67 protein-coding genes and 1 tRNA gene (2 of these 68 running past the window's edge) are annotated in these 52,698 nt (G+C 57.2%); 29 read left to right on the top strand and 39 right to left on the bottom strand.

Annotation, left to right across the window (positions count from 1 at the left end; translation table 11 throughout):
• A protein-coding gene (locus HKD40_RS07270) for an MFS transporter (RefSeq protein WP_169195067.1) crosses the window boundary here: on the top strand, nucleotides 1–864 show its 3' portion. The gene continues 375 nt to the left of window position 1, outside the view; only the last 864 of its 1,239 coding nucleotides appear in the window; the start codon falls outside the window, past its left edge; its stop codon occupies nucleotides 862–864.
• Nucleotides 865–1,081: 217 nt separating this feature from the next.
• Entirely contained in the window at nucleotides 1,082–1,699 is a 618-nt protein-coding gene (rpsD, locus tag HKD40_RS07265; RefSeq protein ID WP_169195066.1) for a 30S ribosomal protein S4, read from the top strand.
• Nucleotides 1,700–2,011: 312 nt separating this feature from the next.
• Here the strand turns inward: rpsD and HKD40_RS07260 are convergent, their stop codons facing one another.
• The gene (locus tag HKD40_RS07260) at nucleotides 2,012–3,385 is read right to left on the bottom strand and encodes an SbmA/BacA-like family transporter (protein WP_169195065.1); all 1,374 of its coding nucleotides are present in this window, start codon (nucleotides 3,383–3,385) and stop codon (nucleotides 2,012–2,014) included.
• Between the two features lie 177 nt (nucleotides 3,386–3,562).
• On the opposite strand from HKD40_RS07260, the gene ttcA reads away from it, so the two are divergent.
• Together ttcA and HKD40_RS07250 are read left to right on the top strand one after the other, a co-directional pair.
• Nucleotides 3,563–4,423, top strand: coding sequence for a tRNA 2-thiocytidine(32) synthetase TtcA (gene ttcA / locus HKD40_RS07255; RefSeq protein ID WP_169195088.1), 861 nt, complete (start codon nucleotides 3,563–3,565; stop codon nucleotides 4,421–4,423).
• Nucleotides 4,420–5,232: an inositol monophosphatase family protein gene (locus tag HKD40_RS07250; RefSeq protein ID WP_169195064.1), complete on the top strand. Its 813-nt coding sequence runs from the start codon at nucleotides 4,420–4,422 to the stop codon at nucleotides 5,230–5,232. Before ttcA ends, HKD40_RS07250 begins: the two co-directional genes overlap by 4 nt.
• Before the next feature lie 65 nt (nucleotides 5,233–5,297).
• Here the strand turns inward: HKD40_RS07250 and HKD40_RS07245 are convergent, their stop codons facing one another.
• Entirely contained in the window at nucleotides 5,298–6,548 is a 1,251-nt protein-coding gene (locus tag HKD40_RS07245) for a multidrug effflux MFS transporter (RefSeq protein WP_210257043.1), read from the bottom strand.
• 102 nt (nucleotides 6,549–6,650) lie between these two features.
• Nucleotides 6,651–7,883, bottom strand: a complete 1,233-nt coding sequence (locus HKD40_RS07240) for an MFS transporter (RefSeq protein ID WP_169195063.1) — start codon at nucleotides 7,881–7,883, stop codon at nucleotides 6,651–6,653.
• Between the two features lie 144 nt (nucleotides 7,884–8,027).
• Here HKD40_RS07240 and HKD40_RS07235 point away from each other — a divergent pair, with 144 nt between their 5' ends.
• On the top strand, nucleotides 8,028–8,318 hold the full coding sequence (locus HKD40_RS07235) for a Dabb family protein (RefSeq protein WP_169195062.1): 291 nt from the start codon (nucleotides 8,028–8,030) through the stop codon (nucleotides 8,316–8,318).
• A 45-nt stretch (nucleotides 8,319–8,363) separates the two neighbouring features.
• Here HKD40_RS07235 and grxD read toward each other — a convergent pair whose 3' ends face one another.
• The 10 genes from grxD to HKD40_RS07185 all read right to left on the bottom strand — a co-directional run bounded on the left by grxD (nucleotide 8,364) and on the right by HKD40_RS07185 (nucleotide 15,061).
• A complete protein-coding gene (gene grxD / locus HKD40_RS07230; protein WP_169195061.1) occupies nucleotides 8,364–8,696 on the bottom strand; it encodes a Grx4 family monothiol glutaredoxin in 333 nt (110 codons plus the stop codon).
• Nucleotides 8,697–8,807: 111 nt separating this feature from the next.
• On the bottom strand, nucleotides 8,808–9,434 hold the full coding sequence (locus HKD40_RS07225; RefSeq protein WP_169195060.1) for an HAD family hydrolase: 627 nt from the start codon (nucleotides 9,432–9,434) through the stop codon (nucleotides 8,808–8,810).
• A 1-nt stretch (nucleotide 9,435) separates the two neighbouring features.
• Nucleotides 9,436–9,813: an HIT family protein gene (locus tag HKD40_RS07220; RefSeq protein WP_169195059.1), complete on the bottom strand. Its 378-nt coding sequence runs from the start codon at nucleotides 9,811–9,813 to the stop codon at nucleotides 9,436–9,438.
• Nucleotides 9,810–10,121 (bottom strand): DUF6665 family protein, encoded by a 312-nt coding sequence (locus HKD40_RS07215; RefSeq protein ID WP_248305948.1) that lies wholly within the window; start codon nucleotides 10,119–10,121, stop codon nucleotides 9,810–9,812. The genes HKD40_RS07220 and HKD40_RS07215 overlap by 4 nt, the downstream gene beginning before the upstream one ends.
• Nucleotides 10,122–10,124: 3 nt before the next feature.
• On the bottom strand, nucleotides 10,125–10,358 hold the full coding sequence (locus tag HKD40_RS07210) for a BolA family transcriptional regulator (RefSeq protein WP_169195058.1): 234 nt from the start codon (nucleotides 10,356–10,358) through the stop codon (nucleotides 10,125–10,127).
• 98 nt (nucleotides 10,359–10,456) lie between these two features.
• Complete coding sequence (gene purL, locus HKD40_RS07205) at nucleotides 10,457–12,682, bottom strand: phosphoribosylformylglycinamidine synthase subunit PurL (RefSeq protein WP_169195057.1); 2,226 nt, start codon at nucleotides 12,680–12,682, stop codon at nucleotides 10,457–10,459.
• Between the two features lie 23 nt (nucleotides 12,683–12,705).
• Nucleotides 12,706–13,374, bottom strand: a complete 669-nt coding sequence (purQ, locus tag HKD40_RS07200) for a phosphoribosylformylglycinamidine synthase subunit PurQ (protein WP_169195056.1) — start codon at nucleotides 13,372–13,374, stop codon at nucleotides 12,706–12,708.
• 274 nt (nucleotides 13,375–13,648) lie between these two features.
• Nucleotides 13,649–14,248: an ankyrin repeat domain-containing protein gene (locus tag HKD40_RS07195; protein ID WP_169195085.1), complete on the bottom strand. Its 600-nt coding sequence runs from the start codon at nucleotides 14,246–14,248 to the stop codon at nucleotides 13,649–13,651.
• A gap of 141 nt (nucleotides 14,249–14,389) precedes the next feature.
• Nucleotides 14,390–14,677: a hypothetical protein gene (locus tag HKD40_RS07190; protein WP_169195055.1), complete on the bottom strand. Its 288-nt coding sequence runs from the start codon at nucleotides 14,675–14,677 to the stop codon at nucleotides 14,390–14,392.
• 3 nt (nucleotides 14,678–14,680) lie between these two features.
• Entirely contained in the window at nucleotides 14,681–15,061 is a 381-nt protein-coding gene (locus HKD40_RS07185; protein WP_169195054.1) for a RidA family protein, read from the bottom strand.
• Nucleotides 15,062–15,138: 77 nt separating this feature from the next.
• On the opposite strand from HKD40_RS07185, the gene HKD40_RS07180 reads away from it, so the two are divergent.
• Both HKD40_RS07180 and HKD40_RS07175 read left to right on the top strand, forming a co-directional pair.
• Nucleotides 15,139–15,223: transfer RNA gene (locus tag HKD40_RS07180), tRNA-Leu, on the top strand.
• A 306-nt stretch (nucleotides 15,224–15,529) separates the two neighbouring features.
• Nucleotides 15,530–16,171 (top strand): outer membrane protein, encoded by a 642-nt coding sequence (locus HKD40_RS07175; RefSeq protein ID WP_169195053.1) that lies wholly within the window; start codon nucleotides 15,530–15,532, stop codon nucleotides 16,169–16,171.
• Between the two features lie 357 nt (nucleotides 16,172–16,528).
• Here the strand turns inward: HKD40_RS07175 and gpt are convergent, their stop codons facing one another.
• Both gpt and HKD40_RS07165 read right to left on the bottom strand, forming a co-directional pair.
• A complete protein-coding gene (gene gpt / locus HKD40_RS07170; RefSeq protein WP_169195052.1) occupies nucleotides 16,529–17,026 on the bottom strand; it encodes a xanthine phosphoribosyltransferase in 498 nt (165 codons plus the stop codon).
• An 80-nt stretch (nucleotides 17,027–17,106) separates the two neighbouring features.
• Nucleotides 17,107–17,880 (bottom strand): competence/damage-inducible protein A, encoded by a 774-nt coding sequence (locus tag HKD40_RS07165; RefSeq protein WP_169195051.1) that lies wholly within the window; start codon nucleotides 17,878–17,880, stop codon nucleotides 17,107–17,109.
• A 138-nt stretch (nucleotides 17,881–18,018) separates the two neighbouring features.
• On the opposite strand from HKD40_RS07165, the gene map reads away from it, so the two are divergent.
• A complete protein-coding gene (map, locus tag HKD40_RS07160) occupies nucleotides 18,019–18,855 on the top strand; it encodes a type I methionyl aminopeptidase (RefSeq protein ID WP_169195050.1) in 837 nt (278 codons plus the stop codon).
• On the top strand, nucleotides 18,852–19,571 hold the full coding sequence (radC, locus tag HKD40_RS07155; RefSeq protein ID WP_169195049.1) for a DNA repair protein RadC: 720 nt from the start codon (nucleotides 18,852–18,854) through the stop codon (nucleotides 19,569–19,571). Before map ends, radC begins: the two co-directional genes overlap by 4 nt.
• 3 nt (nucleotides 19,572–19,574) lie before the next feature.
• Here radC and HKD40_RS07150 read toward each other — a convergent pair whose 3' ends face one another.
• Entirely contained in the window at nucleotides 19,575–20,309 is a 735-nt protein-coding gene (locus tag HKD40_RS07150; RefSeq protein ID WP_169195048.1) for a cytochrome c biogenesis protein CcdA, read from the bottom strand.
• A 259-nt stretch (nucleotides 20,310–20,568) separates the two neighbouring features.
• Between HKD40_RS07150 and HKD40_RS07145 the strand changes: the two genes are divergently transcribed.
• Complete coding sequence (locus tag HKD40_RS07145; protein WP_169195047.1) at nucleotides 20,569–20,901, top strand: hypothetical protein; 333 nt, start codon at nucleotides 20,569–20,571, stop codon at nucleotides 20,899–20,901.
• A complete protein-coding gene (locus HKD40_RS07140; protein ID WP_169195046.1) occupies nucleotides 20,898–22,586 on the top strand; it encodes a methyl-accepting chemotaxis protein in 1,689 nt (562 codons plus the stop codon). The genes HKD40_RS07145 and HKD40_RS07140 overlap by 4 nt, the downstream gene beginning before the upstream one ends.
• 125 nt (nucleotides 22,587–22,711) lie before the next feature.
• On the opposite strand, the gene HKD40_RS18035 is transcribed toward HKD40_RS07140, so the two are convergent.
• Genes HKD40_RS18035 through purC form a run of 3 tightly spaced genes read right to left on the bottom strand, consistent with a single transcriptional unit; the run spans nucleotide 22,712 to nucleotide 23,879 of the window.
• A complete protein-coding gene (locus HKD40_RS18035) occupies nucleotides 22,712–22,837 on the bottom strand; it encodes a hypothetical protein (protein WP_282567595.1) in 126 nt (41 codons plus the stop codon).
• A 13-nt stretch (nucleotides 22,838–22,850) separates the two neighbouring features.
• A complete protein-coding gene (purS, locus tag HKD40_RS07135; protein WP_169195045.1) occupies nucleotides 22,851–23,093 on the bottom strand; it encodes a phosphoribosylformylglycinamidine synthase subunit PurS in 243 nt (80 codons plus the stop codon).
• 21 nt (nucleotides 23,094–23,114) lie between these two features.
• Complete coding sequence (gene purC, locus HKD40_RS07130) at nucleotides 23,115–23,879, bottom strand: phosphoribosylaminoimidazolesuccinocarboxamide synthase (protein WP_169195044.1); 765 nt, start codon at nucleotides 23,877–23,879, stop codon at nucleotides 23,115–23,117.
• 206 nt (nucleotides 23,880–24,085) lie between these two features.
• Here purC and HKD40_RS07125 point away from each other — a divergent pair, with 206 nt between their 5' ends.
• Complete coding sequence (locus HKD40_RS07125) at nucleotides 24,086–24,409, top strand: DUF1476 domain-containing protein (protein ID WP_169195043.1); 324 nt, start codon at nucleotides 24,086–24,088, stop codon at nucleotides 24,407–24,409.
• 74 nt (nucleotides 24,410–24,483) lie between these two features.
• On the opposite strand, the gene HKD40_RS07120 is transcribed toward HKD40_RS07125, so the two are convergent.
• A complete protein-coding gene (locus HKD40_RS07120; protein WP_169195042.1) occupies nucleotides 24,484–24,786 on the bottom strand; it encodes a DUF1344 domain-containing protein in 303 nt (100 codons plus the stop codon).
• Nucleotides 24,787–25,342: 556 nt separating this feature from the next.
• On the opposite strand from HKD40_RS07120, the gene HKD40_RS07115 reads away from it, so the two are divergent.
• Together HKD40_RS07115 and HKD40_RS07110 are read left to right on the top strand one after the other, a co-directional pair.
• Nucleotides 25,343–25,783, top strand: coding sequence for a hypothetical protein (locus HKD40_RS07115; RefSeq protein WP_169195041.1), 441 nt, complete (start codon nucleotides 25,343–25,345; stop codon nucleotides 25,781–25,783).
• Complete coding sequence (locus HKD40_RS07110) at nucleotides 25,752–26,474, top strand: hypothetical protein (RefSeq protein WP_169195040.1); 723 nt, start codon at nucleotides 25,752–25,754, stop codon at nucleotides 26,472–26,474. Before HKD40_RS07115 ends, HKD40_RS07110 begins: the two co-directional genes overlap by 32 nt.
• A gap of 149 nt (nucleotides 26,475–26,623) precedes the next feature.
• Here the strand turns inward: HKD40_RS07110 and HKD40_RS07105 are convergent, their stop codons facing one another.
• From HKD40_RS07105 to HKD40_RS07075, 7 genes are all read right to left on the bottom strand, one after another.
• Nucleotides 26,624–26,923, bottom strand: a complete 300-nt coding sequence (locus HKD40_RS07105) for a hypothetical protein (RefSeq protein ID WP_169195039.1) — start codon at nucleotides 26,921–26,923, stop codon at nucleotides 26,624–26,626.
• Between the two features lie 189 nt (nucleotides 26,924–27,112).
• Nucleotides 27,113–27,505, bottom strand: a complete 393-nt coding sequence (locus HKD40_RS07100; protein ID WP_169195038.1) for a hypothetical protein — start codon at nucleotides 27,503–27,505, stop codon at nucleotides 27,113–27,115.
• A 195-nt stretch (nucleotides 27,506–27,700) separates the two neighbouring features.
• The gene (locus HKD40_RS07095; protein ID WP_169195037.1) at nucleotides 27,701–28,249 is read right to left on the bottom strand and encodes an alpha/beta hydrolase; all 549 of its coding nucleotides are present in this window, start codon (nucleotides 28,247–28,249) and stop codon (nucleotides 27,701–27,703) included.
• Nucleotides 28,246–29,577: an adenylosuccinate lyase gene (purB, locus tag HKD40_RS07090; protein ID WP_169195036.1), complete on the bottom strand. Its 1,332-nt coding sequence runs from the start codon at nucleotides 29,575–29,577 to the stop codon at nucleotides 28,246–28,248. The genes HKD40_RS07095 and purB overlap by 4 nt, the downstream gene beginning before the upstream one ends.
• A gap of 17 nt (nucleotides 29,578–29,594) precedes the next feature.
• Nucleotides 29,595–30,035, bottom strand: a complete 441-nt coding sequence (gene fosX / locus HKD40_RS07085) for a FosX/FosE/FosI family fosfomycin resistance hydrolase (RefSeq protein ID WP_169195035.1) — start codon at nucleotides 30,033–30,035, stop codon at nucleotides 29,595–29,597.
• Nucleotides 30,028–30,708 carry a ribulose-phosphate 3-epimerase gene (gene rpe, locus HKD40_RS07080; protein WP_169195034.1) on the bottom strand — a complete coding sequence of 227 codons (681 nt, stop codon included), beginning with the start codon at nucleotides 30,706–30,708 and terminating at the stop codon, nucleotides 30,028–30,030. The genes fosX and rpe overlap by 8 nt, the downstream gene beginning before the upstream one ends.
• A gap of 106 nt (nucleotides 30,709–30,814) precedes the next feature.
• Nucleotides 30,815–31,486, bottom strand: a complete 672-nt coding sequence (locus HKD40_RS07075; RefSeq protein WP_169195033.1) for an RluA family pseudouridine synthase — start codon at nucleotides 31,484–31,486, stop codon at nucleotides 30,815–30,817.
• Between the two features lie 56 nt (nucleotides 31,487–31,542).
• On the opposite strand from HKD40_RS07075, the gene HKD40_RS07070 reads away from it, so the two are divergent.
• Complete coding sequence (locus tag HKD40_RS07070) at nucleotides 31,543–32,544, top strand: hypothetical protein (protein WP_169195032.1); 1,002 nt, start codon at nucleotides 31,543–31,545, stop codon at nucleotides 32,542–32,544.
• 106 nt (nucleotides 32,545–32,650) lie between these two features.
• Nucleotides 32,651–33,124, top strand: coding sequence for a CYTH domain-containing protein (locus tag HKD40_RS07065; protein ID WP_169195031.1), 474 nt, complete (start codon nucleotides 32,651–32,653; stop codon nucleotides 33,122–33,124).
• Nucleotide 33,125: 1 nt separating this feature from the next.
• Here HKD40_RS07065 and HKD40_RS07060 read toward each other — a convergent pair whose 3' ends face one another.
• Nucleotides 33,126–33,689: a gluconokinase gene (locus HKD40_RS07060; RefSeq protein WP_169195030.1), complete on the bottom strand. Its 564-nt coding sequence runs from the start codon at nucleotides 33,687–33,689 to the stop codon at nucleotides 33,126–33,128.
• Nucleotides 33,658–34,431: an SDR family oxidoreductase gene (locus tag HKD40_RS07055; RefSeq protein WP_169195029.1), complete on the bottom strand. Its 774-nt coding sequence runs from the start codon at nucleotides 34,429–34,431 to the stop codon at nucleotides 33,658–33,660. The genes HKD40_RS07060 and HKD40_RS07055 overlap by 32 nt, the downstream gene beginning before the upstream one ends.
• Nucleotides 34,432–34,638: 207 nt before the next feature.
• On the opposite strand from HKD40_RS07055, the gene gndA reads away from it, so the two are divergent.
• Entirely contained in the window at nucleotides 34,639–36,057 is a 1,419-nt protein-coding gene (gene gndA / locus HKD40_RS07050) for an NADP-dependent phosphogluconate dehydrogenase (protein ID WP_169195028.1), read from the top strand.
• A 192-nt stretch (nucleotides 36,058–36,249) separates the two neighbouring features.
• Here the strand turns inward: gndA and HKD40_RS07045 are convergent, their stop codons facing one another.
• From HKD40_RS07045 to HKD40_RS07030, 4 genes are all read right to left on the bottom strand, one after another.
• Nucleotides 36,250–36,732, bottom strand: coding sequence for a GNAT family N-acetyltransferase (locus HKD40_RS07045; RefSeq protein WP_169195027.1), 483 nt, complete (start codon nucleotides 36,730–36,732; stop codon nucleotides 36,250–36,252).
• A gap of 1 nt (nucleotide 36,733) precedes the next feature.
• Nucleotides 36,734–38,047, bottom strand: coding sequence for an MFS transporter (locus HKD40_RS07040; protein WP_169195026.1), 1,314 nt, complete (start codon nucleotides 38,045–38,047; stop codon nucleotides 36,734–36,736).
• Nucleotides 38,048–38,131: 84 nt separating this feature from the next.
• Nucleotides 38,132–39,304, bottom strand: a complete 1,173-nt coding sequence (locus tag HKD40_RS07035; RefSeq protein ID WP_169195025.1) for an FAD-dependent monooxygenase — start codon at nucleotides 39,302–39,304, stop codon at nucleotides 38,132–38,134.
• 8 nt (nucleotides 39,305–39,312) lie between these two features.
• A complete protein-coding gene (locus HKD40_RS07030) occupies nucleotides 39,313–39,558 on the bottom strand; it encodes a zinc-finger domain-containing protein (protein WP_169195024.1) in 246 nt (81 codons plus the stop codon).
• A 144-nt stretch (nucleotides 39,559–39,702) separates the two neighbouring features.
• Between HKD40_RS07030 and HKD40_RS07025 the strand changes: the two genes are divergently transcribed.
• The 3 genes from HKD40_RS07025 (at nucleotide 39,703) to HKD40_RS07015 (ending at nucleotide 41,708) form a co-directional block, all read left to right on the top strand.
• On the top strand, nucleotides 39,703–40,470 hold the full coding sequence (locus HKD40_RS07025) for an alpha/beta hydrolase (protein ID WP_169195023.1): 768 nt from the start codon (nucleotides 39,703–39,705) through the stop codon (nucleotides 40,468–40,470).
• 83 nt (nucleotides 40,471–40,553) lie between these two features.
• Nucleotides 40,554–41,381: a serine O-acetyltransferase gene (gene cysE, locus HKD40_RS07020; RefSeq protein WP_169195022.1), complete on the top strand. Its 828-nt coding sequence runs from the start codon at nucleotides 40,554–40,556 to the stop codon at nucleotides 41,379–41,381.
• Between the two features lie 114 nt (nucleotides 41,382–41,495).
• Nucleotides 41,496–41,708: a DUF3126 family protein gene (locus tag HKD40_RS07015; protein ID WP_169195021.1), complete on the top strand. Its 213-nt coding sequence runs from the start codon at nucleotides 41,496–41,498 to the stop codon at nucleotides 41,706–41,708.
• A 3-nt stretch (nucleotides 41,709–41,711) separates the two neighbouring features.
• On the opposite strand, the gene HKD40_RS07010 is transcribed toward HKD40_RS07015, so the two are convergent.
• Nucleotides 41,712–42,383, bottom strand: a complete 672-nt coding sequence (locus tag HKD40_RS07010) for a hypothetical protein (RefSeq protein ID WP_169195020.1) — start codon at nucleotides 42,381–42,383, stop codon at nucleotides 41,712–41,714.
• Between the two features lie 98 nt (nucleotides 42,384–42,481).
• On the opposite strand from HKD40_RS07010, the gene HKD40_RS07005 reads away from it, so the two are divergent.
• Nucleotides 42,482–42,802, top strand: coding sequence for a hypothetical protein (locus HKD40_RS07005; RefSeq protein WP_169195019.1), 321 nt, complete (start codon nucleotides 42,482–42,484; stop codon nucleotides 42,800–42,802).
• A 69-nt stretch (nucleotides 42,803–42,871) separates the two neighbouring features.
• Here HKD40_RS07005 and HKD40_RS07000 read toward each other — a convergent pair whose 3' ends face one another.
• The 3 genes from HKD40_RS07000 to HKD40_RS06990 form a co-directional block, all read right to left on the bottom strand.
• Nucleotides 42,872–43,489 carry a transglutaminase-like cysteine peptidase gene (locus HKD40_RS07000; protein WP_169195018.1) on the bottom strand — a complete coding sequence of 206 codons (618 nt, stop codon included), beginning with the start codon at nucleotides 43,487–43,489 and terminating at the stop codon, nucleotides 42,872–42,874.
• 128 nt (nucleotides 43,490–43,617) lie between these two features.
• Nucleotides 43,618–44,250, bottom strand: coding sequence for a PilZ domain-containing protein (locus HKD40_RS06995; protein WP_169195017.1), 633 nt, complete (start codon nucleotides 44,248–44,250; stop codon nucleotides 43,618–43,620).
• Between the two features lie 102 nt (nucleotides 44,251–44,352).
• Nucleotides 44,353–45,006: a PAS domain-containing protein gene (locus HKD40_RS06990; RefSeq protein ID WP_169195016.1), complete on the bottom strand. Its 654-nt coding sequence runs from the start codon at nucleotides 45,004–45,006 to the stop codon at nucleotides 44,353–44,355.
• Between the two features lie 179 nt (nucleotides 45,007–45,185).
• On the opposite strand from HKD40_RS06990, the gene HKD40_RS06985 reads away from it, so the two are divergent.
• Nucleotides 45,186–45,920 (top strand): rhomboid family intramembrane serine protease, encoded by a 735-nt coding sequence (locus tag HKD40_RS06985; protein ID WP_169195015.1) that lies wholly within the window; start codon nucleotides 45,186–45,188, stop codon nucleotides 45,918–45,920.
• A 111-nt stretch (nucleotides 45,921–46,031) separates the two neighbouring features.
• Here HKD40_RS06985 and hisI read toward each other — a convergent pair whose 3' ends face one another.
• Entirely contained in the window at nucleotides 46,032–46,484 is a 453-nt protein-coding gene (hisI, locus tag HKD40_RS06980; RefSeq protein ID WP_169195014.1) for a phosphoribosyl-AMP cyclohydrolase, read from the bottom strand.
• A 229-nt stretch (nucleotides 46,485–46,713) separates the two neighbouring features.
• Nucleotides 46,714–47,334 (bottom strand): GTP cyclohydrolase I FolE, encoded by a 621-nt coding sequence (gene folE / locus HKD40_RS06975; RefSeq protein ID WP_169195013.1) that lies wholly within the window; start codon nucleotides 47,332–47,334, stop codon nucleotides 46,714–46,716.
• Between the two features lie 118 nt (nucleotides 47,335–47,452).
• Here folE and HKD40_RS06970 point away from each other — a divergent pair, with 118 nt between their 5' ends.
• From HKD40_RS06970 to HKD40_RS06940, 7 genes are all read left to right on the top strand, one after another.
• A complete protein-coding gene (locus HKD40_RS06970) occupies nucleotides 47,453–47,929 on the top strand; it encodes an iron-sulfur cluster assembly scaffold protein (RefSeq protein WP_349236793.1) in 477 nt (158 codons plus the stop codon).
• Complete coding sequence (yidD, locus tag HKD40_RS06965) at nucleotides 47,929–48,237, top strand: membrane protein insertion efficiency factor YidD (RefSeq protein WP_169195012.1); 309 nt, start codon at nucleotides 47,929–47,931, stop codon at nucleotides 48,235–48,237. The genes HKD40_RS06970 and yidD overlap by 1 nt, the downstream gene beginning before the upstream one ends.
• Before the next feature lie 177 nt (nucleotides 48,238–48,414).
• On the top strand, nucleotides 48,415–50,409 hold the full coding sequence (gene thrS, locus HKD40_RS06960) for a threonine--tRNA ligase (RefSeq protein ID WP_169195011.1): 1,995 nt from the start codon (nucleotides 48,415–48,417) through the stop codon (nucleotides 50,407–50,409).
• Entirely contained in the window at nucleotides 50,409–50,633 is a 225-nt protein-coding gene (locus HKD40_RS06955) for a hypothetical protein (RefSeq protein ID WP_169195010.1), read from the top strand. The genes thrS and HKD40_RS06955 overlap by 1 nt, the downstream gene beginning before the upstream one ends.
• A 132-nt stretch (nucleotides 50,634–50,765) precedes the next feature.
• Nucleotides 50,766–51,197, top strand: coding sequence for an alternative ribosome rescue aminoacyl-tRNA hydrolase ArfB (arfB, locus tag HKD40_RS06950; protein ID WP_169195009.1), 432 nt, complete (start codon nucleotides 50,766–50,768; stop codon nucleotides 51,195–51,197).
• Nucleotides 51,198–51,208: 11 nt separating this feature from the next.
• Complete coding sequence (locus tag HKD40_RS06945; protein WP_169195008.1) at nucleotides 51,209–52,525, top strand: UDP-glucose/GDP-mannose dehydrogenase family protein; 1,317 nt, start codon at nucleotides 51,209–51,211, stop codon at nucleotides 52,523–52,525.
• Between the two features lie 44 nt (nucleotides 52,526–52,569).
• Nucleotides 52,570–52,698: the 5' portion of a phosphomannomutase gene (locus HKD40_RS06940; protein WP_169195007.1), read on the top strand. The gene runs 1,281 nt beyond the window's last position; the window shows 129 of its 1,410 coding nt (coding positions 1–129); its start codon is at nucleotides 52,570–52,572; its stop codon lies off the right edge, out of view.

The raw sequence follows: 52,698 nt of genomic DNA, 5'->3' as shown, positions 1-52,698 counted from the left end.
TTCTGGGGACCGGCGGCGCAGTCTCTGGCGCCGAACCTTGTACCATCTGAGGCGCTCTCGAACGCGATCACAGTCAACGCTTCGGCCTGGCAATTCGCCTCCATCACCGGACCAGCCTTGGGTGGCTTGCTCTATGGGATGGGGCCGGCCTTCGCTTTCGGGACAGCGGCACTGCTTTTGGCCGGTGGTATGATCACTGTGATGCTGATCCTCAAGCCTGCGCAGCATAAGGCAGGGCAGGCGACGAGCCTTGAGACCATTTTCGGCGGCTTTCGCTACATATTTTCGAACAAGGTCGTGTTGGGCGCGATCTCGCTCGATATGTTCGCGGTGTTGATGGGTGGGGCCTATGCGCTGCTGCCGATCTATACCAAGGATATTTTGCATGCGGGCCCAGTGGAGCTGGGGTTGCTGCGCGCGTCGCCGGGGATCGGGGCCATTGCGATGGCTCTCTACCTCACGCGGTTCCCGATCCGTGATCATGCCGGGAAGTTGCTGTTTTTGTTTGTTGGGCTGTTTGGCCTGTTTACGGTGATTTTTGGTCTGTCTTCGACCGTGTGGCTTTCGATCCCGGCTCTCATATTGGTCGGAGCCTCGGACATGGTCAGCGTGACCATTCGCGAAACCATCATGCAGCTGTGGACGCCCGAAGAGGTGCGTGGTCGCGTCAATGCCGTGAATTCGGTGTTTATCGGTGCGTCCAATGAGCTGGGCGAGTTCCGGGCCGGGACTGTGGCGCATTTCATTGGGGCTGTGCCAGCGGTGGTGATCGGCGGGTTTGGGGCCATGGCAATTGCCGTGATCTGGAGCCGGGTCTTTCCGCAATTGCGTGAGCAGCGGCAGATCAACAAGCGCATGGTGTAACATGTGCGCGAAAAGCGACGGCGCTGGCGGAAGATTGCCGCGTTTTCCGGCGCTTTGGGTTGACTCTTGGGGAGTCGGTCAATAAACACCGGCTCACCTATCCCGCCCTTCGGGGCTATAGGCGCACCCGGGATTCTCGCAAGGGAGTCTGTCGGCCTTGTGCAAGCAAGGCAAAGGAGGGCGCGAAACCTTCAACTCTCTACGAGAAGGATACGCGATGTCGAAGCGTCATTCCGTTAAGTACAAGATCGATCGTCGTCTTGGCGAAAACATCTGGGGCCGCCCAAAGTCCCCGCTGAACACCCGTGCATATGGCCCAGGCCAGCATGGTCAGCGTCGCAAGGGCAAGCTCTCCGACTACGGCCTACAGCTCCGCGCTAAGCAGAAGCTCAAGGGCTACTACGCTTCCATCACCGAAAAGGGCTTCCGTCGTCTTTATGACGAAGCAGCTCGTCGCAAGGGCGATACCGGTGAAAACCTAATCGGTCTGCTGGAAAGCCGTCTGGACGCGATCGTGTATCGCGCGAAGTTCGTTGCTACTCCATTCGCAGCTCGTCAGTTCGTGAACCACGGCCACATTCTGGTCAACGGTAAGCGCGTCAACATTCCTTCCTACCAGGTCAAGGTTGGTGACAAGATCGAAGTTCGTGAGCGCTCCAAGCAGCTCACCGTTCTGCTCGAAGCTGTTCAGCTTGCTGAACGCGACGTTCCAGATTACGTCGATGTTGACCACCACAAGATGACTGCGACCTACGTGCGCGTTCCGGCTCTGTCGGACGTTCCGTATCCAGTTCAGATGGAACCAAACCTGGTCGTCGAATTCTACTCGCGTTAATCCGCGTTTCGAATTTTTCGATACGAAAAGGGTCGCTCTTCGGAGCGGCCCTTTTTTTTGTTTTTTTGGGGGGTGCGTTTACCCCCACCTAGCCTCCCCCTGAGGAGGGGGAGGGATTGGATCGCGTATGTTGGGGGGACGTGCTGTACCCCCACCCGGCCTCCCCCTGATAGGGGGAGGGGAAGGCAGTGTTGGTGGGGAGAGGCGGGTTTGAACTCGGTCTGCTCCTCCCCCGCCTGCGGGGGAGGTTGGGTGGGGGACCTGACTACGACCGCCAATAAAAAAGCCGCCCCAGGGGGCGGCTTTGATTGCTTAGGTCGTTGCGCCGGAGACGCTTACCTTGATTGGCTCTTGGTCGTTCGGGATGTGGCTCTCGAACTGACGCAAGCGCATGATGACCGATTGCAGCTCCACGATGACCGTCCAAGCGCGGGCGAAGAACTGGAAGGAGCTGAACACCTGCCCGAAGGCGATCTGGATCTGCTGGTAGAGGCCCATTGTGAGGGTACCTGCCAGGATCGAGGGGGCCATCACCAAGAGCGGCACATAGCCGATGACTTGGTTGTAGCCGTAGCGGGTCAGATTGAAGTAGGTGTAGTGGAAATAGAGGCGGAAGTAGTTCTTCTGCACGCCCGCAAAGAGCTCACGGATGGTCGCGGGTTGGGCGCGATCGGCTTGATCTTCGCCGAGAACGAGTTCCTTACGATAGGCCGCTTCAACGCGCTGGTTGGCGAAGTTGAGGCCTGGCAGCTTAATCCCAACGACAGCAAGCAACGCTGTGCCAGCTGCTGCGCCGACCAAGGCGACCCATACCAGACCACCGGGAACGTCGCCGAAGAGTGGCAATTCGCTGATGTTTGCGGAGAGCGTCCAAAGCAGGGGGAGGAAGACGACGAGCGTAATCAAGCTGTCGAAGAACGCGGTGCCGAGATCTTCCATGATCTGGGCAAAGCGCATGGTGTCTTCTTGAACACGCTGCGCCGCGCCTTCGGTTTGGCGGATCTTTGGCCAATGGGCCATGTAGTAGAAGTTCATCGCCTTGCGCCAACGGAAGACGTAGTGCGAGGTGTAGAATGCGAGCAGAACCGACACCAGTACACTGGGGAGCGCAACCAATAAAATGGTGCCAACGAGGCCGTAGAGCTGGTCGGCCGAGACCGATCCGGGTTGCGTGAGCGCAAGCTGGATGGTGTTAAAGAATGAGCCGGACCATTCGTTGACGAAGGCCGATACCTGCACTTGGAAATAGATGATCAGCAGGATGACTGTGGTGGATACGACTGACCACCAATACCAATCATTGCGCTGGTAGAAATACCAGAAGACGCAGAAGATCAGGGCTGTGATCAACACGAACTGATAGAGCCAGACGCGATCACCGTTTAGGAAATCGAGCTTGGCACCAGCTTCCGCGGCGGCGGTTGGGTTCGGGGCGGGTTCGGTGGCGTCTCCGGCCTCGGCGGTCGTCGTGGCTACAGCGTCGGGTGCAGCGGTTTCTGTCGCAGCCGTTTGAGCAGTGGTTGGGGCAGTCGTAGCCTCGATTGCGACCGGATGGGTGAAGCGATCAATGCTGATATAGGGTCGGATCGCATCGCCAACGGTGAACCAGATCACGACGGCGGCGAGAAGCCATAGCGCGGCAGAGCCGAAAAACAGTTTGGGTACGGGGAAAAAAGACCGAAACACCGAAATCTCCCGAGGTGTTCAATATTGCCTTATCTAGAGGCGAAACGCAGATTCACACAAGTTACACTGCGGTAAGTAAGTGCGTTCACGAGTTTGCCTTTCCCTTTCAATTCCGGGCTATCGGCGGTATCAGCAAGCTCATGTCTGATGAAGAGAGTTTTGCCAATGTCCGCGGTGATGGAAGCCCAAGCTACGCTGGATGAGGATGCTGATACCGGTATCCATCCCATCTTCGCTAAAGCGCCGCGTTCGGTGGAATTTAACAAGCTGCGTAAGCGCCTCATTCGCAATACTCGCGAAGCGCTTGAGAAGTTCGCCATGGTCCGTCCGGGCGAGAAGTGGCTGATTGCGCTGTCGGGCGGCAAGGATAGCTATGGGCTTTTGGCGCTGCTGCTCGACCTCAAGGCGCGCGGCATGCTGCCGGTTGAGCTGTTGGCGTGCAATCTCGACCAAGGGCAGCCGAATTTCCCGAAGCACATCCTGCCAGCGTTCTTGAGCGAATTGGGCATTGAGCACCGTATCGAATACAAGGACACCTATTCGATTGTGACCGATAAGCTGCCGCAGGGAGCAACCTATTGTTCGCTGTGCTCGCGCTTACGGCGCGGCAATCTTTATCGTATCGCACGTGAAGAGGGGTGTACGGCGCTGGTGCTGGGGCACCATCGCGACGACAGCCTCGAAACCTTTTTCATGAACATGTTCCATGGCGGCAAGCTGGCGGCGATGCCAGCGAAGCTGGTCAATGACGAGGGCGACCTCGAAGTTCTGCGTCCGCTGATTTTCTGTGCGGAAGAGGATTTGCAAAAGTTCTCCGACCACATGCAGTTCCCGATTATTCCATGCGACCTGTGCGGTTCGCAGGATGGGTTGGAGCGCAATGCGATGAAGGCCATGCTCACCGATATTGAAAAGCGTATGCCGGGCCGTAAGGATACGATGATCCGGGCCATGGGCAATATCAATGCCAGCCATATGCTGGATACGCGCCTGTTTGATTTTGCGTCCCTTGCTGCTCAGCAGAAAGTTGCCGAATGAACATCGACCGTCTCGCCGCGATTTTGAAACAAGCCGCACAGCAGGAAATCCTGCCGCGGTTCCGCAAACTCGATGAGGGCGCGGTACAGACCAAAACCAGCGCTTTTGATCTGGTGACCGAGGCGGACGTCAACGCCGAGCGCGTGATTACGGCGGCGATCAATGAGCATTCGCCGCGCCATATTGTGATTGGCGAAGAAGCGGTCTCGGCCAATGCGGCGCTGCTCAAAACCAACTTCGAGGATCGAGTCGTGATTTACGTCGATCCCGTTGATGGAACGGCTAATTTCGTTGGTGGGTTGCCATTGTTTGCGGTCATGGCTGGCGTGGTGCAGAACGGGGAAACCGTCGCGGGCGTGATCTATGATCCGATGGGCGATGATTTCGTTATGGCGGAGCGCGGGTGTGGCGCTTGGCAGGTGTTTCCCGATGGTCGTCGCAAGCGTCTGAAATATGCCGATCCAGTGCCGGTTTCAGAAATGGGCGGGCTGACTTCAACGACCTACATTCCAGAACCACACCGTCGCGAGGTGTTGGGCAATCTTAGCCTTGTGAAGGTGATCGCCAATTATCGCTGCGCGGGCCATGAGTATCGCCTTGCTGCCGATGGCCACGTGCACTTCCAGATGTACAACAAGACCATGCCTTGGGATCACGTGGCGGGTTCGTTGATTGTCGAGGAAGCGGGCGCGCATGTGGCCAAGCTGGATGGTTCGCCCTATCGCGCAGCAGACCTTGATGGTGGGCTGCTCATCGCGCCTGACAAGGACAGCTGGCAGGCGCTGCGCCGCGAGGTCTTTACCTTCTAAAGCGCAAGATGATCCGAGAATAAAGAAAAGGCCGGGTACTGTAGTGCGCCCGGCCTTTTTGGTTCTTAGTGTTCCGAGATGACCGGCTCGGCATTCGCATATTGCTCGCCGACGCCAAAAAGCTTGCCCTTTTCGGCGATGAGCACGCAGACCAGTGCCATAACGCCCATGGTGAAGTAGCCCGCTGCTACGTTGAGCGCAGAGTGGTTGAACATCTGGCCGATCACCATGCCCATCAAAGCCCCACCAACGGTTTGGATGAAGGCGAAGGTGGCGGCGGCCGTGCCTGCGACGGCGCCCAATGGCTCCATCGAAAGCGAGTTCATGTTCGAGCTGGTCCAGCCGAACGAGAACATGATGATCGCCAGAAGCGGATAGAAAACGACAAAGGGCAGATTGTTGGTCAGGGCCAGAATGGTCATGACGGCACCGAAGGTGGTGTAGACCAAGATGGCACCATGGGCGAGGCGACGCATGCCCATGCGCCGGACGACGCGAGAGTTGGTGAAGGACGAGACAGCCATGAGGGCGCCGATGCCGGCGAAGGCAGCGGTGAACCACAGGCCAAGCCCATAGACTTCGACGTAAACCTGTTGGGCCGAGGAGATGAACCCCATGAGCGCGCCGAACAGGAACATGCCCGCGAGGCCATAGAAGAACGCCGTGCGGTTTGTGCAGACGATGCGGAAGCCAGAGGCGATGCTCTTGATGCTGAGCGGACGGCGTTTGTCTTCGCTGAGCGTCTCATCGAGCTTGAAATAGCCCCAGATCATGATGGCCAAGGCCAGCACGCCCATGAAGATAAAGATGTTCTGCCATGGGCCGGTGAGGAGAAGTACCTGACCAATGCTTGGGGCAATGATGGGGATCGCCATGAAGACCATGAAGGTCAGAGACATGACCTCGGCCATTTCGCGGCCAGAATACTTGTCACGAACAATGGCGGTGCAGATTACGCGCGCGCTGGCGGCGCCCATGCCCTGAACGAAGCGCAGCACCAAGAGAGTCGTAAAATCCTGCGCAAAGGCGGCAGCAATGGCGGCGATGATGTAGACGGTGATGCCAGCAAACAGAGGAATGCGGCGGCCAAAGCGGTCGGTCAGCGGGCCGAATGCCAGAACGGCGATGCCCATTCCGAGGGTGTAGGAGGTGACGACGAACTGCCGTTCGTTCTCGCTGACAACCCCTAGGGCTTCGCCCATATAGGGCAGGGCGGGCAACATGACGTCGACAGCAATAGCGTTCATCGTCATCAGTGCCGCTATGAGGGCAATGAAGTGCGGGCGCGAAATCGCGCGCGATATCCGATCTGTCATTATCAATACCTAGAGGTCGGCGAGGAGTAGCCGACGATTAGAAACGCGCGGACCATGAACCCGTTGCCAGCTTTTGGCAAGGCAACGGGCGAAATGGTGTGATTAATGTTGCATCGCGGTTTTGACCGCGAAATTTTTGTCTTTGATCTCGTTGATCGGGATGTGGACCGCAGCGGAGGCCAGGCCGAGCAGAATGCCGAGATACCACATCAGGTCATAGGCACCGGTCAGATCATAAACCAGACCGCCCAGCCAGACGCCGAAGAAGGAACCGATCTGGTGGCTGAGGAAGGCAATGCCATAGAGCATGCCCATGTAACGTGGGCCGAAGAAGAGGGTCACGAGCCCAGCCGTGAGCGGGACAGTGGAAAGCCAAAGTAGGCCCATGACTGCGCCGAAGATGTAGGCGCTGATTTCCGTGACGGGCAGGAAAACGAACCCCGCAATGGCGAGCGCGCGGAGGAAGTAGATGAGCGCAAGGAGGAGCTGCTTGGGCAGGCGTGAACCGAGCCAGCCTGAGAGGAGCGAGCCCGCGACGTTGAAGAGGCCGATAACGGCGATTGCCCAGCTGCCCACTTCTGGCGAAAGGCCACATTCGACCAGATAGGCCGGCATGTGAACGCCGATAAAGGCGAGGTGGAAGCCGCAAACAAAGAAGCCAATGACCAGAAGGCGATAGGAGCCATAGCCCCAAGCGCGCGACAGGGCCTGCATGAACTTCATATCGGCTTCGCCCGGAACGGACTCAGCGCGACCACGCAGTGCGCTGGAGAGCGGGATGATGAGCAAGAGGATCAGTGCGATCCAGACAAGAGCCATCTGCCAGCCGAAGGCAGAGATGAAGCCCTGACCGAGCGGGGCGAAAATGAACTGGCCTGCCGAGCTTGCTGCGGTGGCAATACCAAAAACAAAGCTGCGCTTTTCGGCGGGGACCACACGGCCGAAGGCGGCCATGACAACACCAAATGAGGCCACGGCGATACCGACGCCGGTGATGATGCCGGTGGTGAGGGTGAGGCTGAGAATGTCTGGAGAGAAGGCCATGCCCAGAACGCCGGCGGCGTAGATCAGCCCGCCAAAGGCAAGTACGCGGGCAGAGCCATATTTATCGGCCATTGCTCCGGCGAAGGGCTGGGTGAGGCCCCAAGCCAAGTTCTGTATCGCCATGGCCATGCCCCACTCCTGACGGGTGAGGCCGAGATCTTCCGTGATGGGCAGGGTGAACAGTCCAAAGGCGCCACGCGTGCCGAAACCAATAGCGGCAATAATGCAGCCCGCCAGAATAATGATGGGCAGAGGGAAATTGAGACGTGGAGCAGATGCGGACGCGAACATGACTCACCTATTTGTGCGCGGCGACGCTACGCCTAAGGCGAGATCACGAAAAGCAATAATAAATCATGGGCTGCATCACGAACTGTGATGACTTGACGTTTTGGGCATTTGGCACGACATGGCAGGGGACTGCATGAGGATACCATGATCCGCCATATCGTTCTTTTTACTGCAAAATCGCCGGACCTCGTTGATGAGGTCGTGGCTGGCCTGTCGATCCTCAAAACCATTCCCCATAGCCTCAAGTTTGAGGTGACGCGGAACACTAAGGTTGATCTCTACGGCAATGAGGTAGACGTGGTGGTTTATGGCGAGTTTGCCGATCAGGCGGCGCTAGATGCCTATAAACAGCATCCGACTTACGCTGAGTCCGTGGCGCGGGTTCGGCCGATACGGGACGTTCGCTTCGCAGCTGATGTGGTTGTTTCAGAATAGTAAAAAGCCCCGCCGAAGCGGGGCTTTTGCTTTAGGTGGCGCTAATTAAGCAGCCTTAACCGCAACGCCAGCCTCTTCGAGGTGCGTCTTCAGTTCGCCGGACTGGAACATCTCGCGCACGATGTCTGCGCCGCCGATGAACTCGCCCTTGATGTAGAGCTGTGGAATGGTTGGCCAGTTGGTGTAGGCCTTGATGCCTTCACGCAGTTCGCCGCTTTCCAGCACGTTGGCCGAGCCGAATTCGAGGCCGAGATAGTTGAGAATCTGGACGACCTGACCCGAGAAACCGCACTGCGGGAAATCGGGTGTACCCTTCATGAACAAGAACACGTCGTTGGACTTGATGCTGTTGTCGATGAAGGCGTTGATATCGGTCATGGGAAAAACCTTTCGAGAAATCCGGGTTCAAGGGCCGGGTCAAGTTGGCTCTTAAATAAGATAGGCGTGGCCATCTGTCGAGGTGGGCGCATCGGTATTTGACGATGGGCGTTAGAGGCGGGCGGCGATCCACGGGTGAGTGGTGAAGCTCTCGAGCCGGTCGTAGATCATGGCTTCCCAACCGGCCTTGCGCGCGCCGTCGACGATTTTCGGCGTATCGTCAAAGAAGAGTGGAGGCTCGCTCTGCGGGCCGATTTTACCGCTGATGAAGTCGAAATAGGCTTTTTCGGGTTTTCGAGCGTTCGTGCGTGCTGAATGGAACATATCGTCGAAGATGTCGCCGAGGCCGGTGTTGGACCAGAGCCAAACCGCGCGGATGTGCTCCTGGTTGGTGGCGATGTAGAAAGGGTTGTCGTTTTTGGCGCGGAAGTCGCGGATGGCGTCAATAAGCGGTTGGTTGAGCACGCTGTCTTTCTTGAGCCAATAGTCCAAGAATTTCATCGTTGAGCCTTTGTAGCCCAGCGAAGGAAGGCGTTTGTCGAGGGCTTCAATGACCGACATTTTGCCGGTCGTTACCTTGGTAACAAAGATGTCGAAGATGAATTCGTCGGTGAAGCGCTTTGGGTCAATGCCCATGTCGGCCTTGAGAGTAACGTCCCAACGGCGTGATTTGTTCGCGTCGTGGTTCATGCCCTCGATAAGCACCCCATCGATATCAAAGACAATGGCTCTGCTCATATCACTCCTGCCCTTCGATTTTGAAAATGCGGCGGATGCCGTTGCCTTCATGCGGGTCGCCGGAATAGCGGGCGATCATATGCAGATGTGTATGGAATACGGTTTGCCCTGCTACTGCACCGACGTTCCAGCCCATGGTGAAACCTTCGGGCGAGGACGGGGCAAGCAGATCGCGGGCGAGGGCAATGGCGTTGGCAAAATCCTGCCATTCCTCTGGAGACAGCTCGAAAGGTGTTTCGCTATGGCGTTTGGGGATGACCATGACGCCATGGGCAAAGCGGGTGTCGGCGTGGCGGAGCATATAAAAATGCTCGGTGGCGGCGACGGGACTATCAAAGAGGAGATTGTTGGCGAGGCAGAAGCGACAGGCCTCAGTCATTCCTCAATCGCCCCGAGTGTCAGCAACACCTGGCGGGGGATTTTGAGGTCGGCGATGACTTCGTCGTGGTCTTCAAAGCCAAGCAGTTCGCGCTGGACGAAATAGCCCCAGACCGCGTCGCGGGCTTCGGCAAGGGCCGCTTTGCGGTCCTCGCCTGTTTCCAATGCGGCAATGGCATTGATAACGCGCTTTTCGGCGGCTCCGAGGGAGTTCGCCTTCTCTGCCATGATCTCATGTTCGATGGTCGCGGTGCCGACCTCTGGTCGGACCATGCGAATGATATCGAGAGACGTGCGCAGATCGCTCAAGGCTTATTCCGGAACGTTGGTCTGGAGCGCGAGAGCGTGAAGGGCACCGCCCATGTCGCCGTTGAGAGCTGCGTAGACGAGCTGGTGCTGGGCCACGCGGGTCTTGCCGCGGAAGGCTTCAGAAATGACGTGAGCGGCGTAGTGATCGCCGTCGCCAGCCAGATCACGGATTTCAATGACGGCATCGGGCAGGGCGGCTTTGATGCGGCGCTCGATTTCAGTGGCGTCCATGGCCATGGGTAGTCTCCCTGCTGGAATAGTGTTTGTGCAAAATGGGCACATGCCAAGATATGGCATGTGCCCATGAGGTCTTCAACCGGGGCGATGCGCCGCGATTAGCTGTTCATGTAGTTCGGGAACCAGCTTTCGTGTGCCGACTTGAGATCAGCCACCTTGACAGCGCGTGCGCCGCCAAGGGCGAGGCTGTCGCCACCAGTGGAGCCGATCCATGGCGCCTGGATGCCCAGAGCCTTGGCTTCGTCCCAAAGCTTGGCAATTTCATCGCCCTGCGGATCGAGATTGAGGGTGACGAGGTAACGGCCCTGATCTTCGCCGAAGAAAGTCTTGGCTGGTGCGTTGCCGTCGACGTCGGTGACAGTCGCGCCGATATTGCCAGCAATGGCCATTTCCGCGAGAGCAACGCCAAGGCCGCCATCGGACAGATCGTGGCAAGCGGTGACGACGCCGAAGCGGATCAGCTTGCGGACGAAGTCGCCGGTCTTGCGTTCAGCGGCAAGGTCAACGTGTGGCGCATCACCATCGCGACGATCGAAGAGATCGCGCAGATAGATCGACTGGCCGAGATGGGTGCCGCGTTCAGCAGGGCCACCGATGAGCAGGATTGGCTGGTTCTCAGCGACAAAACCGATGCGGACCGACTTTTCCCATTCAGGCAGAAGGCCAACGCCACCGATGGTCGGGGTCGGCAGAATGCCGCGACCGTTGGTTTCGTTGTAGAGCGAGACGTTGCCCGAGACGATTGGGAAATCGAGCGCACGGCACGCCGCGCCAATGCCTTCAACCGCCTTGACGAACTGGCCCATGATTTCTGGGCGTTCAGGATTGCCGAAGTTGAGGTTGTCGGTGGCGGCGAGTGGTTCTGCGCCGGTCGCCGTGAGGTTGCGCCAAGCTTCGGCAACAGCCTGCTTGCCACCTTCAAACGGGTTGGCTTCGCAATAGCGCGGATTCACGTCCGAGGTGAAGGCAAGGCCCTTATGCTCTGCGCCGTCTACACGAATGACGCCAGCATCGCCGCCCGGGCGCTGCATGGTATTGCCCTGAATATAGGTGTCATACTGTTCATAGACCCAACGGCGGGACGAGCACTGATGGCCGCCAACGAGCTGGAGGAGCGCGTCAGCAATATCCATCTGCGGCACGTCATCGGCAGCAAGGGCTGCGGGAATGACAGGCTCGGTCCATGGACGATCATATTCTGGAGCTTCGTCGCCGAGGTCCTTGATCGGAAGGTTGGCGACTTCGCGGCCCTGCCAGAGTACGCGGAAGCGCAGATCATCAGTGGTGACGCCAACGGTGGCGAAGTCGAGTTCCCACTTTTCGAAGACCTTGCGGGCTTCTGGCTCTTTTTCTGGGTGGAGAACCATGAGCATGCGCTCCTGGGATTCCGAGAGCATCATCTCATAGGCGGTCATGTGGTTTTCACGCACAGGGACCTTATCGAGATTGAGCTCAATGCCGAGGTCGCCCTTGGCGCCCATTTCGACAGCGGAGCAGGTGAGGCCAGCCGCACCCATGTCCTGAATAGCAATCACGGCACCAGTGGCCATGAGTTCAAGGCAAGCTTCGAGCAGACGCTTTTCGGTGAAGGGGTCGCCGACCTGAACGGTTGGGCGCTTCTCTTCGATGTCATCGCCGAATTCGGCCGACGCCATGGTCGCGCCACCAACGCCGTCGCGACCGGTCTTTGCGCCGAGGTAAACCACGGGCAGACCAACGCCTTCGGCCTTGGAATAGAAGATCTTGTCGGTGTCAGCCAAGCCAGCCGCGAACGCGTTGACGAGGTTGTTGCCATTGTAGCGGGCGTCAAATTCGACTTCGCCGCCAACGGTTGGCACGCCGAAGGCATTGCCATAGCCGCCAACGCCAGCCACCACACCATTGACGAGGTGACGGGTCTTTTCGTGTTCTGGAGCGCCAAAACGCAGAGCGTTCATGGCGGCGACTGGGCGAGCGCCCATGGTGAAGACGTCACGCAGAATGCCGCCAACGCCGGTCGCTGCGCCCTGATAGGGCTCGATGAAGCTTGGGTGGTTGTGGGATTCCATCTTGAAGACGACGGCCTGACCATCGCCAATGTCGACGACGCCAGCGTTTTCGCCCGGGCCCTGAATAACCCGTGGACCAGAGGTCGGCAGGGTGCGGAGCCATTTCTTGGAGCTCTTATAGGAGCAGTGCTCGTTCCACATAGCCGAGAAAATGCCGAGCTCGGTATAGGTCGGCTCGCGGCCGATGAGATCGAGAATCTTCTGGTACTCGTCCGGCTTGAGGCCGTGGGAAGCGACGAGTTCAGCGGTGACAGCGGGGTCTTGTGCGAAGGTCATTGCAAGGGTCCGGCAGCTAGAGTTCAGGCGACCTGAGAGAGGGCAGCAGCAAAGAGCGCGCGCCCATCATCACCGCCATGAGCGGCTTCGATCAGGTTTTCTGGATGAGGCATCAGGCCGAGAACATTCTTGGTGTCATTGAAGACGCCAGCGATGTTGTTGATCGAGCCGTTTGGATTGGTGCCTTCGGCGTAGCGGAACGCCACTTGGCCATTGCCTTCAACGCGATCGAGGGTTTCCGCATCGGCAAAGTAATTGCCGTCGTGGTGGGCAATCGGGCAGCGGATGATCTGGCCTTGGGTATAACCCTTGGTGAAGGCGCTGTCGGTGTTGACGACTTCGAGCTTCACTTCACGGCACGCAAATTTGAGCGAGTTGTTGCGCATCAGCGCGCCGGGCAGGAGGCCGGCTTCGATCAGGATCTGAAAGCCATTGCAGACGCCGAGAACTTTTGTTCCCTTGGCGGCACGTTCGCGGACCTTGTCCATGATCGGCGAGCGGGCTGCGATAGCGCCGCAGCGGAGGTAGTCGCCATAGGAGAAACCGCCGGGAATAACGATCAGGTCAGTTTCTGGAAGATCGGTATCCTGATGCCATACGACATCGGGCTTTACGCCCCCGATCTTAGTGAGCGCCGCGATCATATCGCGGTCGCGGTTAAGGCCTGGAAACACGATGACAGCTGCCTTCATCGGTCAATCCTTTATGCATTGGGGGACGCGAGGTCCTTGTGGTGAGTCTTGGGCAAAAAGGCAAGCCAAAAGGTCAGTTTGAGGCGAATGGATGAAGGGTGGCGGGGCTGTGTGGTGTTTGCGGATCACCCCGCCGAGCATCCCGCTGGTAACGGGGCGGGGAAGGAGCCGTTGAGGGGGGCTTATAGAAGCGGGAAGGCCCCCTCACCCGGCCCAAGAGGGCCGACCTCTCCCCGTGGGGGCGAGGTAAGACAGAGTGGAGGTGTTAGGGGGATTACGTGCCGCCGTGGGCTTCGAGAAGGGCGACCATGTCGGTAAAGCCACGAGCCTTGGCGTGGGCGAGGACGGTTACGCCGTCGTTGTCGGGAATGTTTGGGTCGGCCCCAGCCTCTAGCAGTGTTTTGACGATCTCAACAAAGATTGGGCCGCCATTGGTGAGAACGACAGCTTCCATGAGAGCTGTCCAGCCGAGGCGGTTGACGTGGTCGGGGGCAACGCCAGCGTCGAGTAGAGCGCGCACGGCTTCCGGGTGGCCTTTTTCTGCCGCTGGGATGAGGGCGGTGCCGCCGAAGCGGTTGACGCTTTTAAGGTCAGCGCCATTGGCCAAGGCGAGTTTTAGAATCTCAACGCGGCCTTGGGCGCCCGCAACGAGGTAAGGGCTATCCGCAATATTGTCCTTGGCGTTGACGTCGGCTCCGGCGGCGATGAGCTTTTCGGCAGCTGCGATGTCGTTCTGCCACGTCGCGACGAGGAGGGCTGTTTGGCCCTCGCTATTGCGCTCATTGATGTCGTCGCCGGCAGTTATGGCCGCTGTCAGTTTAGCGATGTCGCCTTGTTCTACCGCTTGCAGCACAGAAGCATGAGCGGAGGTCATCGACATCACCAATACTCCGACAATTGTAAGGTAGCGCATGGAATGTCCCCGATTTGGTCGGGGGACGGTGGGCGCACTTTAGGGCGAATGATGGGCGGAGCAGTGTTTCGCTGTCGCCCATGCATGTCACGCGCCCTTGGCTTAGATCTGCTCGCCCAAATAGCCGACTTCAATGCGCTGGAAGAGGGCACCTTCCTTCATCGTGGTGAGCCACTTTTGGAAATCGGCGACATCAGCAAAACCGGCTCGCTTGGCATCGGCTTCGGTGACATCGTCCGGGCTCATATTGGTGATGGACTTGATCGCGAGGCAGCCGACTTTCGTTTTCAACGTCCCGCCTTCTTTGACGGTCTGGCGGTTCCAGCGGCGGAAGACAACGTCCACTTTGCCAGCTTTGATGTCTTCCAAAAGCGCGAGTTTGAGGAGCATGGCTTAGTCCAATACGGCTTGGGCTGTGATTTCGATCTTGAGGCCCGCAGCGAGCAATTCTTTGACGACCACAGTGGCCCGAACAGGGTAGGGCTGTTCGGTGAAGAACTCGCGATAGACCGCGTTCATGCCAGCAGCGTCGGCGCTATCGGTGAGAAAGATTTGGTTCATGACGATATTGCGCAGGGAGCCCCCTGCGGCCTTAACCGCGATCTCAAGGTTTTGGATGCAGCGCCGGGCTTGGTCTTCGATAGGACCTTGGAGGATTTTACCAGTGGTGGGATCTTCGGCGATGGCGACCAGCCACACATGCTTTCCGGCGCGAACAGCATCATTGATAGGGGCGGAGGACGGGGCGATCCCGGTATCGATGCGTTCGATCATTCTGGCCTCTTAAGAATCAAGGGTGACAGGTTGTTTTCTGACCTGCCTTATGACAAACACTGCCCGACCAGCCAAATGCGGGCGTGGTGGAATCGGTAGACACAAGGGACTTAAAATCCCTCGGCGATAGCTGTGCGGGTTCAAGTCCCGCCGCCCGCACCATATGGCATTCGCGACTAAGTATCCGGCACATACAGCGCCTAAAAATGGGCTTCTAAGGTCCGCGTGTTGCGCGCTCGCCTTGTGCCTAATTTGACTGTGCGCTTAACGGTTTGACCGAAATATGTAGGTCGCCAATTCAATTATTTCTGCTGCAAGTGAAAAAATACTTCGCGAGGGTGCCGTGATTAACCGTAACGGTTTCATTCCTTCGGTTAGATTTACTAAATTCGGTAACTACAAGTGTTTACCGCTTATAAAGGCGTGTCTGCAAATCTGGTGGCTAAAGAGTTTGTGTAAGTTCTTTAAATGAAAAGTGCATTTTGTGCCGTTTTTGCATCGATCGCTCTGGTATCAACTGTAGCTGCGGCAGACTTAGGTGTTGTCAATGTTGCTACCCCGGAAGCGTATATTGAACCTTCAACGTTCAATTGGACTGGGCTTTACGCCGGTGCAAATGTCGGCTTAGGCAGTGGCGACGTCTATTGGATTGGGTCGCATCAGTTCAATTTCAAGGGTGCGTTTGCAGGCGTTCAAGCGGGTTACAACCACGATTTAGGTGGGTTGGTTATTGGCGCTGAAGCGGACATTCAGCTTTCCGGGATCATCAACAAAGATACTTCGCCTGGAAGAACGCCCGCCGTAACTTCGCGAATAGAGAACTTTGGCTCGGCGCGCGCTCGCGTAGGCGTTGCCATTGATCGCGTCATGCCATTTGTCAGCGGTGGTTTTGCTTGGGCTAATGTCAGCTTGGAAGATGTGACCAGAAAAGAAACGGAGTTTTATACTGGCTGGACTGTGGGTGGCGGCGTCGAAGTTGCTCTGACCGACAACATCACCGCTAAGGGTGAGTATTTTTATGCCAAGTTTGGAAGCAAGCAATTTGGCACGGGTTACGATTTCGACCTTGAGTCCCACGTTGCGCGCGTTGGTCTGAACTACAAGTTCTGAGTCTACATCGACACTCTCGATGAGTTTCTAAGGCCGTGGCGTCTGCGGCCTTAATCGCATCTGCCGGCCGAGCAACGGCCGCTTAGCACAACTGGCCACCCCCTTCGTGTGTCGTCCGTCAATTTGTAAGCGAGTGAACCGCGCATTTTGACGTTTAGGCAAGTCTCAGTACACTTTCGACTCTTCTATCAGGGAAGGTTGATGCCGCGAAATTCTGGCACTAGTAGTGAGGTAAATTGCCCACCGAAATGCGTGCATCTGCCTGTCACTGAAGGTGGCGAGCTAGGCGAGTTTCTCCAAAACAAAAAAGGCGCTCCGGAGAGCGCCTTTGATGGTTCAGAGAAACTAATAGAGAAATCAGTCGGTGCCGCCGGAGATCGGGGCGACGTATGCGACGTCGAGGTCCCATGGGAAGAAGATCCAAGTGTCCTGCGACACTTCAGTGATGAAGGTGTCGACCAGTTCGCGGCCCTTAGGCTTGGCGTAAACGGTGGCGAAGTGGGCGCCGGGGAGCATTTCGCGAACGACGCGAGCGGTGTTGCCGGTGTCCACGAGATCGTCAACGATCAGGATCTTACCGCCATTGCGGGCGAGATCGAGGATCGGCTGGGAGATTTCCTTGAGAACCTTGATGCCAGACTGGTTCTGGTGGTCGTAGCTCTTGCAGGCGACGGTTTCGACGGTGCGGATGTTCAATTCACGCGCAACGATGGCGGCTGGAACGAGACCGCCACGGGCAATGGCGACGACGGCGTCGAACGTACCCATGCCGGCGAGGCGCCATGCGAGAGCGCGGCTGTCGCGGTGGAACTGATCCCAGGTGACAGGAAAATTCTTCTGATTATTGGTGCTCAAAGCTGTTCTCCTGGAGGGCGCAGGCCTAGGAACTGAAAAAGAGAGGAACGCTCTTTAGCAAAGCTAGAGCGTTCCGCCAATCATCCAATCTGTGGTGCGGCAATCCCTGCGTTGATATGGGCTTGGGCAACCATGGCCAAGACTTTCTCGGCGGCCTCGTCGAGACGGGCCTCATCGGGGCAGCGCAGCACAAGATCGGTGGTTGCGCGGCCAGTGCCCATTTGCGGGTACGAGCCCATTTTGACATCAGGGTATTCTGCTTGCAGGGCTGCGAAGGGCGCCCCGATGGTGCCTTCGCCGACACCGGCCTTGATGGTGCGCGAAAGGTATTTGCGGCCACCCTTGAGGGTGGGGCCAATGGCTTCGAGCATGGCGCGCATGATGACGGGCACGCCCGCCATGACGTGAACATTGCCGATGCGGAAGCCGGGGGCGGCAGAAACCGAGTTGACGATCAGATCAGCGCCGACCGGAATGCGGGCCATGCGCAGGCGCGCTTCATTTGGCGCGGTGCCGCTTTCCTTCCAACGCGCCTCAAGCATAGCGCGGGCTTGGGCGTTGATCGGGAGGTCTACCCCAAAGGCTGCGGCCACAGCATCGGCTGTGATGTCATCGTGTGTTGGGCCGATGCCGCCGGAGGTGAAGACATAGGTGTAGCGCGCGCGCAGGGCGTTGATGGCGTCAACAATGTGATCCATCTCATCGCTGACCACGCGGACCTCAGTGAGGTCGATCCCCAGATCGGTGCAGAAATCGGCAACAGCGCCGATGTTCACATCTTTGGTGCGACCGGACAAAATCTCATCGCCGATGACAATCATCCCGGCGGTAACGCGCTCATTCTGCTGTGTCATTTGGGACCTTCCTTGCACGCAATTGGATGGGCCAAGCCTGCGCTGTCGTCAAGCTTTACACCGCACAATCAGCCGTGACGCCCTGCGCTCTTTTCATTGGCGTCAGAGCGGCCTATTTTGGGGGCTCAGGAGACCAATATGATTACCTATGTCGACGCTGGCACGAAGGCTCGCCGCCAACCCAATGTGATTCCCCTGCATGGCGCAGAGGGCTTTGAGGGCATGCGTAAGGCTGGCCAGCTGACCGCGCAGGCGCTGGATATTCTCACCCAATATGTTGAGGCAGGCGTTCCGACCTCGACCATTGATCGGGTGGCTTATGAGTTCGCGCGCGATCATGGCGCCGTTCCGGCGACGTTGTTCTACCGCGGGTTCCGGCATTCACTGTGCACATCGATCAACCATGTCGTGTGTCACGGTATTCCCGATGAACGTCCGCTGCGCGAAGGCGATATCGTCAATATTGACCTGACGCTGGTGGTGGACGGGTGGCACGGCGACTCGAGCCGCATGTATCCTGTCGGCGAAATCGGCCGCAAAGCTGAGCGCCTGATTGAAACCACCTATGCCAGCCTTGAGGCCGGTATCGCAGCGGTGAAACCGGGCAATACCACGGGTGATATTGGCGCGGCTATTCAGTCGGTGGCGGAAAGCGAACGCATGAGCGTGGTGCGCGATTTCGTCGGGCATGGGCTGGGACGCGTGTTCCACGATGAGCCAAACATCTTGCACTATGGTACGGCGGGCACGGGCATTCCGCTCAAGGCGGGGATGATTTTCACCATCGAGCCGATGATCAACCTCGGCAAGCCGCATGTGAAGGTTTTGGCTGACGGTTGGACGGCGGTGACGCGGGACCGGACGCTGACGGCGCAAGCCGAGCACTGTATTGGCGTTACCGAAACGGGCTGTGAGGTCTTCACGCTCTCGCCCGGTGGCCTGTTCAATCCTTTGGCGGTGCGACAGGGTAAATGAGCAAACCTCCCAAGCCCGGCGATGGAATAGGTGAAGCGGTTCAGCCGCATTATCTGGGACATCGGGAACGGGCGCGGGAGCGTTTTCGAACAGTCGGCGGGGAAGCACTCGCTGACTATGAGCTTTTAGAGCTCATGCTGCATATGATCATTCCGCAGCGGGACACCAAGCAGCTCGCCAAGGACCTTATCGCGCGCTTTGGTTCATTCTCAGAAGTGCTTTCCGCATCGCCACTGCGCCTCAAGGAGGTGAAAGGGCTGGGAGAGACGTCCATCTCCCATATTAAGGTGATGCAGGCTGTTGCCCAGCGCTATGGGCGTGACCAGATTGTTCGGGATCAGCCAATTCTCTCGTCGTGGACGCAGCTGCTCGATTATTTCAAAGGTCAAATGGCCTATGAGGATATCGAACAGTTCCGCATTCTGTTCCTTGATAAGAAGAACAAGCTTATCGCCGACGAAGTGCAGCAGACGGGGACGGTGGATCACACGCCCGTCTATCCGCGTGAGGTGATACGGCGATCGCTGGAGCTGTCAGCGACCGCGATCATATTGGTTCATAACCATCCATCGGGCGATCCGACGCCGTCGGCGGCGGATATACGCATGACCAAAGAAATCAACGATGTGGCGCGCCCTTTGGGCATAGTTCTGCATGACCACATCATCATCGGCCGCAAAGGCCATGTTTCGCTGCGATCACAAAATCTCTTCTAGGCTTTAGCCGAAGGTTGCCAGTACCGGGAAGGTTTCGAGGAACCAGAACGAGATGCGGGTGAAATTGCCGGTGATGAACAAGAGCCCGGTGATGATGAGGATCACGCCCATGATCTTCTCGACCACGCCCAGATGTTTTTTGAAATTCTGGAAGAAGGTCAGGAAGGGGCCGATCGCGATGCCCGCTAGGAAGAATGGGATGCCGAGGCCAAGCGAATAGAGACCGAGGAGCATTGCGCCTTCTGTGGCACTATCGCGGCTTGCTGCAACGGACAAAATGGCCGCCAGGACGGGGCCGATACAGGGCGTCCAGCCAATAGCGAAGGCAAGGCCGAGGAGGAAGCCGCCGAGCGGGCCTGACGCCATGCCGGGGCCATGGTGGCGGACCTGACGATCCAAAAGACCGATGCGGAACACACCGAGGAAGTGCAGGCCCATTGCGATGATCACCACACCAGCGACGGGCGTGAGGATCGGCAGGATTTGGCGGAAGGCTTGGCCAAATGCGGTCGCCGTGGCGCCGAGCGCAACGAAGATGAGCGAAAAGCCGAGAATGAAGAAGAGCGAAGTGATCGCGACGCGCAGTGTCAGCTTGCCGGGGGCATTGGCTTCAGCTCTGAGCTGATCATAGCTCGCGCCACTCATATAGGTCAGATAGGGCGGAACCAGCGGCAGTACGCAGGGGCTCAAAAAGCTCAATACCCCGGCGCCAATGACCAAAGTGAGGGAAAATTCCAAATCACTCTCCTTGCGTTGCTTCTCTGTAGCGCAGTTGAGCCAGAAGGCAATGAGCCTACATGCCGCAATGACGAAGGTTTGAGCATTGACGGTGCTCAAAAATAAGTTCTAGGCCCGAACCTGTAAAATCCCTCGTATTTTTTTACGAGTTACGCAGCTACACGGTGTCAAAATTCATAAAACGCAAATCCTTAGGGGGCATCCTTATGCCCTCCAAGGCATTTCGTCAGGGCCGACACTATTCCGCGGAGGGGTATGTATGCGCCTAGGAACCGTAGCCGAGAATAGATTTGCGGGCGTTCTGGCATTTGCCACGGCGCTATTGACCTTGGTCACTCTCGTGATTGGCTACCATCTGCCTCCGGAAACCGGCGAGGTAGGGGTTATATTTCCGCCCTGGTTCGATGAACCAGCAGCGGTCTCAGCGATCATCAGTGCAGGGGGGACACTGGCTGGTGGTACGCGCTTCTCAAATATCCTCGTCGCAGTCGCACCCGACCCGGACTTCGCAACCAGGGTCATCAAATATGGGGCGCTGCTCATCACCTCTGCACGCGGTCTTTGTGCCCCAATAGAACGACTTGAAGCATGAGCCTTGAGCTATTTCGAAGTCGGGTGCTGCTCGCACTGAGCACTCTGTGCGCTATTCTTGCCATCAGCTCTATCGCTGTTGAATATGTCCGCTTCGGCGAATTTGGCATGGCCACATATCTCGCCGTGGCCCTGTCTGGGATGATGGCTCTAGGGTTTATGCTGTTCCGCCTGCGTCCCACTGGCCGGCATCTCATCGTCGCTGTGCTCATGGGACTGGTGTCTGCATCGCTGATCGCTATGCGTGGCAGTCCGATGCAAATCGACATGCATATGGCGTTTTTCGCGGCGTTGGCGATGTGCTCGCTCCTCTACGACATTCGCGCCATTCTGGTGGGCACGGCATTGGTGGCGGTGCACCATTTGGCGCTAGGCCTGTTCTTTAGCGATCTGGTTTTCTATGGCACGGGTGGGTTGGATCGGATTGCCTTGCACGCTGTGATCCTGGTTCTGGAGGCAGCGGCGCTCATCTGGATGACGATCAATACCAATGCGGCGCTGCATCTCGCAGAGGAACGGACAAAGGACGCCGCGATGCGTACGGATGAAGCCCATGCGAGTGCCAAAGAGGCGCAGTACGCAGCCGAAACAACGGCTCATCATGCTGAGCAGATGCAACAAATGCAGGCTGAGTTCGCCGCGGTGGTTGAGGCGGGCCTTGCCGGGGACTTCTCGAAACGCATGATCGGGCACTATGACGATCATGCGCTAAATGAGCTTGTCGAGGCGACCAACAGCCTTGTCGATCAAATTGGGCGTGGTGTTGGTGCCACTCAAATCGTGCTTCAGTCGCTCGCTCGTGCGGATGTGACATTGCGTGTTGAAGGCGAGTTCAAGGGGGTGTTCTCAGACCTGCAGGACAACACCAACGCCGTAGCGGAAAAGCTCGGTGAGATTGTGATGCAGCTCAAGCAATCTTCGAATGCACTGAAGGATGCGACGGGCGAAATTCTCTCTGGTGCTAATGACCTCTCGGATCGGACCAGTCGGCAGGCGTCGACGATTGTCGGCACCACCAGCATCATGGCGCAATTGGCGCAGACTGTTGAGATCAACGAACAGCAGGCCAATGACGCCAGCTCAAACGCACTCTCGGTTAGCCAGTTGGCCGACGAAGGCGGGAAGATCATGCAGGAGGCCAATCAGGCCATGCTGCGCATGACGGAATCCAGCCAGAAGGTCGGTGACATCGTCAAGTTCATCGATGACATTGCCTTCCAGACCAATCTCTTGGCCCTGAACGCTTCGGTGGAAGCAGCGCGGGCAGGTGAGGCGGGCAAGAGTTTTGCTGTCGTTGCGTCTGAAGTGCGACGTTTGGCGCAAAGCGCGGGTAAGGCCTCGGGCGAGATCAAGACGCTGATCGAAAAGAGCAGCAATGACATTATGGGCGGCACCAAGCTTGTTACCGATGCGGCCCGGACGCTGATGACCATGGTTGAGACCGCGCATGCGAACATGCGGGTTATGGAGGCGATTGCTCAGCACGCGAGCGGGCAGGCGATCTCGATTAAAGACGTCACCTCGGCAGTGAAGACCATGGACGAGATGACCCAGCATAATGCGGCGCTGGTCGAGCAGATGAACGCGGCCATCGAGCAATCGGAGGCGCAAGCGCGAGAGCTCGATCAGATCGTTGATATTTTCACGACAGACCAGAGCAGCAAGCGGCTTCGTGCGGTCGCGTAACGCTAAGACTTAGGGCACAAAAAAAGCCAGCGTGAGCTGGCTTTTTTCGTTTGAACCATCGCTGCCAGTTTGGCTGCAGGCGCTAGAGGCGAACTCGAGCGTCGCGCGGGGTCTGGCAGGATGGTTTAGACTGGAACCGACGCATAGGCCGCGAAAAGCAGGCCAAGAGATGCGAGGAACATGACAGAGAGAGCGATAGTTTTGCGCATGAGATTACCGTCCTGCACCCAATAGGGGTGCGACAGGAACATTAGCCCGAAGGCGTTAATTGAGGATTTCGATGGCGTAGTTTTCAATAACGGTGTTAGCGAGAAGTTTCTCGCACATCGCTTTGATCTGAGAACGTGCAGTTTCCTCATCGGTTCCAGCAACTTCTAGATCAAACACCTTGCCCTGACGGACAGAGTTAACACCGGAGAAGCCAAGGCTCGCGAGCGAACCTTCGATGGCCTGACCCTGTGGGTCGAGAACGCCGTTCTTGAGAGTGACTGTGACGCGCGCTTTCATCTGAACTGCCTCGACCTACTATTATTGAACCAGACGCGGACCAGTGGTCAGCGCGTTGTCGCTTTCGACGAGAATGCCAAGACGCTGAGCGACTTCGCGGTAGCTTTCGACAAGATCGCCAAGGTTTTCGCGGAAGCGGTCCTTGTCGAGCTTGTTGCGGGTCTTGATGTCCCACAGGCGGCAATTGTCTGGGCTGATTTCGTCAGCAAGCACAATGCGCATCAGATCGCCTTCATAGAGGCGGCCAACTTCGATCTTGAAGTCAACGAGCTGAATGCCCACGCCCATGAACAGGCCGGTCAGGAAGTCGTTGATGCGGATCGCAAGGCTCATGATGTCATCGAGCTCAGCTGGGGTGGCCCAACCGAATGCGGTGATATGCTCTTCGGATACGGCTGGGTCGTTCAGCGCATCGTCTTTGTAGTAGAATTCGATGATCGAGCGCGGCAGCTGAGTGCCGGGTTCGAGGCCGAGGCGCTTGCACAGCGAGCCTGCAGCATAGTTGCGAACAACCACCTCAAGCGGGATGATCTCGACTTCCTTGATCAACTGCTCGCGCATGTTGAGGCGACGCAGGAAGTGGGTCGGGATACCCATGGAGTTCAGCTTGGTGAAGATGAACTCAGAGATGCGATTGTTCAGTACACCCTTACCGTCGAGGACCTCGTGACGGGCACCGTTGCCTGCCGTTGTGTCGTCCTTGAAATACTGGATGAGAGTGCCTGGTTCTGGACCCTCAAAAAGGATCTTTGCCTTGCCCTCATAGATTTTGCGTCGACGGTTCATGATCGAATCCGTTGTCTAAGGATAGGTAGGGTGGAGTTGAGCCGGATATGCGCCATTACTGCGCCTAAAACAAGCGCTTTTGTAGGCCCATTCGGAATGGCATTTCCCGCCTGAACCGTAGGCACACCGTTGCTTTGCGGCGCTGAACCTCCTATGTCGGGAAAGAAACTCCAGCCATGCGGCTGAGATGCAACACGGGAGCTACCATGAGCGCGTTCGAAGACCGCCAGAAGGGTCAGGAAGCTAAGTTCGCATTCGATGCGGAAAAGCAGTTCAAGGCGGAAGCCCGCCGTAACAAGCTGCTCGGCATTTGGGCTGCAGAACTGATGGGTCTGGAAGGCGATGCCGCTAAGGCTTACGCAACCGAAGTCGTTGCTGCTGACTTCCAGGAAGCTGGCGACGAAGACGTGTTCCGCAAGGTCGCTGGCGATCTGGCAGCGAAGGGCGTGTCGGTTGGTGAAGACGTGATTCGTCAGAAGATGGTTGCTCTTAAGGCGACCGCTAACGAACAGATCGCTAACGAAGGCTAAGAGCTTTCGATATTGGCATTTGAAAGGGGAGCCTCAGCGAGGCTCCCCTTTTTGTTGGGAGTGTGTTGGCGGCGCTATCCGAGGGTGACGGTTGTTGCCTCCATGGCTGTGCCGTTCATCTTCCAATGCACGGTGACTTTCTCGCCAGCCTTGAGAGTTGGGGTCGAATAGTTGGCGGGCAATTGGTAGATTTTGCCATCTGCCAAGGTCAGCGTGTGTGCCTTGAGGTCAAAGCTCTTCACCACGCCACTTGCCGTTTGCTCGGCTGGTGTGGTGGCTGCGGGCTTGGCCGCCGGTGCCACTGTCGAGGCGGCAAAGGCCGCTCCGGGTGCTGCAAGAGTGACGGCAATGAGGAGAGGGGCAATAAACTTACGCATGATTTTGCTCCATGCATAACGGGTCGGTAGACCCGGTGATGTCGGCTTGCAGATCCTGTCGTGTCACGCATCTACTCATTTATGCGCCGGCAAATCTAAGTCGATGGCCAAGTTGTAGGCCCCGAAAAACAGCTCTTCCAGTTAAAGATATTTAATTCCGATCTTGTCAGAAGCGTCTAAATTTCAATGAGTTGGTCGGCATTTTGAGTGATTTGAGACAGTGCGTGCACGACTGGGGTTAAATTGCGTTCCCCTGTCGAACTCTTGACATTGTCTTGCCGGTTTTGTTGGGACATCGCCGCACGTGCCGCGCCAGTGGAATAGCGGCCTAGGGCGGCTTTTGTTTTTTGGGTAGATGCGCTCCATCAGGCGGTCCGTCAGAGCAAAGGTCGTGTCGAATGCGATGAGTGCTCTCGCGTCGATTACATCCAAGGCAATGTTAGTCAGTAAGGTTTTATCAGGTAGACCTATCGGGACAGCGGGACGCAGTGTGCAGATAGGTCGACATAAGATCGTGAGGCACGCATTTAATGAGCCGCGAGAGCGGAGGAGACATATGACGGCATTGGCTAGAATTTCTGCAGTATTTATCGCTTTGGCGGCAACTCTAGCTTTATCGGCACCGGCGCGAAGTGAAGCCGCCTGTGCCGAGGATGACTTTGAATCATTTCTGACAGAGTTTCAGAACAATCCGTCTGAACAAGAAAATATGAGCGCCGATCAGATTGAGATGACGACGTTTCAGGAGATGGGCAGCGCTATGCCGGCGCGCTTCACGGTCGTGCAAAGTAAAGAGGAATTGGATTGGCCGATTTTGCCCAGCCTCGCCGCGCTGAAGCAGCAGGATCTCAGTGTCCAGATCTTTCAAGATACCCCGTTGAAAGCTGAACTGTACGCGCGCGCCACTGACCTGCGGGAGGTCGATTTCGTGTGGTACTTTGAAAAAGATCCATGCTGGTCCTTCGTTGGGTTCTCAGACGGCTCATTATATCGCTGATCGCATCAAGCTGAACCCAGTCGGTATTATGGTCATTCGCAATCCGCTTTTGGGATTTTTGGCGTTACTCGCAATTGCGCCTCAGGCCCAGGCAGAGCGTCTGGGTATTCCTCTTCCCTTGCCGCTGGGTGTCCAGAATTGCGAGTTGCAAGGATGGGCCTATTCCAATGGGCTTGTGGAAGTCGTTTTGCGTCAATCCCCTGACAAGGACAGCAAGGCGCTGGGCATCGTGCCCGTTGATGATCCGTCCAAAACCGCTTCACATGGCAATATCCTCTATCCAGCGGAAGTCACCATCGTGCAGTACGACGGGGGCTGGCTAAAGGTTTCTGCATTGAGGGATCTGGAAAATGCCGAAGCGGAACGCGCTGTCCCGCCCACGCCAGGGTGGATTGCTGCCAATTCCATCCGCTTCAATATCCAGTCTGGGAACGGCTACGCGGCGCCGGACACTGCCAGCACAGTTCTGATCGATATGAAAGACGAATGGGTGACCGAGGTCGGAGAGATCGAACAGGTCCACGCTTGTCAGGCAAATTGGGTTTTGGTGGATTACCGTCAGACGCTTAGCCGTGACGCGCAGGGTGCGCTGGTTCCTGTGGCTGAGGAAAAGCAAGCTCGCAAGCAGGCATGGTTTCGCAACACCTGCGGTGACCTCTTTACAACATGCGACAGGCAGTTGGATCCATAGGGGATGGTACAGCGCTGCCTGAGACCATGCAGGCAAGGTTAGACTTTAAGCGGTGGGTGCTATGGACCGGGTGACGACTGCGGGATTGGGCTCTCGCAAACTAGACTTGAAAAGAACCCCGCAGGAATGTTCCGGCGGGGTTTTGTGTTTTAGCGGATTGAATTTCTGCCGTAATAATAGGGGTTCAGATCCAAGCCGACGGCACGATCGAGATCGCGCAGATTGGTGCTGCTGGCGCCAAACGGGATTTTAATTCCGGCGAAGACCGAGTGCATCGTCGCACGGTACGCGCCTGCGTCTTGGAAGGTGTCAATTCGGTTGGAGTAACTGAGACTCAAGATCAAAGGCTTGTCCTCGAGCTTGTAACGTCCTTCCACGCCCCAGCTCAGATCGCGGAAGCCCTCATCATAGGTTTCGTGCTCGTAAATCGAGCGGGCAGTGACGGACATGTCTGGAGTGACGTAGTACGTACCTTCGAGGCCAGCGACCCAAGCATTGCTTTTGTTGATTTTGGCGTCGTCGGTGACGGCGCCGGTATAGCTGAGCTGCCCGGCGACGCGGTATTTTTCTGCGTTATAGCCAGCTTCAAGTGCAACGGTCGCAAAGCCGTGCCGATCTGCCGTATAGCCGACTTCCTTTTAACTTAGGCCCCCGCCAGAGATGGCACCGCCGACATAGAAGTCGTCAATGTGGTAAGTGCCGTGGATCGCTGCTCCGGCGAGCATCGTTTCCCAATCGTATTCGTACGAGCGGACATAGTCTTGACCGGTGACGGTGCCTGAGGCGCTTTGTGCCCACGCATCAACCTGAATGCTGCATTCTGGTGAGACTGCGATCCCGAGCTTTGGATCAAGGGTAAACAGCTTTGTTTGGCTATCGCTTACATACCAACTGCTGCCTTCGCGGTTGTAATGTATCGACTGAAGTCCCAAGTCGGTGGAAATAACGCCTGTTAAGCCCATCTCTTGGGCGGTGGCGTTGGTCGAGAGCAATGCAAGCGCCGCCATTGTGGCGTAAAGTTGAGTACGCATGGTAATTTAGGTCTAGGGCAATATGCCTATTGGACTGCCACTGTTCGTGCGGGAGTGCAATGTGATGCGAAGAGTGCCTTTTGCTATTTGAGCATAGGGTTTGAGGAGCGGCACTTTTGACACAGTGAGTGGGGCCAGCCGATCACCGTTCTGGAAGCCATAAGAAAAGCCGCCCGGAGGCGGCTTTGGTGTTTGTTAGATGCGCTGCATGAGGCGGGTGAACATGAGCAGGCCTTCGGGCCAAGGGCCGTGGCCGCTCTCGATGTTGATGTGCCCGGCTTCGCCCGCATCATGGAATTCTGAGCCCCATGCGCCAGCCAGATCAGCGGCGGCTTCTAGGGCGCAATAGCCATCGGTGGATGACGCAACGAGCAGCGACGGGAAGGGCAGGGGATCGCGCGGGACTGGCGCGAAATCCTTGACGGCTTCCGGCGCACTGTCGCGATAAACGTCTGGTGGGGCGACGAGGAAGGCGCCCTTTACCTTGCCATCGGTGAGCTGCGCGGCGGCCTTGGCCAGAGCAATGCAACCGAGCGAATGAGCGACAAGCACAACGGGGCGCTCGGCCAACTCGACCGCTTTGACAATGGTGTCGATCCAGTCTTCTGGATCTGGATCTGACCAGTCGGCCTGCTCAACAAGGGCAGCCGAGCGGATTTTATCCGCCCAGCGCACCTGCCAATGACCGTCTTTGGAGCCATAGAGGCCCGGCAAGATCAGGATGTCGACTTCAGAGAGCTTCATGCGCCAAACACACGGTTGAAGATCGTGTCGACATGCTTGAGGTGATAGGCGTCGTCAAACATGGCGTCGATTTGTTCATCGGACAGAGTCACTTCCGGGTCAGCCTTGAGGTTGGCTGCGAAGAGACCGGCGCGATCGCCATTGTGCTGCCAGACCTTCATGGCGTTGCGCTGGACGGCAGCATAGCTGTCTTCACGGCTGTAGCCGGCCTGTGTAAGCGCGAGCAACATGCGCTGGGAATTGTGGAGGCCGCCAAGAAGATCGAGGTTCTTGCGCATGTTTTCTGGGTAGACGACGAGCTTGTCGATCACGCCGGTGAGGCGGGCCAAAGCGAAGTCGAGGGTGACAGTCGCGTCTGGGCCGATCATGCGTTCAACCGAGGAGTGCGAGATATCGCGTTCGTGCCAGAGGGCGACGTTTTCGAGCGCTGGGGTGACCACGCCGCGCACGAGGCGGGCAAGACCGGTGAGGTTTTCGGTGAGGACCGGGTTGCGCTTGTGCGGCATTGCTGACGAGCCCTTCTGGCCCGGGGAGAAGTATTCTTCAGCTTCGAGAACTTCGGTGCGCTGCAGGTGACGGATTTCCACGGCGACGCGTTCGATGGAGGACGCTACAACGCCCAGGGTGGCGAAGAACATGGCATGACGATCGCGCGGGATAACTTGAGTCGAGACTGGCTCGATGGAAAGGCCAAGCTTTTCAGCGACGTATTCTTCGACCAACGGGTCGATGTTGGCGAAGGTGCCGATGGCGCCGGAGATGGCGGCGGTGGCGATTTCATCGCGCGCTGCAACGAGGCGTGCGCGGTTGCGGGTGAACTCGGCATAGGCTTCGGCAAGTTTGACGCCAAAGGTGGTCGGCTCTGCGTGAATGCCGTGCGAGCGACCAATGGTGATGGTGTTCTTGTGCTCGTAGGCGCGGCGCTTGAGGGCTTCGAGCAGCGCATCCACATCGGCGATCAGAATGTCGGCAGCGCGCTTCATCTGCACCGAGAGCGTGGTGTCGAGAATGTCCGAGGACGTCATGCCCTGATGGACGAAGCGAGCGTCTGGACCGACGATTTCGGAAAGGTGGGTAAGGAAGGCGATTACGTCGTGCTTGGTGGTGCGTTCGATTTCGTCGATGCGCTCGACGTCAAAGCCATAGTCACCGAGCTCGGCCTTGCGAGCATTCATCACTTCCCAGATTTTATCAGCGCTTTCCTTGGGCACGACGCCCAGCTCTGCGAGCTTGGAGGTCGCGTGCGCCTCGATTTCGAACCAAATGGCGAACCGAGTTTCGGCGGACCAGTTGGCGACCATTTCGGGGCGGGAATAGCGCGGGATCATGGGCTTAGCCTTGTAGCTTAGGAATGTGATTCAACTGGGGGTTGCTTGTAGCGCTCTAGGCGCTCGGGCAGCGTGCCAGTGTGCAGTTCGAAGAGGTGGTTGTCGCGGTCGTGGAAATAGAGCGAACGGCCTTCGCCCGCAACCCTTGGCCGCGTTTCGCGCATGTCCAACCCCAGAGCCTCGATGCGCTGGCGATAGGTTTCCAAATCAGCATCAGCAATTTTGAAGGCGATGTGATTGTAGCTGCGCGCGAGAAGGGACGGGCCTTGCATAATGGCGATCCAAATGTCGGTGGCGCCGACATGGAAGAACCGTTCCTGTGAGAGCGAGAAGGTTTTGTCCTCGCTGTCATAGATTTTGCGCGCGCCGAGGACAGTCACCAAGATTTCCTCCATGCCGTCGAGGTTCTCGACGATAAAGGTCATGTGGCTCAGGCCCTCGATGCGTGGCTCAGGCATTATGTGTGTTTACCGCGTCTCGGATGGCCTGAATGCGACCGGCGTAAGTGGCCGGATCATTACCGCCGTAAATGGCAGAACCAGCGACGAGCACATTGGCTCCCGCCGCGACGATCTCTTTTGCATTGGCGGCAGTGACGCCACCATCAACTTCCAGATCAATGTCACGACCGCCGATCAACGCATGGGCCTGCGCGATCTTGGTGAGGCTTTCGCGAATAAAGCTCTGGCCGCCGAAACCGGGATTGACGCTCATGATGAGGACGAGATCGACGTCATCAATGACGTGCTGGATGGTGGAGACAGGTGTCGCTGGGTTCAGCGCCACGCCGGCTTTTTTGCCGAGCGCGCGAATGGCCTGTAGCGAGCGGTGTAGGTGAGGACCCGCTTCAGCGTGGACGGTGATGATGTCAGCGCCGCCATTGGCAAAATCGGCCAGATAAGCGTCCGCGGGGGCGATCATCAAGTGACAGTCAAAGGTCTTCTTCGTGACCCCACGCACCGATTTCATGATCGGCGCACCAAAGGAGATGTTGGGCACGAAATGGCCGTCCATCACGTCGATATGGATGTAATCCGCGCCAGCGGCGTCGATGGCTTCCACCTCCGCGCCAAGCCGCGCAAAATCGGCGGATAGAATGGAGGGAGCGATACGAAGCGGACGGGTGGGCATAAAGGCCTCTCTCGGGCGCGGGGATATGCTCGCTGCTATAGGCCCGCGCGAGAGATCGGGCAAGAGTGAGCGCCTCTGCGAGCGCTTCACTCCTGCTAAAGTCCAATCAGAATGGTACGGGGGCCGTGAAGGTCATGAACTCTTTTGTCGTTGGGTGGGTAAATCCCAATTCGGCGGCGTGCAGTTGGAGGCGATCGGCAGCGGTGAGATCATCGCCTGAGGCATAAAAGGCATCGCCCAGAATCACATGGCCGAGGGCCTTCATGTGAACGCGCAGCTGATGGGTGCGGCCGGTGAGAGGGGTGAGTTTTACGCGCGTGGCATTCTCCTCGCGCTCGAGCACCTGCCATTCGGTTTGCGCCGGGCGACCGTTCTCGTGGTCGATCTTCTGGCGCGGCTTGTTTTCCCAATCGGTACACATGGGTAGGTCGATGAGGCCGGAGTCCTCTTCGATAATTCCGGACACGCGAGCGATATAGCTCTTGGTGGTTTTGCGGAACTCGAACTGGCTGCCGATGAAGCCGTGCGCGGGCTTGTTCAGCGCCATGACGAGAACGCCAGACGTGTCTTTGTCCAAACGGTGGCACATGCCAGCCGTGGGCCAGGTTTGGTGGGCGCGATGCTGAATGCAGTCCCAGAGGCTGGGGTCTTTACCCGGCACGCTGAGCAAGCCAGATTGCTTGTCCACCACCAGAATGTCGTCATCGACGTGGATGACGTTCAGGTAGGGTTCAGTGGGAGGGAAGTAGTTCAGCAGTGTGGGCATAGGTCCGGGCATATGTGCCCTCTACCAGAGAGTGCCCCCCTTGAACAACAGCTTGAGGGACAAGCGACATGTGGGACTTTTCTATAGGGCGGGCTTTGGGCCTGATGGCCAAGACTTGGCCGTTCATCGTGTTTCGGATGGTTGTCTACTTCGGCATAGCTGCCGCCTATGTGTTGGTGACAGGAACTGGGGCCGGAATTGGTTGGGGCGTTGGCGCTTTCGGAGATGCTGATTTCCAAGCCACATCATCGATTTGGGGCGGAGTTGCAGACTTCGCACTGACTGCCGGGGTGATCTATTTCCTGCGCGAATATATTCTCTATGTGGTCAAGGCTGGCCATATCGCGGTGCTGTCGGAAATGATGGAGGGGCGCGAAATTCCCGCCGGGCGGGCGCAGATTGATCACGCAAGTGCTATCGTCAAAGATCGTTTTGCTGAGGCGAGCGTGTTGTTTGGTGCCGATCAGCTGGTGAAGGGTGTGCTGCGGGCCATTACGGGTCTCGTCAATGGCATTGCCTCGCTGATCCCAATCCCGGCCATACAATCGCTGACGGGCGTGCTGCGGGCATTCCTCAATCTGTCGGTGGGGCTGCTTGATGAGGTGATCATGGCCTATGCCATTCGCACCAAATCGACCAATCCATGGGACAGTGCCAAGACGGCGCTGGTGCTCTATGGGCAGAACTACAAGGTGATGTTCAAGAACGCGGCGTGGCTGACTGTGATCACCTATGGGCTGGCCTTTGTGGTGTTCCTAGTGATGCTGGCGCCTGCGGCGGCGCTGGTGTGGTTTATGCCGGGTGGCTGGTCGGCTGGGGGCTTTGTCTTCGCGCTGATCTTCGCTTGGGCGGTGAAGATGGCGTTGATTGAGCCTTTCGCCATTGCCTGCATGATGGAGGTCTATTTCAAAACCATCGCGGGGCAAGCGCCTGACCCAGCTTGGGATAATCGCTTGAGTGGTATGACGAAGAAATTTGTTGAGCTCAAGGATAAGGCGGCGGCCTATGTCGGGCGGCGGCTCGGGGGCGCGTCAGCACAACCGCCATCGGGTTTTACACCGCAAGCTTGAGTTTAGGATGAGCCACCGACGGGTGGCTCAATCATTTCATGGACCCAAAGCCTGCGCTTCGCATTATGATTCAAGTCATTGTCTGATTGATTCCGGAAAGAGCCCTATGGGTATTGAAATTGAACGCAAATTTCTTGTTTCGAGCGATGGTTGGCGTTCCGGAGTGACGTCGAGCGCGGCTTTCCGTCAGGGTTATCTATCGAACAATGCCAATCCGACAGTGCGCGTGCGTGTGGTTGATGATGCCCAGGCGTTTTTGACGCTCAAGGGCAAGCCGGTGGGTTTGGCACGGGCGGAATTTGAATATGAAATCCCGGTTGAGGACGGGTTGCAACTGATGGAGCTGGCGCGGCCCAATGTCATCGAGAAGCGCCGTTATCTCGTGCCGCACGGCAATCACACCTGGGAAGTGGATGTGTTTGAAGGTCCGCACGAGGGGCTGGTGACGGCAGAAGTGGAGATGGGTGCGCTCGACGAGGCGGTGGAGATCCCCGACTGGGTTGGCAAGGATGTGTCGAATGACGACCGCTATGCCAACGCCAGCCTATCGCGAAATCCGGGCGTGCCGGACGAGCGCTGAACTACTGCCAGCGCTTGAAGGCACGGAGGTGTTTTTGGTCGGCGACGACGGTACGAACGATTTTGTCGACACTGTCGGTGACCGGAACTTTTAGGACGTGCTCGGTGGTGTCATCGGGCACTTCGAGCGTCGCGAACTGGCTGTCAAGAAGCGACGTGGGCATGTACTCGTGATTGCGCTTGGCCATGCGCTCGGCAATGACCTCTTTGCTGCCATCGAGATAGACAAACAGCACAGGCTCACCGGCTTCGGCCGTAATGAAATCGCGATAGGCTTTTTTCAATGCGGAGCATGCGCCGACTGCGACGCTCTTTTTGAAGGCCGCGTCTTTGAGTGCAGCGGTGAGGGCGGTCAGCCACGGCCAGCGGTCCTCATCGGTGAGGGGTGTGCCTGCGCGCATCTTCTCGACATTCGCCTCGGGATGGTAGCGATCACCATCAAGGAAGGGCGCATGCAGGGCACGGCCGAGGGCTGCACCAACGGTAGACTTGCCCGAGGAGCTGACGCCCATCACGATGATGATGCGGGCGGGTTCAAACTGTGGCTGAGAAGGCACCGTCGACATAGAGAATGTGTCCGTTCACAAAGCGAGAAGCGTCTGAGGCGAGGAAGACAGCGGCTCCGCCCAATTCGTCGGGCTGGCCCCAACGCCCCATGGGGGTGCGTTGTTCGATCCAGCGGTTAAAAGTTTCGTCTTGGCTCAGGGCCTCATTCATCTCGGTGAGGAAATAACCCGGCGCAATGCCATTTATATTGAGACCGTGCTTTGCCCAATCCACGGCCATGCCGCGGGTGAGATTTGCCACAGCTGCTTTGCTCGCCGCATAGGGCGCAACCGAGGGTCGTGAGACGTTAGAGAGCATGGAGCAGATGTTGATGATCTTGCCGGAGCGGCGCGGGATCATGTGACGGGCTACGGCCTGACCAACGGTGAAGACCGAGGTGAGGTTCGTCGTCAGTACTTGATCAAAGCGGTCCGCCGGGAAATCCTCAAGCGGAGAGCGGAACTGCATTCCTGCATTGTTGACCAGAATATCGATCGGGCCGAGGACATGCTCAACATAGTCGATGCCGTCGCCGACGCTGTCTTCGCTGGTGACGTCAAAGGCCACGGCTTTCACGTCATGACCCGCTTCGTTGAGTGTGGCAGCAGCATCGCCAAGAGCGTGACTATCACGCCCGTTGATCACAATACGTGCTCCGGCCTCCGCCAATGCCTTGGCAATCGCGAATCCCAAGCCGCGGCTTGAACCGGTCACCAGTGCGAGTTTTTCGGATAAATCAAAGGGCGAAGTGGGTTTGGTCATGGCAGCTCCGCCGGAATTCTATCTGTTCTTGTTAGATCAGGGGACTAAGCTGTGCAAGATTGACTGCAATCTGCCATACAAGATGGTCGGAATGGTCGGAAATTGCACTTTCTGACCTATCTTCTTTCGCTATGATGTGGTCAGTATCGCCGCCGCCTATTAGGCGTGCTTCAGAATGACCACGATGACCTTCGGAAGGATATTTGGATGTCGACAGCGGATATCGGCCTAATCGGCCTTGCGGTTATGGGCTCGAACCTAGCTCTCAACATCGCAGAGAAGGGCTACACTGTTGCCGTGCACAACCGGTCTGCTGTCCGCATTGACGAGTTTGTAGCAGAGGCAAAGGCGCAAGGCCTGTCTGAAAAGACGCTTCCTAAGTACGATCTTGCAGAATTCGTAGCCTCGGTGAAGGCGCCGCGCTCCATCATCATCATGGTCAAGGCCGGTCATCCGGTTGACGATATGATCGAGCAGCTGTTGCCACACCTTGAGGCTGGCGATGCGATCATCGAATGCGGCAACTCGCTGTTCACCGATACGCAGCGCCGTTTTGACTATCTCAAGCCAAAGAACATTGGCTATCTCGGCGTCGGTGTATCCGGTGGCGAAGAAGGCGCGCGTCACGGCCCATCTATCATGGTCGGTGGTTCCAAGGAACAGTGGCACAATGCTGAAGCTGTTCTTACGGCGATTGCTGCCCAGTTCAACGGCGAAAGCTGCTGCGCATATCTCGGTGAAGGCGGCGCTGGCCACTTCGTTAAGACCATCCACAACGGCATTGAATACGGCGACATGCAGATGATCGCTGAAGTCTATGGCGTGATGCGTGATGGCCTGGGCATGTCCGCCAAGGAATGCGCTGCCGTGTTCAAGGAATGGAACAAGGGCGCGCTCAACTCCTACCTCATCGAAATCACCGGCCACGTGCTGGACGCGGTGGATGCAGAGTCTGGCAAGGCACTCGTTGATCTGATCCTCGACAAGGCTGGCCAGAAGGGCACCGGCGTTTGGTCGGCTATCGTTGCTCAGCAGATGGGAGTTCCAGCGACCGCCATTGAAGGTGCTGTTGCTGCTCGCTCGATCTCGTCGCGCAAGGAAGAACGCGTTGCGGCTGAAGCCATCTATGGCAAGCCAGTACGCGGCAAGACCGACGTGACCCTGGCTGACCTCGAAAAGGCACTGCTGGCTGGTAAGATCGTTTCTTACGCGCAGGGCTTTGCGGTTATCGCTAAGGCTTCGGAAGAAAACGGTTGGGCACTGCCGCTCGCGACCATCGCCAAGATCTGGCGCGCTGGCTGCATCATCCGTTCGCGCTTCCTCGACCAGATGTCCTCGGCTTATGCCAAGGGTGAAGCGACCAATCTGCTCGTCGTTCCAGATTTCGTAGACATCATGAAGGACAGCCACCCAAGCCTGCGCAAGGTTGTTGCTGCTGCCGCAGTTGGCGAATTCCCAATGATCTGCCTCTCGGCTGCTCTGTCGTATTTCGACAGCTACCGCCAGGCTCAGGGCACTGCGAACCTCATTCAGGGCCAGCGCGACTTCTTCGGCGCCCACGGCTTCGTCATCGAAGGCCGCGGTTCGGATCTGCACGGCACCTGGCCGAGCACTCTGGGCAAGTAAGACTTGGCTCAGATTTGAGATTGAAAGGCTGGGGTGACCCCGGCCTTTTTTGTTTTTTGCGGTACCCCCACCCGGCTTCCGCCGAGTAAGGGGGAGGGACGATATGGCGAGGGATTGGCGTGCGATCACCCCACCCCCAATCACTCCCCGCAAGGGCGAGGGAGGCGAAGGGCCATGGGGCGTCGTTTTGGCTTAAAGCTCGCGGAACATCACATAGCTATCGACGTAGCCGTGTTGTGGGTGGTTGAAGGCTTTTGGAAGCGTGCCGACGATAGCGAAGCCGAGCGACTGCCAGAGGGCGACGGCGCGGGTGTTGGTCGACACGACGTGGTTGAACTGCATCGCCCTAAAACCGAGCTCCTTGGCCAGCTCTAGGCTGTGGAGGCACATTGCCTTGGCGATACCTCGCCCCTGCGCCTCGGGCGAGACCATATAGCCGCAATTGGCTACGTGAGCACCGTTGCCGCGCTGATTGGCCATTATGTAGTAGGTGCCGAGCACCCGACCGTTCTCTTCGGCGACGTAGACGCTGTGGCTGGGCAAGAACCAATAGGCGAGCGTCCCTTCATCATCGAGGTCGGTGTCGATGGTATAGGTCTCGCCTGAAGCGAGGCCTGGCTTGACGATGGAGAGAACCGCCTCGCGGTCCTCTAGGGTTGCGGGGCGGATCTGCATATCAATCGTTTTCGTCTAATGGTGGCACACGAACCTGGCCGGGTGGGGCGATTTCGGGTGCATGAGGGTGGTTTGCAATAGAGGGGCGACGTCCTAGCTCAAAGCGCCATGCGGCCACGGCGAAAATGATTAGGGCGATAGCGACGGCCACGCTGGCAGCGATAAATGGTGCGCCGGGGAAGTAACCCGCCGAGCCCGGGGTGGTGGTGTAATAGGAAAATATCTGCGTGGCGGCGAGAGGGCCGATAATGGTCGCCAAAGAACTGACGGCGTTCACAGCACCCTGCAGTTCCCCTTGAGAGTTGTCTGGTACCTGACGCGACAACACGCCGTTGATGGCCGGTGGGGCGAGGCCCGAGACGCAACCAACGCCAATAGCGATATAGAGCATATAGACATCTGTGCTCATGCCGACCGCAGCGAAGGCTGCAATAGCAGCGATGAGGCCGATCATGGCGACGGCTGGTTCGCCCATGCCGCGCGACATGGGGCCAGCGAGAACCGCTTGAGCAATTGCGAAGCCAAGGCCGAAAGCGCCAAGCGTGCGGCCAATGTTGGACGAGCTAAAGTTGAACATTTCCACGGTGAAATAGGAGAAAACCGTGGGTAGAGACTGCGCCGAGAGCTGGAAGAAGAAGAGTACGGCCAAGAGCCAGAGCACTGACGGATACTTCTTAAGAGAATGGACGGCGCCGAGCGGGTTGGCGCGACGAATGTCGAAGCGGCGGCGGCGGGTCTTTGGCAAGCTTTCTGGCAGCACGAAGAGGCCAAAGAGGAAGTTTGCAAACGCGAGAGCGGCTGCGGCGTAGAAGGGTACGCGCGGGCCGAGTTCACCCAATTCACCGCCGATAACGGGGCCAATGATGAAACCTAGGCCAAAGGCCGCACCAATCAGGCCGAAGCTCTGCGTGCGTTTCTCGGGCGGGGTAATATCGGCCATATAGGCGGTGGCTGTCGCAAGGGCTGCGCCAGCGATGCCAGCAATGATGCGGCCGATGAAAAGATACCAAACGAAGGGGGCAATCGACATCATGAGATAGTCGAAGGTAAGGCCCAATAGGGAGAAGAGCAGAACCGGCCGACGACCGAATCTATCTGATAGATTGCCCAGAACAGGCGAAAAGACGAACTGCATGAAGGCGTAGGCGAAGACAAGATAGCCGCCAATAACTGCCGCGTTTGCAACGCTGCCGCCTGTCAATTCCTCTAATAATTCGGGTAATACCGGGGTGATAATGCCCACACCGATCATGTCGATCAGGATGGTTATGAGGATACAGGAGAGGGTCAGTTTTGAGCGTGTCGCTGCTTGCATGCGGTACTTGAAACCTTCCTGTAGTCACCCGCTAGGGCATGTCGCAAATGACACGCACGCCAGCGGGAAAGCAAGAGGCGCCTGTTAGTGTGGCGGCGCCTCAGCATCATAGCTGTATATCCAGCCCAAGCGCTTGAGATGAGCGCGTGTGCCTTGTTTGGCCATCACCACATTACGCGCCCAGCTGAACGGCCAAGCCATGTGAAAAATGCGTCCGTTTTGCGCGGAGAGCGCTGCCACAGCGTGAAGTCGCTTCTGGCGCCGTTTTGCATAATGAGAGAAAGCCGCTTCAGGCTGTTCTGTTCCCATTAAAAGTGGCGCAAGCACGGCGGCGTCTTCAATTCCCATCGCTGCGCCTTGCGCTTGGAAGGGCACTAGAGCGTGGGCGGCGTCACCGATGAGGCCAATACGACCTCGGCTCCACACATTGGTGGAGACGGTGTTTAGGGCCCAAGGGGTCCATTGATCGCGTGCGGCGCTGAGGATCGCGCTCACTTTAGCACCAGGCTTTTTGAGGGTTGGTTGCCCCAAGGCCTTGATATCTTCGCCGGGTGTAAAGAGCGCTAGGTTGAACTGTTTGCGATGCGGCAGAGGGTAACACACGAGATGGAAGCCTCGCGCGAAAAATACGGAAACCCGGTTTGGTGATATGATGCCGTCGAGCTTTTCCATGGGAATAAGTGCACGCCACGCGATGCGCTTGCCAAATACGGCCTGCGGACCGCGAATGGCGCTCAGGCGCGTTTGGGAATGGACGCCATCGGCACCGATCAGGGCTTCACCGCGGAGGGCGCGTTTCTCGTGTCCTGCGGTGAAGTGAACGGTAACGCCGCCGACGTCGTCTTGCATCTGCCAGTCGGTAACACCGAAATGGATTTCGATGTTGGCAAAGCGGCGGCAGGCCGCATGCAGAGCGCTGGCGAGGTCGGCGCGATGGAGAATGGCATAAGACGAACCGAACTTTTCCCGCATCAGCGGACCAAGCTCCATCGTTGCGATGGGGCCCTTGCTGGAGAGGGTGTAAGAATCGAGGGCTTCGGGCTCAAAACTGACTTCGGAAAGCGCCTCGGCTAGGCCAAGACGATCCAAAATAAGACGAGCGTTCGGGCTGAGCTGAATGCCTGCACCAAACTCTTCAATATCGGTTTGGCGTTCGATAATGCTCACTTTGGCGCCGAATTTCGCGAGGCCAAGGGCAAGGGTCATGCCGGCGATGCCGGCACCTATGATGATAAAATGACGGCCTGTGGCGGCCATGGCATAACTCAGGCGGCGTTGACCAAGAAAATAGATGAGGCCGGATTGGCCTGGCCCGCACCCAGCTCATGTTTGAACACATAGAGCGTCGAGCAATATGGGCAAACGATCTCATCATCCTTACCCATATCTAGGTATACGTGTGGATGATCGAAAGGTGGCAGCGCGCCAACACACTGGAATTCCTTCGAGCCAATCTCAATGCGGGCAAGGCCGGAGGTGTTGTGGAAATGCGGGGTTACGCCGTGCGCCATTATACCAACCTGAATGGTTTGATGAATTGGCGCGACCATAGCCAAACAACAATGGCAAGAAAAGGAGAAAGCGTGTTTTGCTTTTTGCCTTGATTTTACCGCGGCGAGCCGCAAAACCCACTTAAGTTCTTATGAGGAATGTTGATGCCAACTTTCACCCATTCGGGTTTGACCCTCGCTTATGACGTTTACGGGGAGGGCGCGCCTGCGCTCTGCGTGCATGGGTTTGCCTCGAGTGGCAAGGTCAACTGGCTCGATACCGGTTGGGTCGAGACCTTGGTGGAGGCCGGATATCAAGCCATCACGCTCGACAATCGGGGGCACGGAGGATCCGACAAACCGCATGATCCGGACCTCTATTATCCGAGCCTGATGGCAGAGGACGCACTGGCGCTCTTGGAGCATCTTGGAATCAGGCGAGTTGCGGTGCTGGGTTATTCCATGGGCGCTCGCATCGCCGCGTTCATGGCCTATCAAGCTCCGGAAACGGTGGCATCGGTCATCTTCGGTGGGATGGGGCTTAATCTCATCAACGGGTTGAGTGATGGCAATGATATTATTGCCGGGCTGCGCGCGCCGAGCCTCGCGAGTCTAACCCATCCGACGGCACGGCAGTTTCGGATTTTCGCCGACCATACGGGGTCCGACCGAGAAGCGCTGGCCGCCTGCATGGAAACATCACGCGAGGCTATGGCGCGCGCTGATGTTCGGCGCATTGACGTGCCGGTCTTGGTCGCCGTTGGCGAGGTCGATGAAATGGCTGGGAGCCCACAGCCCCTCGCAGAACTGCTGCCACAGGGTGAAGCTGTGGTGATCCCCAAGCGGGACCATATGCGGGCCACAGGCGATAAGGTGTTTAAGGCCGCGGCGCTTGAGTTTCTCAGTAGAACATACTCGGGCGGTTCTGTTTGATGAACCAATCTCGCTGCTTTGACTTTGAATAGAGAACAATCTGGCTTATATCGTCGGGAAGCGATGAAACGGAGTGCGGCGCCATGAACGGCAATGCTCAACAGTCGATCCAGATCAAATCAGTCGATCCCGTCTGGGAAGCGGTGCGTGCGAGCGCGCAGCAGATCGTTGATTCTGAACCCGCACTGGCGAATATGGCGCTTAGCAATATTCTCAATCATGCGCGGTTCGAAGACGCGCTGGCTCACCGTCTGGCATTGCGCTTGGGGGACGAGGATGTGTCGGCGGACATGATCCGCCAGGCGTTCGAAGAAACTTTGCGGGATGCGCCACATATTGGTGAAGCCGCACGCACTGATCTCGTCGCGACAATGGAACGTGATCCTGCCTGTGATCGTGCTGTAGAGCCGCTGCTCTATTTTAAGGGCTACCAGGCGATCCAAACGCACCGTTTCGCCCATGCAATGCTCAATGCTGGACGGCGCGATTTTGCGCTCTATTTGCAGAGCCGATCCAGCCAAGTGTTTCAGGTTGATATCAACCCGGCCGTGAAGATGGGTAAGGGTATTATGCTCGACCATGGCACTGGCTTGGTGATTGGTGAGACGGCTGTCGTCGGCGACAATGTCTCCATGCTTCAGAATGTTACGCTCGGTGGGACCGGTAAATCCGATCAGGATCGTCACCCAAAAATCGGCAATGGTGTTTTGATCGGCGCTGGTGCCAAGGTGCTTGGCAATATCCGCGTGGGGGATTGCTCGCGCGTGGGGGCAGGCTCTGTTGTGCTCAAGGAAGTGCCGCCGCGCGTGACCGTCGCAGGTGTTCCCGCAAAGGTGATTGGCGAGGCGGGTTGCGCCCAGCCAGCGCTGGTAATGGACCAGGTTGTGCTGGTTTACGACAAGACCTCGTAGGGCGCGTGCAAGAGCTTCACACGGCTTGTTCCCGCTAAAATGGTTGGCATAGGGGTTGCCAGCGAGCGGCTAGGGTCTAGATTGCGCGCTTAACCCAAGTACAGGACATTTGCTGTGAACCAGCCAGAAATCATCAAACTGCAGGGCTTCCTGCAGCGCACCTTTGGCAACAAGAACATCGACGTTCGTCCACGCCACAAGCTGAACGACTCTGTCGAAGTGTTCATCGGCGATGAATCCATCGGCCTCATCCACGCCGACGACGAAGACGGCGATAAGTCCTACATGTTCTCCATGTCGATCCTCGATATCGATCTGGAAGACTAAATTTTAGAGTGCGCCGATTTGCTCCAGCCATGGGGCCATTTGGCTATCAAACTCTCGCCAGTGGGTCAGTGCTGCCTCGTTAAAGGTAACGGTGGCGGCCAACCCGCTGGATAGATGTACAGTGCGTACGCATCGACTAGGCCGCGCCGGCGTTGGCGCTGTTGAGCATTTGGCCACAAATGGCCTGGACGCTAAGGCGTCGTACCAAACCACTTCCCCCGCATATCCGTCTGCTGATTTCAGCGTTTTGCCGACAAGGCCCGGAACGGTCTGTAGCAGTGCGCCCTGAAATTGATGCACGTAAACTGTGTCCAATAGTGCGCTGCTCGCCCGGGCGCGGGTGAGTGGGAGTAGAGTGACGTCAATGAGTGTGACGCTCTTGGTGCGTTCGAAATCTAGCGCAAACTTCAAATCGACCTGCTGAACGAATCCCTCGTGAGTGTCCTGACCTGTGCGGAACCATGTCTGGGGAATAGCGAGCTCGCGACCTCCAACTGTCTGGATAATTCGGGAGCTGTCCGCGCGATCTGGTGTCTGTGCCGCGTCATTTCTGCCCATTTGATCAAGGGCATAAGCCAAGCCTATAGCGGCGACCAAGATGATCAGTGCTATCGCTGCAAGATTGTAAGCGACCCCCGCATGGGATGGTCCAGACCTAGTCGATGCTGTGTGCATGAGCGGTGTTAACCAAATTATCCAGCAGGAGGTGACAGTCCATAGAGTAGATTATATGCTTAACAAATCATTAATACAGCCAGGTATGGGCGAAGAAGATGAGCAGGGAACTACTACTCGCCGCCTTTATTATGGGCGTTGGACTGAGCGTGGCGGGGGCAGGGACGTATCTTTATCAGTGGCTGACGCGGGAAGAAGCGGCGCTGCGGGTAGATGGTAATACCTTGGGCCAGTCGTTTCTTCGGTTTGTTGTTAGCGTCGTGTGTGGGCCCTACATCATGCTCCAGTATGGCTGGAAACAGGAAGACGACGGCACGCTCTCGATGCCCTCGATGTTGATTTCCTCACTCGTGGCGTTTGGTTGGTCTTTCGTGACCGGCCTGCTGATCATGAGCGTTTACGTCTTGGTGCTGTACTAAGCGCTTCGCTGTTTGAACGAAAAAGGGCCCCGCATTGCGGGGCCCTTTTTGTATGCTTTGTCAGGCGAATTAGTCGTTGGAGGCAACCACAATGGTGCGGGCGTCAATCATATCTACCCAATGTCCGGAATGGGTTTGTGACTGGCGCTTGAGGAAGGTGTACGGGGTATCGCTCCAAAGCTTGATGGAGCCTTCTTGGTTGTCCAGCACCATGTCGCCTCGATCGGTGCGTGCCATCAGTACGGCGTGACCATTGCCGTTAGGCTCACGCACAACAGCAATCATCAGCGTCGATGGGTTCCAACCAGCTTCAATGAGGTCCCGACGCTTGGCCAGCGCGAAGTCTTCGCAATCGCCGTAGCCGTTCGGATAGGTCCAGAATTCATCAACCTGATAGAGGTCGCGATCTTCAACCGGTACGACAGTTTGATTGTAGTGGGAGTTTACTGCGACCAGCTCTTCCCAGCGCTGCGCGTCAAGCGGCATGGCGGCGATTGGGCTTGGGTTGGAGCGGCATTCAGCAGGGCGCGACTTGCAGAACTCCAAATGTCCAACCGGGATGGAGCTGTTCTTTTCAGCAGTCTGGATAAAGGCAACGTGGGTAAGGTCCAACGCAGACACGGGTGCGGACATCAAAGCGATGGCGCTCAGAACTCCAGCGATAAGCGTCTTTGCTGTGGTGGCCATGTTCCCGATCTCCCAGTTGGAGATCATTCTAGGTAACGGCCATTAGCTCGATAAGAAAACTACCACGTAGTTTTTATATGAGTTTTATCCACTGTATTCACACTTCATTAACCATAATTATCAGTGGACTAGCTCATGCGCAGGTTTTGCTGGACGACATTGAGCATTTCCTGGGAGGCGACGAACTCGACCGCAACCCCGTTTTGGAGGTGACGAACAACCCGTGCGCGCATGCGTCCGAGGGCGATGGGTGTGCCCATTGCAGGACGAACGTCCAATTCGATGGCGGCGCCCGAGAGCGAGATGTCGATGATCTTGCAATTGTAACGGCGACCGTCGTCCAGGACCACGGTTGAATGGCGAATGTCGGGTACGACACGTTCGTGGCGTCGGTCTTCAGGCAGGTTGAGCAGATCCTTGCTCGCCAGCCATGTCAGCTGCGCAGCCATTTTATCGCGCTTGCGCGGGGAGGCGTCGATGCTCATGCAAAATCCGCCATCTACCTGCGCTTCCAGCGTGCCCTCTATGCGGCCCAAGTGATCGAGATAGGCAATGATCCTCTCGCCGATAACACCCGCGACTGGAGCGATGACAACAGCATCACCAGGAGACATTGCAAGAACCTGACAGGGGAACTCACGGCGGTCGGCCAGCATGTAGCGCCCTAGAATAGAGACGTTAACGCGTTGAAAACGTTGCTCAGTTCTTGGTGGGGGCGCTGCAAAACTGTCTCGAGCGGAGATGTTGCCATCATCAAGCATCGACAACCTGCTCCTAGGTCAAAGTATTCTCAATGAAAACTTAGAGCAGCTTGGTTAACTTAGTATGGATTGTTAGTTCCGAAGGTGCTTTAAAGGCGGTCTTTAGTTTCGACCGCCGTCAATCACTGCCAAGTGTGCATAGCGGCGGGCAGTTATGCCGTAAACTGTTGTGGGCAGTGCGGTTGATGCCGCTGTATGGGTGTAAGGGACGTCGTTGACGACGCTCGATACTTCCTGCGCCATGGGTTCGTCCGCTGGCATATCATCCGGCCACAAGAGGCGGAGGCCAGTGATGCGCTGTTCGATGACAGGCTGTACGCCAAGCCAGTAGGGCTCATCAAAAGCCGTCATAGCACCCAGAATGCGGGCGTGGGTGGAGCCGTTATGACGCAATGGCATCAAAATGGCCTCAAAGGTCACCTTGGTCTGCAGGGCGGTGGTCCCTTGGAAGGTGACAAGCGCGACGGCGTGATCTTCGGTGACAGCGCGAATGAGTGTTTCAATCGCGTCGTGATCGCGGTCATGCCAAAGGGCGTTGAATGAGCGGCCTTTGAGCTCGCGGCAGTAGCTGGTGCACAGGTGCGAACCGGCAAGACGGAACGAGAACTCTTCGTTGTCGTCGACCTCAAGGATAAACGTGTTGGCAAGTGCCTCACGGATGCGAGTCGGATCAATATCTCGACGGTCGGGAGCGCTGCGCGAACCCCGAATCGTGTTCCAATAGGTATAGAGCGTCTTGGTGCTCGGCATCTTCATGGTTCAGCGTTCCGCATCGTTGGCGTCCGGGTAGCTCCAACAGCCACTCTTCAGCCCGCTGAACATTGCAAAATGTAGATCAAATTGCCCGCTTAAAGATCGATTAAGGTTAATGCCGGGGCAGGCATTGTGGAAAAGTTAACAAGAACGATCGCTGTTACGCGGCGAGGGGACAGAGCATGACGGGCCACGATCAACACTCTCAAAGCGCACAAAAACAAGGGCGTGAGCCCATTTTCTTGCTGCCCACGACGGTCGCCGTGCTTGCCGGCGTGATGATTGTTGTCCACATCGCTTCGACCCTGGTTCTTAACCAGTCCGGGCTTTTGCAACTCTACTATTGGTTCGCCTATTTGCCCGCGCGTTTCATCGCTGCAGGCGAGGATTTGATCTATGCCGCACCACTGTTGTGGACCCCGATCACCCATGCCTTTTTGCACGGGGGCTGGGATCACATTGTGCTCAATACGGCTTGGCTCTTGATTTTCGGAACACCTGTGGCGCGCCGTTACGGTGGCATGGGCATGATTGCGATTTTTGTCGTCTCTGCGATCGCAGGGGCGGCGCTGTTCACCGTGGTGACGCTCTATGACGGGGTCTTTTTGATTGGGGCTTCGGGGGGCGTTGCGGGTCTGACCGGTGCGGCGATCCGATTTATGTTCCAGCCAGTCGTTGTGGCGAACGACCCTGAAACAGGGGAGAGGATCATCTTGGGGCGTCGGCTGGCCTCAATCAAAGAAGTGATGTTGCATCCGCGCGCGCGGTTTTTCACTTTGCTTTGGTTGATCCTGAACGCCGCTGTGCCGCTCCTGCCATTGTTTTTAGGCGTGAACCTGACCATTGCCTGGCAGGCCCATCTGGGCGGGTTCCTTGCAGGCTTCTTTATGGTGCAGCTGTTCGAGCGCCGGGCGTAATTTTAACGCAACGCTTTTGCGCTATTCGAGCATAGCTCTGCTGGCTCTCGCTCCTAAAATCTTCCAAGTGGAGGGATTTTAGGAGCCGAGGCGTCAAAGGGGAGGGCTATACTATTTCCCGTAGACGGCTTTAGGGTCGAAGAGACGCGGAATGCCGGTGTCGGCAAGTTTGGCTTCGCCATTTTCGACTGTTACCTGCCGATAGAAGCAGGTCTTGCGGCCGGTATGGCAGGCGGCACCACGTCCAGTTTGGTGAACGCTCATGACAATGCAGTCTTGATCGCAATCGGTGCGAAGGGAAACGACCTGCTGGAGTTCGCCAGAGGTCTCGCCTTTCTTCCAGATCGACTTACGGGAGCGCGAGTAATAATGCGCAATGCCGGTTTCGATGGTCAGGCTGAGCGTTTCTGCATTCATATAGGCGACCATGAGGACGTCTTTGGTCTCGTCATCGACCGTCACCACGGTGAGCAAGCCATGCGCGTCAAAGCGCGGCGCAAACTCTGTGCCGTCTTCAAGGGCGTGGTGATCGAGAGATGTGGGGTCGACGAAAGTAAAGCTCATGGTCTGCGCCCTGTGAGGGAAGAGCTAAACGCTCTAGCGCGGTCGGCAGACGATGTCACGTTCTATGGGGAGGGTGCTCTGAAGAGCACCTGCAGTGCTTCGCCAGTCCTTGTCACCGTCGGACTTGGCCCGGTGATCTTGTCCGTATCAGCATCGTACTGAATTGCCGGGGCGCCCCCGGAAATGAGAGCGTGAAGAAACTGGGGGCCTAATGGCCCCCACATAATCTTTAGCGCGTGACCATGGCAAAGAAGCGGTCCTGCTCAACGCGGTCTTCAGCGAAAACGCCGGTGAAGCGGTGAGTGACGGTCGAGACATCGTGGGCCTTTACGCCGCGCATGGTCATGCACATGTGCTCGGCTTCAAGCATAACAGCTGCGCCGCGTGGATTGAGGTTTTCGTTGATCGCGTCGATGATCTGAGCGGTCATCGTTTCCTGCGTCTGCAGGCGGCGCGCGAAAACTTCCACCAGACGAGCAAGCTTAGAGAGGCCAACAACGCCATCGTGCGGCAGGTATGCGATATGGGCCTTGCCGTAGAAGGGGACCATGTGGTGTTCGCAGTGTGCGTAGAACGGGATGCCCTTCACAAGGACAAGATCGTCGTATCCGCCGACCTCTTTGAAGGTCTTTGAGAGAACGGACTTTTCGTCCTGCGCATAACCAGAAAACAGCTCGCCATAGGCTTTGGTGACGCGGGCAGGAGTTTCGAGTAGGCCTTCACGCGTTGGATCGTCGCCAGCCCATGCGATCAAAGTGCGGACTGCCGCCTCTGCTTCTTCGCGCGTTGGGCGCGTGGTCGGCGAGCGTGTCTCATCATTCGCCTTGAGCGCGTTAATTTGAGCGTCCATAATTGGGCATCCCCAGCAATACGTTCGTAAATCGCCCAAGGGCGCATTACGGTGTGTGAGTTTATCAATTACCGCACTGACACCGCATTTATCCCACCTATATAAGGTGCAGACGCTATTGGAACAAGAAACTGCCTCGCTGATGGAATTGAACGATCTTTATTCAGAAAAGATCCTTGATCTGGCGGCAAACGCGCCAAATCCGGGGCGATTGGCAGCGCCCGATGGCACAGCGCGGAAGGTCGCGAAGGTCTGTGGATCTTTAATCGAAGTGGACCTATCCATACAGAATGGCGTGATCACTGGTTATGGCCATAAAGTCTCTGCCTGCGCTCTTGGGCAAACTTCAGCATCGGTTGTTGCCAGAGAGATCGTTGGCACGACGGTGGCGGAGTTCTCAGTGCTGCGCGATACGATGTTGGCTATGCTGACCGTTGAGGGGCCTGTGCCAGCTGGGAAGTGGGCCGATCTGGCATATCTTGAGCCGGTACGAGCATTCCCCCACAGGCACGCTTCCACAATGTTGGTATTTGAGGCTGTATTGGCGGCATTAGAGAATGCTGAGTCAAAACAAGCTCATGGCGCGCAAAGCTGATGCATCGATTCATCGATATTACGTGGCGCGTGATCGATCTGCCGTTCAAGTTTGCGGCGGTTTTTCTCATTACGCTCTATCGCTATACGCTCTCGGCGTTTACGGGCCGGACATGTCGGCACCTTCCAACATGCTCGGAGTTTACCCGAGATAGCATTTGGCGCTTTGGCTTTTGGCCGGGGGGCTGGATGGGGGCGGCGCGGCTGTGGCGTTGTCGGCCGGGCGGCTCGCATGGTTATGATCCAGTGCCGGAGGCGTTGCCTGAGGGGCAGTGGTATACGCCCTGGCGCTATGGGCGCTGGAAATAGGTTTTGCCCCAAGAGCGGAGGGGTAGGGCTTAAATTTGAGCCGCTTTCTGCTGAAACCGCGCACAGCTTTGCGCTAAACTACCGCTGCGGGCTGGCAGAAACGAAAAACCGTGCTATTCAGGCCGCCTTGCAGCCCAGTGGAGGCTGCTTCAAACCAAAAATTTCTGGAGACTTCAAATGTCGATCAAGGTGACATTCCCCGATGGTGCAGCTCGCGAATTTCCGCGCGGCACTACCGGCACCGAGATCGTGGAAGGGATCTCCAAGTCGCTGGCAAAGAAGACTGTCGCGATGAAGTGGAACGGCGCGCTGGCCGATCTCTCTGACGCGCTCGACGCTGACGGCAAGATCGAGTTTGTTACGCGCGATTCCGGTTCGGCGGACGTGCTCGAACTCATCCGCCACGACGCCGCTCACGTGCTGGCTGAAGCTGTGCAGGAACTTTGGCCTGACACGCAGGTGACCATTGGTCCGGTTATCGAGAACGGCTTCTACTACGATTTCTATCGTCCGGCAGGTCCGTTCACTGAAGACGATCTGCGCGTCATCGAAAAGAAGATGGCTGAGATCGTTGATCGTGGCGCGGCCTTCACCAAGGAAATCTGGACCCGCGATCAGGCCAAGGATTTCTTCCGCGCTAAGGGCGAGCATTTTAAGGTTGAACTGGTTGACGCTATTCCGGCTGATCAGTCGCTGAAGATGTATAAGCAGGGTCAGTGGATCGACCTTTGCCGTGGCCCGCACATGCGTTCGGTCAAGGATGTTGGTACGGCCTTCAAGCTGACCAAGGTTGCTGGTGCTTACTGGCGTGGTGACAGCAATCGCGAAGTGTTGAGCCGTATCTACGGCACCGCTTTTGCGACCAAGGAAGACCTCGAAGCTTACGTCACTATGATGGAAGAAGCCGAGAAGCGCGACCACCGTAAGATCGGCCGCGACCTTGACCTGTTCCACTTCCAGGAAGAAGCGCAGGGTTCGGTGTTCTGGCACCCACGTGGCTTTGTCATCTACAACCAGATGGAAGCCTATATCCGCCGCCGCCTGGACAAGTCCGGCTATGTTGAGGTGAAAACACCTCAGCTGATGCACGCCAAGTTCTGGGAGCAGTCCGGCCACTGGGGCAAGTATCGCGAAAACATGTTCGTTGTGCCTGATCAGGTCCCGAACACGGAAGACGATCAGCCGATATTTGAATCCGGTGCAGACCTGTTGGCGCTCAAGCCAATGAACTGCCCAGCGCACGTTCAGATCTTCAATCAGGGCATTAAGTCCTACCGCGATCTGCCGTTACGCATGGCCGAATTTGGCTGCTGCCACCGCAACGAAGCGCATGGCGCGCTGCATGGTCTGATGCGTGTGCGTCAGATGACGCAGGACGATGCGCACATCTTCTGCCGTGAAGACCAGATCCAGAGCGAAACCGAGCATTTCGTGCACCTGCTGTACTCCGTCTACAAGGACATGGAGTTCAGCAATGTGGTGATCAAGCTGGCAACTCGTCCGGAAAAGTTCGGTGGCACCATCGAGCGTTGGGATGCGGCTGAAAAGGCGCTGGGCGATGCTCTGCGCGCCACTGGCTATGACTTTGAAATCGCTGAAGGCGAAGGCGCCTTCTATGCGCCAAAGCTTGAATTCCACCTCAAGGATGCGATCGGTCGTTCTTGGCAGGTTGGTACGCTGCAGCTTGACTATGTTCTGCCAGAACGCCTCAACGCTACCTATGTGGCAGAGGATGGTTCGCGTCAGTATGCCGTGATGCTGCACCGCGCGATCCTTGGTTCGCTAGAGCGCTTCATCGGTATTCTGATCGAAAACTACGCTGGCAAGATGCCAATGTGGCTGGCCCCGACCCAGGTTGTGGTCGCGACCATTGTGTCGGAAGCGGACGACTACGCTGAGAAGCTGGTCCGTCAGCTGCGCGATGCCGGCATTCGTGCCGAAATCGACACTCGTAACGAAAAGATCAACTACAAGGTCCGCGAGCACTCGGTGAACAAGGTGCCGCTGATGTTTGTGGTTGGCCGTCGTGAAGCGGAAGAAGGCAATGTTTCGGTGCGCCGTCTTGGTACCGAAGGTCAGCAGGTCCGTCCGTTCATGGACGCGTTGGTTGATCTGATGGCTGAGGCTACCGCGCCGGATTTGAAGGCTGCTGCTGCGGCGAAGGCTGAATAATGCCACTTCGTCCGTCTAATCGCGAAATGAAAGCTCTCTACCATATGGGGGAGAGCAATGTGATGGGCCCCGACGACTTCAAGGATGTCGGCGAAAAGACATTCGCCGTTATGCTCAAGAAGAAGTGGATTGAAGAGGTCGAGCCGGGCAAGTTCCGGACCACCGAAAAGGGTCGCATCATCCACGACGAGGAAGTGTATTTCTCTGGTCGTTGGAAGCGGTAGGCTTTCGCCGGGGTTTCCCCTCCCGACCTCCCCCTGGTAGGGGGAGGCGTAGAACGGTTTGATGGCGTGGTCTTGCCAATCGGCAGGAAGTGTTCCTCCCCCGCAAGTGGGGGAGGCTAAGAGGGGGTAATCATGGCTGAGCCTATTCAGATTACCCGCACCCTTCGGATTGATCCTTCGGAAATTGATGAGACGTTTGTTCGCGGCTCGGGGCCGGGCGGGCAAAACGTCAATAAGGTGGCCAGCGCGGTGCAGCTGCGCTTTGATCTTCTCAATTCCCCATCCTTGCCTGACCCAGTCAAGCGTCGGGTCGTCGATCTGGCAGGGAGTCGCCTGACCAAAGATGGCGTCATCGTCATCACCTCCAATTCCCACCGCGATCAACCGCTGAACCGAGCAGAAGCAGTGGCACGGCTGGTTGCGCTTATCCGCGAGGGCGCTTATCCGCCGAAACCGCGTATCGCCACCCGTCCAACCCTTGCGTCCAAGAAGCGACGCGTGGAAGGTAAAGCTGTGCGGTCAGGCATTAAGCAGATGCGCGGACGGCCAAATGTTGACGATTGAGGGACTAGTCAATGAAGATCACGGTCATCGGTTCGGGCTATGTGGGATTGGTGTCCGGCGTGTGCTTCGCAGACTTCGGCCATTCGGTAACTTGCGTCGATAAAGACGCGGCCAAGATTGCCGCGTTACAAAGCGGCATCATCCCGATTTACGAACCCGGTCTCGATCAGATTGTCCTTGCCAATGTGGAAGCAGGACGCTTGCAATTCACCACTGCGCTGGCCAATGCTGTAGCCGAAGCTGACGTGATTTTTATCGCGGTTGGCACTCCGGCGCGCCGCGGTGACGGACATGCCGACCTGACCTATGTCTACGATGTTGCCCGGGAAATTGCCCCGTTGATCACACGCTTCACGGTGGTTGTCACCAAGTCCACCGTGCCCGTGGGTACGGGTGACGAAGTCGAGCGGTTGATCCGCTCGGTCAATCCCGAGGCCGATGTTGCCGTCGTTTCCAATCCCGAATTCTTGCGTGAGGGTGCGGCGATTGCCGATTTTAAACACCCTGACCGTGTCGTCGTCGGCTTGGAAGATGAACGCGCGCGTTCTGTGATGGCAGAGGTTTATCGGCCGCTCAATCTCAACTCGTCGCCGCTCCTGTTCACGTCTCGTCGTTCGGCTGAGTTGATCAAGTATGGCGCCAATGCCTTTTTGGCGATGAAGATCACCTTTATCAACGAAATGGCTTCGCTGTGCGAAGCGGCTGGCGGGGATGTGCAAGAAGTTGCACGGGGCATGGGGCTGGATCGTCGGATTGGCGAGAAGTTTCTCAATGCCGGACCGGGCTTTGGCGGATCGTGCTTCCCCAAGGATACGCAGGCACTTGTGCAAATGGGCCGAGAGCATGCGAGTCCGATGCGGTTGGTCGAGGCGACTGTCGACGTCAATGTGGCGCGCAAGGGCGCTATGGCGCAACGAGTTATTGCGGCCTGTGGTGGTTCGGTGGCCGGGCGCACCATTGGTGTGTTGGGTCTGACCTTTAAGCCTGAAACAGACGACATGCGCGATGCGCCGTCCCTCGACATTATAGCAGGACTGGAAGCGGCTGGTGCTCATGTGCGGGCCTATGATCCCAAGGGGATGGCTGCGGCAAGACCGCTCCTGCCAAATGTCACACTGGTCGATACGGCATATGAGGTTGCAGACGGCGCGTCCGCGGTTGTTTTGGTCACAGAGTGGAACGAATTTCGTGCGCTAGACCTTGCACAGTTGAAGTCTCGTATGTCGGACGGTCTGTTGGTTGATCTGCGAAATGTTTACCGCGAAGCCGATGTGGCCAAGCATGGCTTGGGCTATCTCGGCCTTGGTAAACCCAGCCGTCTGCCATAAGTCTCGGTATTTGCATTCGTAATCGATTTGAGCAGGAACTCTCTATGACCTCGCCAGCCAATAGCTTGAAGTTCGGAACCAGTGGGCTACGGGGGCTGGTAACGGATCTGCAGGGCAATGCTGCAAGGCGGTATACGGCCGCCTTCCTGCGTTACCTCAAAGAGGCGGGGACT

The sequence above is a fragment of the Devosia sp. MC1541 genome (genome assembly GCF_012847305.1).
GTDB lineage: Bacteria > Pseudomonadota > Alphaproteobacteria > Rhizobiales > Devosiaceae > Devosia.
Note: the sequence above shows the minus strand (reverse complement) of the source record. Positions and strands in the feature narration are given on the sequence as shown.

Bases quoted from the DNA above. Each gene is read 5' to 3' on its own strand.
- gndA (WP_169195028.1), top strand. From the start codon at position 34,639: ATGTCGACAGCGGATATCGGCCTAATCGGCCTTGCGGTTATGGGCTCG.
- HKD40_RS06995 (WP_169195017.1), bottom strand. From the start codon at position 44,250: ATGCTTGATGATGGCAACATCTCCGCTCGAGACAGTTTTGCAGCGCCC.
- HKD40_RS06990 (WP_169195016.1), bottom strand. From the start codon at position 45,006: ATGAAGATGCCGAGCACCAAGACGCTCTATACCTATTGGAACACGATT.
- HKD40_RS07065 (WP_169195031.1), top strand. From the start codon at position 32,651: ATGGGTATTGAAATTGAACGCAAATTTCTTGTTTCGAGCGATGGTTGG.
- HKD40_RS07165 (WP_169195051.1), bottom strand. From the start codon at position 17,880: ATGACACAGCAGAATGAGCGCGTTACCGCCGGGATGATTGTCATCGGC.
- map (WP_169195050.1), top strand. From the start codon at position 18,019: ATGATTACCTATGTCGACGCTGGCACGAAGGCTCGCCGCCAACCCAAT.
- HKD40_RS07030 (WP_169195024.1), bottom strand. From the start codon at position 39,558: ATGGCGCACGGCGTAACCCCGCATTTCCACAACACCTCCGGCCTTGCC.
- folE (WP_169195013.1), bottom strand. From the start codon at position 47,334: ATGGACGCTCAAATTAACGCGCTCAAGGCGAATGATGAGACACGCTCG.
- rpe (WP_169195034.1), bottom strand. From the start codon at position 30,708: ATGCCCACCCGTCCGCTTCGTATCGCTCCCTCCATTCTATCCGCCGAT.
- HKD40_RS07210 (WP_169195058.1), bottom strand. From the start codon at position 10,358: ATGGCCATGGACGCCACTGAAATCGAGCGCCGCATCAAAGCCGCCCTG.
- HKD40_RS07250 (WP_169195064.1), top strand. From the start codon at position 4,420: ATGAACATCGACCGTCTCGCCGCGATTTTGAAACAAGCCGCACAGCAG.
- HKD40_RS07095 (WP_169195037.1), bottom strand. From the start codon at position 28,249: ATGAAGCTCTCTGAAGTCGACATCCTGATCTTGCCGGGCCTCTATGGC.
- HKD40_RS07060 (WP_169195030.1), bottom strand. From the start codon at position 33,689: ATGTCGACGGTGCCTTCTCAGCCACAGTTTGAACCCGCCCGCATCATC.
- HKD40_RS07145 (WP_169195047.1), top strand. From the start codon at position 20,569: ATGCGCCTAGGAACCGTAGCCGAGAATAGATTTGCGGGCGTTCTGGCA.
- HKD40_RS07040 (WP_169195026.1), bottom strand. From the start codon at position 38,047: ATGCAAGCAGCGACACGCTCAAAACTGACCCTCTCCTGTATCCTCATA.
- HKD40_RS07010 (WP_169195020.1), bottom strand. From the start codon at position 42,383: ATGCACACAGCATCGACTAGGTCTGGACCATCCCATGCGGGGGTCGCT.
- HKD40_RS07185 (WP_169195054.1), bottom strand. From the start codon at position 15,061: ATGATCGAACGCATCGATACCGGGATCGCCCCGTCCTCCGCCCCTATC.
- HKD40_RS07070 (WP_169195032.1), top strand. From the start codon at position 31,543: ATGTGGGACTTTTCTATAGGGCGGGCTTTGGGCCTGATGGCCAAGACT.
- arfB (WP_169195009.1), top strand. From the start codon at position 50,766: ATGGCTGAGCCTATTCAGATTACCCGCACCCTTCGGATTGATCCTTCG.
- HKD40_RS07000 (WP_169195018.1), bottom strand. From the start codon at position 43,489: ATGGCCACCACAGCAAAGACGCTTATCGCTGGAGTTCTGAGCGCCATC.
- HKD40_RS07175 (WP_169195053.1), top strand. From the start codon at position 15,530: ATGAAAAGTGCATTTTGTGCCGTTTTTGCATCGATCGCTCTGGTATCA.
- HKD40_RS07025 (WP_169195023.1), top strand. From the start codon at position 39,703: ATGCCAACTTTCACCCATTCGGGTTTGACCCTCGCTTATGACGTTTAC.
- yidD (WP_169195012.1), top strand. From the start codon at position 47,929: ATGCATCGATTCATCGATATTACGTGGCGCGTGATCGATCTGCCGTTC.
- HKD40_RS07035 (WP_169195025.1), bottom strand. From the start codon at position 39,304: ATGGCCGCCACAGGCCGTCATTTTATCATCATAGGTGCCGGCATCGCC.
- HKD40_RS07105 (WP_169195039.1), bottom strand. From the start codon at position 26,923: ATGTCCGTCACTGCCCGCTCGATTTACGAGCACGAAACCTATGATGAG.
- HKD40_RS07195 (WP_169195085.1), bottom strand. From the start codon at position 14,248: ATGACCTCCGCTCATGCTTCTGTGCTGCAAGCGGTAGAACAAGGCGAC.
- purS (WP_169195045.1), bottom strand. From the start codon at position 23,093: ATGAAAGCGCGCGTCACAGTCACTCTCAAGAACGGCGTTCTCGACCCA.
- HKD40_RS07055 (WP_169195029.1), bottom strand. From the start codon at position 34,431: ATGACCAAACCCACTTCGCCCTTTGATTTATCCGAAAAACTCGCACTG.
- fosX (WP_169195035.1), bottom strand. From the start codon at position 30,035: ATGCCTGAGCCACGCATCGAGGGCCTGAGCCACATGACCTTTATCGTC.
- ttcA (WP_169195088.1), top strand. From the start codon at position 3,563: ATGGAAGCCCAAGCTACGCTGGATGAGGATGCTGATACCGGTATCCAT.
- cysE (WP_169195022.1), top strand. From the start codon at position 40,554: ATGAACGGCAATGCTCAACAGTCGATCCAGATCAAATCAGTCGATCCC.
- hisI (WP_169195014.1), bottom strand. From the start codon at position 46,484: ATGAGCTTTACTTTCGTCGACCCCACATCTCTCGATCACCACGCCCTT.
- HKD40_RS07005 (WP_169195019.1), top strand. From the start codon at position 42,482: ATGAGCAGGGAACTACTACTCGCCGCCTTTATTATGGGCGTTGGACTG.
- purL (WP_169195057.1), bottom strand. From the start codon at position 12,682: ATGACCTTCGCACAAGACCCCGCTGTCACCGCTGAACTCGTCGCTTCC.
- HKD40_RS06955 (WP_169195010.1), top strand. From the start codon at position 50,409: ATGCCACTTCGTCCGTCTAATCGCGAAATGAAAGCTCTCTACCATATG.
- HKD40_RS07100 (WP_169195038.1), bottom strand. From the start codon at position 27,505: ATGCGTACTCAACTTTACGCCACAATGGCGGCGCTTGCATTGCTCTCG.
- grxD (WP_169195061.1), bottom strand. From the start codon at position 8,696: ATGACCGATATCAACGCCTTCATCGACAACAGCATCAAGTCCAACGAC.
- HKD40_RS07125 (WP_169195043.1), top strand. From the start codon at position 24,086: ATGAGCGCGTTCGAAGACCGCCAGAAGGGTCAGGAAGCTAAGTTCGCA.
- purB (WP_169195036.1), bottom strand. From the start codon at position 29,577: ATGATCCCGCGCTATTCCCGCCCCGAAATGGTCGCCAACTGGTCCGCC.
- HKD40_RS07075 (WP_169195033.1), bottom strand. From the start codon at position 31,486: ATGCCCGGACCTATGCCCACACTGCTGAACTACTTCCCTCCCACTGAA.
- HKD40_RS07235 (WP_169195062.1), top strand. From the start codon at position 8,028: ATGATCCGCCATATCGTTCTTTTTACTGCAAAATCGCCGGACCTCGTT.
- HKD40_RS06945 (WP_169195008.1), top strand. From the start codon at position 51,209: ATGAAGATCACGGTCATCGGTTCGGGCTATGTGGGATTGGTGTCCGGC.
- HKD40_RS07220 (WP_169195059.1), bottom strand. From the start codon at position 9,813: ATGACTGAGGCCTGTCGCTTCTGCCTCGCCAACAATCTCCTCTTTGAT.
- HKD40_RS07045 (WP_169195027.1), bottom strand. From the start codon at position 36,732: ATGCAGATCCGCCCCGCAACCCTAGAGGACCGCGAGGCGGTTCTCTCC.
- HKD40_RS07115 (WP_169195041.1), top strand. From the start codon at position 25,343: ATGACGGCATTGGCTAGAATTTCTGCAGTATTTATCGCTTTGGCGGCA.
- HKD40_RS07225 (WP_169195060.1), bottom strand. From the start codon at position 9,434: ATGAGCAGAGCCATTGTCTTTGATATCGATGGGGTGCTTATCGAGGGC.
- purC (WP_169195044.1), bottom strand. From the start codon at position 23,879: ATGAACCGTCGACGCAAAATCTATGAGGGCAAGGCAAAGATCCTTTTT.
- HKD40_RS07245 (WP_210257043.1), bottom strand. From the start codon at position 6,548: ATGACAGATCGGATATCGCGCGCGATTTCGCGCCCGCACTTCATTGCC.
- radC (WP_169195049.1), top strand. From the start codon at position 18,852: ATGAGCAAACCTCCCAAGCCCGGCGATGGAATAGGTGAAGCGGTTCAG.
- purQ (WP_169195056.1), bottom strand. From the start codon at position 13,374: ATGAAGGCAGCTGTCATCGTGTTTCCAGGCCTTAACCGCGACCGCGAT.
- HKD40_RS07120 (WP_169195042.1), bottom strand. From the start codon at position 24,786: ATGCGTAAGTTTATTGCCCCTCTCCTCATTGCCGTCACTCTTGCAGCA.
- HKD40_RS06985 (WP_169195015.1), top strand. From the start codon at position 45,186: ATGACGGGCCACGATCAACACTCTCAAAGCGCACAAAAACAAGGGCGT.
- HKD40_RS07240 (WP_169195063.1), bottom strand. From the start codon at position 7,883: ATGTTCGCGTCCGCATCTGCTCCACGTCTCAATTTCCCTCTGCCCATC.
- rpsD (WP_169195066.1), top strand. From the start codon at position 1,082: ATGTCGAAGCGTCATTCCGTTAAGTACAAGATCGATCGTCGTCTTGGC.
- HKD40_RS18035 (WP_282567595.1), bottom strand. From the start codon at position 22,837: ATGTTCCTGTCGCACCCCTATTGGGTGCAGGACGGTAATCTCATGCGC.
- HKD40_RS07140 (WP_169195046.1), top strand. From the start codon at position 20,898: ATGAGCCTTGAGCTATTTCGAAGTCGGGTGCTGCTCGCACTGAGCACT.
- HKD40_RS07190 (WP_169195055.1), bottom strand. From the start codon at position 14,677: ATGCTCCTCAAACTCGCGCTTTTGGAAGACATCAAAGCTGGCAAAGTG.
- thrS (WP_169195011.1), top strand. From the start codon at position 48,415: ATGTCGATCAAGGTGACATTCCCCGATGGTGCAGCTCGCGAATTTCCG.